The sequence below is a fragment of the Halopiger aswanensis genome (genome assembly GCF_003610195.1).
GTDB classification, from domain to species: Archaea; Halobacteriota; Halobacteria; order Halobacteriales; family Natrialbaceae; genus Halopiger; species Halopiger aswanensis.
The window spans coordinates 335848-393518 of record NZ_RAPO01000001.1 but is presented as its reverse complement, the minus strand read 5'-3'; the positions used below and the strand labels follow the sequence as shown (position 1 = coordinate 393518).

Sequence of the window (57671 nt, the reverse complement as noted above, 5' to 3'; positions counted from 1 at the left end):
TCGATCACGAGAACGCGTCCGGAGCCAGCGCCCGCTGCGAGAAGTCGAGCGAGGATCGTCGATCCCGCCGCGGGATCATCTCGGTTCTACCGCGTACTCGAGAAACGGAAGCGCGCTACTCGTCGGATTCCGACTCGAGATCGTCGCTGATCTCGACCCAGAGGTAGCCCGAGCGGTACGCGTTGTCGACGGTCGGCGTGTCCGGCACGTCGCCCTCGTAGAGCAACACCGCGATGCGGACCTCGCCGCTCTCGGCGGACGGCGTCACCGATCGCTCGGCGGTTGCGGTCTCGCCGTCGCCGACGCTGTACTCGACGCGCTGGTGGTCCGTCCGCTCGAGTACCGTGCCGTCCTCGAGCCACTGCTCTTGGATGACGGCCGTGTACTCGGTCCCCGTCCCCTCCTGGTTCTCCACGGCGATCGTGAGCGGGACGGACTCGCCGGACTCGATCTCGGTCGTGTAGTTGCCCGCGACGAGTTCGCCCGAGTCGTTCTCGTCGAGTATCCGGAGGGAGGTGTACTGCTCGCCCTGCTGGGGTGAGACGAGCGCGTAGCCGACGCTCGTCAGCGCGATCACCATGCTGACGATCAGGACGACGTTGACCGCCGTGTACGCGATCGATCCGCGATCGACGATCGCAGCGCGGGCGGCCCCGAGCTTGCGGAGCAGCCGGAGTCGGTAGCGATCCTGAGCGGGGACGCGGAACCGACGGACCGTAGCAACCGCGACGGTGAGTAGCACGAACCCGCTCACGGCCCCGACGACGACGGGGCCCGTAAACTCGAGCGAGAGGGCTGCGACGGTCAGGCCGATCAGCGGCAGCGACGCGAAGCTCAGGCCGAACGCGAGCGCGGCGCGTTCGACCTCCGTTACCGCTCGCATCTGGCCGATACCGAAGCCCGTCGACGCCTCGAGCGGGGCGGCGCGGGGGAACAGCGCGGCGACGATCGCGTAGCCGGGGGCGAGAAACAGCAACGGAAAGCCGACCGCGGCTCGCACGACCGGCGAGGCGACGTCGACGACCGTCAGGAGGAGGGTGGCGACGGCGACGAAGCCGGCGACGGCGACCAGATCGGTCGGCGTTCGTGTGACGAGACGTCTGGTTCCCTGGCCGATGGCGACGACCGGCCGAACCGTTCGAATCAGGAGGTCTTTCATTTATCCGTCAGTTATCCGATCTGCGACCGGTTCGGACATTGTTACTCGTCGTGTAACCGACTGTTCATCGAGACTACTGGTCCGATCGGCGGTCGACTCGCAGATTCGGAATCCCGCCGGCCGCTCGTCAGTGTCGCGGACGCGGGATGCGAACGACTCGAGGCCGAACCGCGGCCACAGGCGGCGAACGACCGGCCGTAGCGGGAGACTATACTGCCGACCGGGTTCGGTAGCCACACCGAGGGACACGACAGCGATCGTGACCGACAGCCTGCGATGACGGAAACAGGTTGCTTACAAAGTGCTCGTGAAGCGATCGATCGGATATGGTACGCCGAGCGACTGACAGCGACGACGTTCCATCGGCCGTCGCCGGGTGGTCGAGCACATGAGCATCGACGTCCGCGTCGCGACCGACGAGGATCGCGAGAAGTGGAACCGATACGTCGAGCAATCGCCGCAGGGAACGCTGTGCCACGAACTCGAGGCGTTGCGGGTCCAGGCCGACTACGCCGACGCGGCCTTACACCCGCTGATCGGGTTCAAGGGGCAGGAACCGGTGGGGCTGTTCCCGGTCTTCGAGATCAACAAGCAGTTCGTGACCACGGCCTTCTCGCCGCCGCCGCACCTTCGCGTGCCCTACCTCGGGCCGGCGTTTCTGAACATGGGGAAGCTGAAACAGCGCAAGCGCGAGCGGCGCCGCCAGCGGTTCATGGACGGCTGCTTCGAGTGGCTCGAGTCCGAACTCGCGCCGAAGTACGGCCACATCAGGACCGCGACCGCGTTCGAGGACTCGCGGCCGTTCAAGTGGAACGAGTACGACGCGACGCCGGAGTACACCTACGCCGTCGATCTGACCCTCGAGGAAGAGGATCTGCTGATGACCTTCAGCAGCGACGCGCGGAGTAACATCCGCAACACCGAGGACGACGCCTACGAGATCGAGGTCGGCGGCCCCGAAGAGATCCGGCTGATCCACGAGCAGGTGAAGAACCGCTACGAGTCCCAGGGAATCGGCTTCGATGTGCCGATCGAATTCATCCTCGATCTCGCCGAGCAGTCCGCGAACGGCCACGTGCGCCCCTACACCCTCCGCGTGGACGACGAGTTCGTCGGCGGCATTCTGGCCCTCGAGTACGGTGGCACGACCGGCCGGTGGATGGGCGGCGTCCGAACCGACGCCGACGTCGACGTGCCGACCAACGACCTGCTCGACTGGGCGATCATGAAAGACGGCCTCGAGAACGGGCTCGAGACGTACGACCTCGTGGGCGCGGATACGCGCCGGATCAACCGGTACAAGGCGAAGTTCAATCCCGAACTGCGGACCTACTACAGCCTCGAGTACGGGAAGTGGGGGATGCGACGCCTCGCGTCGCTCTACGATAGCGTCAAGTAACAGCGTTCGAGGCGTCTCGTCTACTATTTTCGGCTTTCGTCTCGAGAACGATTGCGCGAGGGGCGGTGCAAAACGATAACTCGAGGGTTACTCCGTCACGACCGCCGTATCCCCGAGCATGTCGCCGAGCCGCTGATTATTATCGCTCGAGAGCACGAGCACGATCGCGACGACCACCGGGAACAGCGACGAGCCGCCGAGTACCTTCGTAACGTTTCGGATGACGGCGCCGGCGCCGGTACACGGCCGCCCGTCCAGGTGGACCACGCGGAGTCCGAGCAACATCTTTCCCGGCGTCTGCCCCCACTTCGCTTCGGTCACCATGTAGTACGCCGTCGACACCACGAGTCCGACGATCACCGCGATCCCTTCGGCCACTTCGGTTGGTGTGGCGCCCGGCGAAAACAGGAGGAGTACCAACGCGATCGCGACGAACAACAGGATGAACATGACGATACCGTCGACGAACCAGGCGACGCCTCGCTCGAGGAGGCCCGCGTGATTCAGGGTCGAACGTCGGGAACCAACCATATCTCCTGCACTTCAGCTGAAAGATATATCTTTTGTGTCTCGTTTCCGGCCGGGAAACGGCCGCCGGCTGTCGATTGGCTCGGTCCGACACCACCCGTCGGCGATCGACGACCGAAGGCGACCGATTCGCCGCGTAACCGCGTCCATAACCAAGACCCGGCACGGGGTACGACCGAGCGATGGACGACGGATCTTCCCTCCGAACGCTGCTCGTCGGCATCGACGCCGCCTGCGACCGCGTGTTGGCACCGATGTTCGAGGACGGCGACCTTCCCGCGCTCGAGTCGATCTACGAGCAGGGCGCGAGCAGTCCGCTCGAGTCCCAGATCCCGCCGTGGACCGCCTCGGCGTGGCCGTCGCTGTACACCGGCAAGAACCCCGGCAAGCACGGCGTCTTCGGCTTTCTCTCCTTCGACGGCTACGACTGGGACGTGGTCAACGCCAGCGACGTCCGCGAGCGGGCGCTGTGGGAACTACTCTCCGAACACGGCATCACGAGCGTCGTCGTCAACGTTCCCGTCACGCACCCACCGCGGGAGTTCGACGGCGCGTTGATCCCCGGCTACACCGCGCCGGAAAACCCCGACTGCCACCCCTCTGGACTCCTCGCGGACGTCCGCGACGAACTCGGCGAGTACCGCGTCTACCCGGACGAAGATGCGGCCGACCTCGGAGCCGCCTACGCCGACTGCGCCCGCATGCGCGGCGAGGCGTTCCGCTATCTCGCCGACCGATTCGACCCCGAGTTCGGCTTCGTCGAGTTCCAGGGCACTGACTCGATCTTCCACGAGGAGCCCGAGAACGACGCGGCGATCCGAACGATCTACCGGCAGGTCGACCGCCAACTCGCAGAGATTCTCGAGACCCACGACCCCGACACCGTGATCGTCGCGAGCGACCACGGGATGGGACCCTACGACGGCTACGAGTTTCGGATCAACGACTACCTCCACGAGGAGGGACTCGTCGAGACCGAAAACGGCGGCGAGGGGATGCCCACGTGGGCGACGGTTCGCGACGACAACCTCAAGCAAGGCGAAGACAGCACCGAGTACGACCCCGGCCCCGCCGAGCGTGCCATGGCGACCGCCGCGAAGGCCGGCCTCACGAGCCAGCGCATCGGCGCCCTCCTCGAGCGCCTCGGCGTCTACGACCTCGTCGCGGCCTACGCCCCGACCGGCCTCGTCAACGCCGGCGCGACGCAGGTCGACTTCCCGGAATCGACGGCCTACGTCCGCTCGCGGATCGAACTCGGCGTTCGGCTCAACCTCGAGGGGCGGGAACCGAACGGCGTCGTGCCCCAGGAGGAGTACGAGACGGTTCGGACCCGCGTCATCGACGCGCTCCGCTCGGTGACGACGCCCGACGGCGAGCCGGTCTTCGAGACAGTGCGCCCGCGCGAGGAGTTCTTCCACGGGCCCGAGAGCGAACACGCGGTCGATATCGTGGCGATCCCGGCCGACTTCGAGCACTTCCTCTCGGCGACGCTGCGGGACGAGCCGTTCGGCCCGCCGTCGGAGCCGTGGAACCACAAGCTCGAAGGGACGTTCGCGGCCCGGGGCGCGGCGATCGACTCGACGGCCGACCTCGGCGAGCCGCACCTGTTCGACGTGGCGCCGACCGTTCTGGCGTCGCTGGGTGTGCCGATCGACGACCGGATGGACGGCCAGCCGCTCCCCTGCGTCGACTCGACGGGGACGCAGTCGTACTCCCGGGCCGACAATCAGGACGCGGTCGCGACCGCCGACGAGGCGGTCGAGGATCGACTCGCCGACCTGGGGTATCTCGAGTGACGCGGGAGCGCCGAGTCGTGAGCCCGCGAGAATCACGCAGTCACCTCGAGTTCCCGACGGAAGGGAACGAGCCGCGGTGATTTAACCGACGAGTTCCACCGTTCGAATCCGGATGAGTCTCCTCGAGAACCTCGCGCTGGTGTTCGTCGCCGGACTCGTCACCGCACTGGCGACCGGCATCGGAGCGATCCCGTTTCTGTTCTTCGAGTCGATCAGCGACCGCCGGAACGTCGTCCTGTGGGGGATCGCGTCGGGGATCATGCTCTCGGCGTCCGTGTTCGGCCTCGTCGACGAAGGGTTGGCCGAAGGAACGCCGGGGCAGCTGGTCGTCGGCCTGGCGGCCGGCGTCGTCCTCGTCGTCGTCGCCCACGAGGTCCTGCTCGACGTCGACATCGATCCCCGGGAGTACGAAGAGGCGAACTTCAAGAAACTCGTGCTCATCCTCGGCATCCTGACCGTCCACAGCTTTCCGGAGGGGGTCGCCATCGGCGTCTCCTTCGCCGATCTCGGCCTCGAGGGCGGGATCGCGCTGTTCGGCTTTACGGTGCCGCTGCTGGCGATTTTCATGACGATCGCGATCTCGATCCACAACGTGCCCGAGGGGACCGCGATCGCGATCCCGCTCACGTCGATGGGCGTCGACGACTGGAAGCTCGTCTGGTGGGCCGTCTTCTCGAGCCTGCCCCAACCGATCGGCGCCGTCATCGCCTTTAGCTTCGTCCGCGTCGCCCGGGAGTTTCTCCCCTACGGCTTCGGGTTCGCGGCGGGCGCGATGATCTACCTCGTCCTCACCGAGTTCATCCCGGAAGCGCTCGACCTCGGCGCAGGACTGCCGGGCGGCGGACGACGGGAACTCGTCGGCGGGCTCGCCGTCGGCGTCGGGGTCATGCTCCCGCTGCTGTCGATATAAGCGACCGTCGTAGCAAATATCAATTACTTTTTGGGTGCATAATACCGAAACACAGATTTAGCCCGGTATGACAGTAGCGAACGAATGCGGTACCGTGGCGATTCCGAACCACCGCGTCGGTTCGCCGAAATGGCCCTCGGAGCGACGCCGCTGAAACCACCCGCTCGGGCCGGTTCGGCTTCGAGCGTGGAATACCGAGCGCCGGACCCGAACGCCGGAGTGATTCACCCATGAGCGACATCGACGCCGCGCTCGCGGACGCCGCCGAGATCTACCTCCGCCGGAAGGCGGTCGGCGACTCGAGCGGCCCGGACACGGGCGGCACGTACGCCGCCAAGGCCGAACTGATCCTCGAGCGGTTCGTCGACTGGCTCGAGCACGAACACGGCGTACGATCGGTGTCGGCGCTCGAGACCGACCACATGCGATCGTACGCGCGCGAGTTGCGCGACCGCGCCGACCGCGGGGAGTACGCGCCCGCGACGGCCGGCACCTACTACGCCGTCGTCCGCGCGTTCCTCTCGTGGTGTGCCCGCAGCGACATCATCGCGGAGAACCCGGCCGCCGCAGAGGCGGCGACGGCACCGCTGCCGAGCGACGAATCCCGTCCCGACCGCGAGTGGACGGCCGAGCAGCGTCGCCGACTCGAGGCGTACGTCCGCGACCGAGCGCTCGAGGCCGACCGCGGTCGCGACGGGACGTCCCGCGACGAGCGCCGCGACCGGTTGCGCGAGTACGCGATGGTCGCCGTCCTCGCCCACTCCGGCGCCCGGGGCTCCGAACTGTTCCGAGTCCCCCAGGACGACCGCCGGACGGGCGCGACCTGGGACGACGTCGATTTCTACACCGGAACGATCCGCGTGCTCGGGCGCTCGCAGCAACTCGAGGACGTCTCCCTGCTCGCCGCTGCACGAACGCCGCTGCGCCGGTACCGGGTCGCGCTCGACCCGCCGTCGAACGACTGGCCGCTGTTCCCGACCCGCCACGCGCCGTCGATCGCCGGCCGCGTCCGCACGGTGCTGCGCGAGCGCGGCTACGACGACGAAGAGATCGAGGCCCTGCTCAAGGAGCGGACGGCGACCGAACTCGCCCGCGAGCGGTCGATCGCCCCGCCGGCGATTACGACCGAGGGGGCCCGTTCGGTGCTCAAACGACTCTGTTCGGCGGCCGGGATCGACGTCGACGGCGAGTACCTCACGCCGCGGGTAGTCCGCGACGAGACCGTTGTCGACCGATCGCAGCGCGAAACCGCTACTGCGGGCGCCGACGCCGGCTCAGGGTCGGTGTCGGTCCTCGAGCGCTCGACGGCCGTCCCCGAGACGGAGACGCGACCGGTGGTACTCGAGTCGCCGTCGGCGGCGGATCCGCAATCCCGCGTCGACGGCTCGAGCGACGGCGACTGAGAGAGACGGCTTTTCTCGAATTTCCGTGCGCAGCGACTGCTCCTCGGTGGATCGGAATCGAGCAGAAGCACGCGGCAACGGAAGGGCGGATGAGGGTCGGGCAGCCGGTCAGCTAACGAGCAGCCACAGGATCACCGTCAGCACGAGCGTCAACACGAGGACGGTCGTGCCGATACCCATTCGGAGAGGCAGCGTCGACGGACGGCCGCCGTCAGCGGGACGGCGCTCGTCGGCGTCGACCATCGGCATCCGGCGCGCGGCCGCGTTGACCGCGAGCACCGGATTGTTGCCGATCCAGTAGCAGCGCTTGACGCCCGCGACGACGATTGCGTCGACAAGCGCGTACAGTTCGGTCGTCGCGATCATCGACCAGCGGCCGAGATAGTAGCCGGCCGGGTAGACGACCGACGCCGGATCCGGCAGATCGAGCTTCGAGAGCGGCTTGCGGACGATCACGAAGGTGACGAGCGCCACGCCCGTCAGGATTCCCGCCGTCTCGAGGTGGCTCGCGCTGTATGGGTGCAGGTGACCCTCGCCGTCGTTGGGGTAGGCGAACGAGAACTCGCCGCCGTGCCCGTGGATCGTCGGCGCGAGGTCGGCCAGGCCCTGCCACCAGACGCCGAAGAGGACGCAGGCCGCGCCGAGGCCGAGCATCGCGACGGTCTGTCCCGGCTTGGCGTCGGGGACCGAGATATCGCTCTCCCCGTGGAAGAAGACGTAGTAGCCGAGCTTGATGAACGACAGGAGGGTGCCGATCGCGCCGATCCAGAGCAGGTAGTACAGCGGTTCGGACGCCGCGATCCCGTAGTAGTGGGGATCGGCCGCGTCGAAGAGCATCCCCTTACTGACGTAGCCGTTGAAGCCCGGAATCGCGGTGATCGAGAGCGCGCCGAGGCCGAACCCGATCGCGGTCAGGGGCATCTCGCGCCAGAGCCCGCCCAGCTTGTAGAGGTCTTCCTCGCCGGTCCGGTAGATGACGACGCCGACGGCCATGAACAGCAGGCTCTTGAACAGGATGTTGTTGAACAGGTGGCTCATGGCCCCGGCAACGGCGATCTCGCTCTCGACCATCCAGGCCCCCATCCCGATTCCGGCGACGATGTAGCCGAGCTGGGCCTGGATGTGATACGAGAGGAGCGCCCGCATGTCGTGTTGGAGCAGGGCGAAGGTGGCGCCGTAGACCGACATCAGACCGCCCATGTACGCGATGTAGATGCCGAGGTCGCTCTCGGCGCCGATCGGGAACGCCCGGTAGAGGACGAACGCGCTCGTCTTGGTCGTGTACACGGAGAGGAACACCGACGCCGCGATGTGGGGCCGCGGGTAGGTGTCGGGCAGCCAGATGTGGAAGCCGATGAATGCGACGTTGACGCCCATTCCCAGCACCGCGAGCAGTTCCGGAATCCCGCTCGCGATCCCCTCGTTGGCCGCGTAGAGGAAGGAACCGACTTCGACGTAGTGAACCGCAACCGCCAGCATCACGAGCACGCCGCCCGTGCCGTGGAAGACGGCGTACCGGAAGCCGGCCCGGACCGCCTCGCCGCCGTAGTGCCAGACGACGAGCGTGCTCGTGACGGCCATCAGCTCCCACATGAACAGGAGCACGAGCCAGTCGCCCGCGAAGGCCGCCCCGATCGACGAGGCAACGTAGATCAAGGCGAAGGCGGTCAGCGTCTTGCTCGCCTTGCTCGAGTAGGCGTAGATGACGCTACAGATCCCGAGGAAGCCGAGGCCGAGCCCGACCATCCGGGAGAAGTCGTCGACGTAGAACGGGACGACCTCGAAGCCGAGGAAGGTTCCGCCCAGATGCTCGCCGCCGGGCGCGACAAGCGAAATCGCAAGCACGGCCGCGAGGCTGAGTGCGCCGACGGCGAAGCCGGCGAGCCGGGGTAGTACGAGCACGAGCAGCGCCGCCGCGAAGATGAGCAGCGGCGGGTAGGCCATCGAGAGGAACTCGAGTTCGAATCCGGATGCCATCAGTTACTCACCTCCGTCAGGAGTTGGTCGAAGGGAACGGCTTCCAGTTCGTCGAAGGACATCCCGAAGACGCCCTCGACGATCCGCACCGCGAGGTCGAGGAAGACCGCGTGGTCGGGAACGATCCCGAGCACGACCGCACCCGTCGCGATGATGGCGATGGGCGCGAGCATGAGCCACGTGCTCTCCGCGAACGGCGAGCGACGCGGCCACCGGCCGGCCGGCGGGCCGCCGGTGAGGTGGTCGTCGTGGTCGCCGTGGTGGTCGATGCTGCTGACGTGTTCACCCGCGCCCCCGGGGACGTCGGCGTCGCTCGGGTATCGGTCGACGGCGTACTCGTAGTCGTCCGCGTCCTCGGACTCGGCGTCGGTTTCGTCGGCCCGCGAGGCGTCGGCGGTCTCCGAGCGGTCGGTCTCGCTCTCGCCGCCGTCGGCGACGGCTTCCGCGTCGTCACCGTACGATTCGACGAGGCCACCCCGCGGGAACTCGAGGAACGGCTTGGCGTCGTGGCGGTCCTCGCTCTCGAAGAAGGCGGTGTAGACGACCGGCCAGAAGTAGCCGATGTTGAGCACCGCCGAGAGCAAGAGCGCACCGGCGAACAGCCAGTAGCTGCCGCCGACGTCGCCGGCACCGATGAGCATGTAGAACTTGCTGACGAAGCCGGCGATCGGCGGCAGCCCGGCCATCCCGGCCGCGCCGATCGTGAACGCCGACAGCGTCAGCGGCATGCGCTTGCCGATGCCGGCCATCTCGCTGATGTAGTCGGTGTGGGTCTCGACGTGGATGGCGCCGGCGCAGAAGAACAGCGTGAGCTTCGCGAACGCGTGGGCCGGGATGTGGAACAGGGCGCCGACGATCGCGTAGGGGTGCAACAGCGACAGCCCGAGCACGATGTACGACAGCTGCGCCGTCGTCGAGTAGGCGAGCCGGCGCTTGAGGTGGTCCTTGCGCATCGCGATGATGCTGGCCGCGGTCAGCGTGAACGCGGCGACGATCGCAACCGGGATATTGAGGCCAACTTCGCCGATGCCGGGCACGTCCAGCGGCAGATCGTAGATCAGCCCGGGGCCGTAGACCTCGAGAATCACTCTCGAGATACCGAAAGCCCCGGACTTGACGACCGCGACCGCGTGGAGCAGTCCGGAGACGGGCGTCGGCGCGACCATCGCGTCCGCGAGCCACGAGTGCAGCGGCATCAGCGCGGCCTTGACGCCGAACCCGAGGATCAGCAGGAAGAAGGCGGCCTGCGCGTAGACCGGTTCCGCCTGGGCCGCCTCGGCCAGCGCCGCCATCCCGCCGGCCTCGAAGGCCAGCGTCGGGTCGCCGACCAGGCTCGTCAGCCAGTAGACCATGACGGTGCCCGCCAGCAGGAAGACCCCGCCGCCGAAGAACGTGTACGTGATGTACTTCCGGCCGGCGATGCGGGCCTCGTCGTCCTCGTTGTGGGCGACCAGCGGGTAGGTCACCAGCGACAGCAGCTCGTAGAAGACGAAGATCGTCACCAGATTCGCCGCGAAGGCGATCCCCACGGCGCTCGAGAGGCTGGCCGCGAAGGCCGCGAAGAACCGGGTCTGGGCGTGCTCGTCGAGCCCGCGCATGTAGCCGGCGGCGTAGAACGACGTGAAGATCCAGAGGAAACTCGCCAGCAGGGCGAAGAAGATTCCCAGCGGATCCGCCCGCAGCGCGAAGTCCAGTCCCTCGAGGAACTGAATCCCCGTCGCCTCGTAGAGGCTCCACTCGTAGACGGTGCCGTTCAGCACGCCGGGGAGCATGCTGGCGACGAGACCGAACTTCCCGAGGGCGGCCAGGACGGACCAGCTCTCGCGGAGGTTCGGTCGGCGATGCGATGCGACGATCAGGACGATCGCGACCGCCGACACGAGGACGGCGGCGAGCGGTCGAATGTCAGCAACCATCAGTTAAACACCTCCGTCAGGAAGGGGGCGAGCATATCGGCGAGCGTCCCGCCGGCGAAACCGAGCGCGACGGCGGCGATCGCGGCGACGACGACGACCGCGAGCATGCCGGTCGAGACGGCGTCGGGCGACCCCTTGGTTCGGAACGCGGCGGCGGGGTCGACGGTGCCGGGAGCGCCAGCAGGTCCGGACGAATCGTCGTCGGTCCCGCCGTCGGTCGCGGCCACGCCTGTTTCGGGCGCGTGGGGCCGGTCGGCGGCCGCCGGCGGCGTGAAGTACATCTTCTCGAGCAGGCGTGCGGCGTAGGCGAGGGTGAGCATAGTACTGAGGAAGATCACGGCGGCGACGGGCCACAGTTCGGACTGGACGGCGCCGACGGCGATGTACCACTTGCCGACGAAGCCGACGCCCGGCGGGACGCCGACCAGCGCCAGCAGGAGCACGGCGATCGAACCGGCGGCGAACGGGCGGTCCTTCGCGAGGCCGGCGTACTCGTCGACGGTGCGGGCCCCGTAGCTCGTCGCGACGAGGGCGACGCCGAGGAAGAGTCCGGCCTTCAGCAGGCCGTGGCCGACGAGGTGGATCGCGGCGCCGACGAAGGCCGTCTCGGACTGGCCGGCGATGACGACCCCGTAGGCGGCGAGCACCAGACCGAACTGCGAAACTGACGAGTACGCGAGCATCCGCTTGACCTCGCGCTGGATCACGGCCAGCACCGTGCCCGCGAGGACGCTGACGCAGCCGATCGTGACGACGATCGATCCCGCACGCGGCATCGCGGCGAGGTAGTCGACCTCGAAGACGGTGACGATCAGCCGGCCGAAGGCGTAGGCGGAGGCCGTCGAGACCAGCGCCGCGATCAGCGGCGTGACGCCGTCGGGCGCCCGGTTGTAGGCGCTCGGCTGCCACGTGTGCAGCGGCCACTGGGCGACCTTGGTCGCGAAGCCGACGATCATGAACGCGAAGCCGGCCCGAATCAGCGTCGGATCGGCCTCCGGAATCGCCGCAGCGAGTTCGACCATGTTCAGCGTCCCCGTCGCCATGAAGACGAACGCGACGCCGATCAGGTACATCGAGGCGGCGACGGTCCCCAAGATAAGGTATTTGAGGGCGGCGACCGCCGCTTCCGGGCCGTCGCCGCTGGCGACTAAGGCGTAGGTCGCCAGGCTCGTGATCTCGAGGAAGACGAACAGGTTGAACACGTCGCCGGTCAGCGAGATGCCGAGCAGCCCGCCGGTCAGCAGCAGGTAGGCGCTGTAGAACGTGTTCCCGCGCGGGCCGCCCTGGCGCGTGTACGCGAGGACGCCGAGGGCGACGGCGGTCACGAGTACGACGACGAGCATCGAGAACTCGTCGGCGACGAGTTGGATGCCGTACTGGCGGGGGTAGCCGCCGAGTTCGTGGGTCACGCGGCCACCGGCGTAGACGTCACGTGCGATGTACGCGGCGGCGCCGAATAGACCGATCGTGGTGAGCGCGGCGACGGGCCAGCCCGTCCGATCGGTCCACAGGCCGAGCGCGACCGGCAGCGTCGCGGCGATGATCGGCGCGACGATCAACAGCGGCACGAGGAGTTCGCTACTCATCGATACGCACCTCCCGAAGGGTGTCCTCGCGGAGCGTCCCGTACTCCGAGTAGATACGGATGACAAGCGCCAGTCCGACCGCCGTCAGGGCGATCCCGACGACGATGGCGGTCAGGACGATGACCTGCGGCAGCGGGCTCGCGACCCGCCCGTCGGCGGGGACGATCGGCGCAGCGCCGCCGTCGACGTAGGCCATCCCGATGAAAAACAGGAAGATGGCCGACTGGAAGAGGCTCACGCCGATCAGCTTCTTCACGAGGTTCTCGTTGGCGATGACCATGTAGAGCCCGATGCCGAGCAGCACGAACAGCAGGATGTACGCGTACTTGGACGCGATTGCGGCGGTCAGCGCGTCAATCATCGTCGCTCACCTCCGCGTCCGCGGGCCGCGCGTCGGTCGGAGCATCCGCGTCGGTCGGCTCGAGGGTCCCCCTCCCCGTTCCGCTGCGATCCTGCGGCTGGAATCCCGCCGCCATCGCGAAGAACAGGGTGATGATGACGCTCGAGACGATCAGCGAGACGCCGCCGACCTCGATGGCCTCGAGGCCCCACTTCGTCTTGATGTGGAGGACGTCATAGAGGCGCTCGAACTCGAGGAAGTTCCCGCCCAGCGCCATCATCCCCAAGCCGATTCCGGCGAAGATGACGACGCCGCCGGTGGCGAGGCCGACGAGGACGCCGTTGCGGAGCCACTGGCGGGTCGGTTCGATGCCGAAGGCGAAGGCGAGCATGAGCACGGTGACGCCGACGATGGTGCCGCCCTGGAAGCTTCCGCCGGGGGTGTCGGCGCCGTGGAAGATCATGAACATCCCGTAGGTCAGCGTGAACGGGGCGATGATCTTGACGGCGGTCATAATCACCTGACTCTCGGTGTAGGTATCGTCGACTGCATCTGCGTTGGACATTAGGCAAACACCTCGCGTTTCAGGACCAGTAGGGTGGAGATGCCGGCGGCGAAGACGACGACCGCTTCACCGAAGGTGTCGAACCCACGGTAGGCGGCCAGCACGGCGGAGACGGCGTTGTGGACGTCGGTATCCTTGTAGGTATTCTCGATGTAGTGCTGGGTCACGTCCGGGTTCGACCAGACGGGTGCCCGTGGATCGCCGACCTCGTACATCTCCGGCAGCACCGTCGTACAGACCACGAGCACGAACGCGCCCACTACGACGACCGCCGGCACGTTGATCCGCTCTACCAGCCGGTCGGTCGACGGGCGAGTCGTCCGCGCGATAGTCAACAGCAGCAGGAGCGTCGTCACGCCGGCGCCGATCGCGGCTTCGGTCATCGCCACGTCGGGCGCCAGCAGGAACGTGTAGAGGATGGCCATCCCGAGGCTGTAGGCGCCGAAGACGATGATGACCGACAGCACGTCCCGGAACAGCGCCGTCGCGACCGCGGTCACGAGGATGAAGACTGCCAGGGCGTAGGCGAGTGCGCTCATCGAGTCTCACCTCCGTCGGCGTCGCCGCCGTCCGTCGCGGCGGTCGGTTCGGTGTCGGACCCGTCGGCGTCGCCCTCCTCGGCCAGCAGCGGCTCGACGCCCGACTCCGCGGCCGAGCGGGCGATCGCGTGGGCGGCCGTCGGGTTCGTGATGAAGATGAAAAACAGCAGCAGGACGGTGTAGACCGCCGCGTGCTGCCAGCCGAACGCGAGCGCGACGGCCGCGAGCGCGAAGCCCGCCCCGAGCGTGTCCGTCTGGGAGGCGGTGTGGGCCCGCGAGTAGATATCGGGCAGGCGGAGCACGCCGATCGTCGAGACCAACGTGAAGAACACGCCGAGCCCGAGCAGGACGACGATCGCCCAGAACCGAAGGGTCTCGATCACAGCACACCACCTCGCTCGACGGTGAACTTCGAGATGGCGATCGACATCAGGAAGTTCAGCAGGGCGTAGATCAGCGCCACGTCGAGGAACCACGCCTGATCGAGCGCGGCCGCCAGCAAGGCGAGGATGACGACCGTGTTCGTTCCGAGCACGTTCACCGCGAGCAGCCGATCCTGGGTCGTCGGCCCCGCGACCGCGCGGTAGAACATCGCGATGGCGAGCACGACGAAGGCCGTGGCTGCAGCGAGGAACAGTTCCTCGAGGCCGACGCCGGATGCGAGGCCGAGCGACTCGAGGGTCACAGCTCGTCACCTCCCACGATTTCGGCGTCGTCCCGTTCGCGCGGCGAGGCGATGGCGGCCGAGTCGCGGCCGTAGAAGACGAACCGGATCGCCTTCTCGAGGCCGCCGTCGAACAGATCCTCGCGGGCCGCGGGGATCAGCGTGTGGACCAGCAGCTGCCGGTCGGTAGCCCGCACGGTCAGCGTGCCGGGCGTGAGCGTGATGCTGTTCGCGAGCGCGGCCAGCGGCAGCCCGCTGCGGACGCGGGCGTTGACCCGCGTCAGCGTGGGTTCGATCGGCATCGACGGTCGCAGGATGACCGCCGAAACCGCGATGTTGGCCTTGAGGATCTCCCAGAGCAGGTAGGGGATGTAGATAACGAAGCGGACGACCCGCAGCGGCGACTGCACGCGATCGAGCGGGAACGTGAACGTCACCCGCGCGAGGACGATCGAGACGATGCCGGCGACGGCGGCCCCGGTGACGAGATCGAACCAGTAGAACGGATCGCCCAGCACGAGGTAGAAGCCAAAGGAGATCGCAAACGTCGCGAACAGCCGGTCGACGGTCTCGCCGCCGCTGACGAGCCGTTGGTGACGGGCCGGACGCTCGACCGGCGCCTCGTCGAACGGGAGCCCCTTGCGCTCGAGTTCGCGTTCGAGGGGCTGGAGCATCGGCGTCGTCGCGCCCGGACTGTACTCGGGATCGAGGACGATCCGATCGATGTCGTGGTCGTCGACGTACCGACCGAAGGTGTCGGCGTAGTCTCGGGGGCCGAAGAGCAGTTCGTCGGTCCCGAGAACCGTGGTTTCGACCGTCACCGCCGTGGCGGGGGCGTCCTCCTCGACCCAGTTGGTCCCACGCGAGAGTAACTGCTCGGCGTCGTCGCGCTGTTGCTGGCTCTCGGGCGAATCCGCGTCGTAGGGCAGGGCGACGACCAGATGGATCTCGAGTTCGGGCGCGTCGACGTCGGCGTCAGTACCGGCGGACGCGTCGGCCGACTCGAGCCCGGACCGGACCGCGTAGCCGACCGTCTGCCGGACGGTCACCGTGTCCGACAGCGGTACGAGGACTCGTTCAGCCGCCACGGCACATCCCTCCTGGTGACCGTCGTTGGATACTCATGGCTCTCGTTGTTACTCGATTCAAGCGGTAGCCGTAGGAAAACGATTTCGTTCTCTGTTAATCGGCTCGAACGGTCGGGGCTGCTTTCACGAGTTGTCGGTGTCGATACGAACACCAGAATCGGTAATCGAGTAATCATACGTTCGATTTGCTGCTCGGCGGAGCTCCGGCGGGGAGCACAACCTTTACAACCTAAGTTTCAGTAGGTAAAATTGGATTGCATGGCACGGGCTGAAACCGTTTCCGATCGCATCGACACCGCACGGAGTGACCTCTCGGCGACGGAGATCGCCGCCGGACTCGCGTTCGCCGCCGCGATCGCGTTTACGCTGGTCTTCCTGCAGGAACCGCTCGTCCACGACGCGATGCACAACTTCCGGCACGCGGCCGGCATCGTCTGCCACTGATGCTGTACGACTACCTCAAGCGAGGCGTCGCCGCGGGCGTCGTCGCCGGCCTCGCGTACGGACTGTTCGTCGCGCTCGTCGCGAATCCGCTGAGTCAGTACGTCGAGACCGTCGGGCACGAACACGCACACGAGCACGGCCACGCCCACGATCACTCCCACGCCGTCTCGGAGCTCACGACGACCGTCGTCAGTATCGGCAGCGGCGTCCTCTGGGCGATCTTCCTCGGCGGCGTCTTCGCGATCGCGCTGTACTTCCTCGAGCCGGCGCTTCCCGGCCGCGATACCGTGAAGGCGTACGTCCTCGCCGGGGCGGGTTTTCTGACCGTCTCGGCGACGCCGTGGCTCGTGTTGCCGCCCGCTGTACCGGGCGCAGAGCACCTGTACGGCGTGCAGACGCGACAGGCGCTCTACGTCGCGCTCGTCGTCGTCGGTGCGATCGTCGCCGCTGTATCGATCCTCGCGTACAAACGGACGGCGCCGCGACACCCGCTGGCCGGCGTCGTCGCCGGTGCGGTACCGCTCCTCGCCGTCGGCATCACGCTGCCGCTGCTCACACCGACGACCGTTTCCCACCCCGGGCTCTCCGCCGATCTCGTCGCGGCCTATCAGGGCGTCGTCGTTCTGAGTCAGGGCGCGCTCTGGGCGCTGCTCGCGGGTACGTTCGGCTGGCTTCACGGCCGTGACTCGGCGGCGACCACCGACGTGACTGCTGGAATGCCTCGAGAGTCCGCGACTCGAGACGACCGCGTCGCGAACCCGTAAGCGCATGCGGGATCGAACCGCTCAGCAGCGCGAGCGCCTCGAGGCGCACGTCTTCGTCTGTACGAACGACCGGGAGTCCGAACACACCTGTTGCGCCGACGTCGGCGCCGACGAGACGCTCGATGCCGTCATCGACTGGCTGCGCGAGCGGGACGCCTTCTGGACCGCGGTCTCGGTGACGACGACCGGCTGTCTCGGCCTCTGCAGCGAGGGTGGGGCGGCGATCGCGATCCAGCCGCGCAACGAGTGGTACTCCGACGTCCGGCCCGACGACGTGGCGGCGCTGCTCGAGGACGCCTTCGGACCCGACGCCGAACAGATCGGCGGTGGAGACGGGAAACGCCGGTAAACGACGCTGCCCCGGAGTTCAGAGTACCGACCCGCACGGAGCGAACTTTCTTCCGCGTACGCGTGGTCGCCCCTCTATGGCCGCGCCCACAACTCCCGATAGCGACGTCGTCCTCGTCGACGGCGCGCGAACGCCCCACGGAACCCTGCTCGGTTCGCTCGCGGACGTCGAGGCGGTCGAACTCGGCCGCACGGCGCTCGACGGCCTCCTCGAGCGCGTCGACGTCGACGAATCCGCGATCGACTGGGTCGCCCTCGGCAACGCCATTCAGGCGGGTATCGGACAGGTTCCGGGTCGACAGGTCGTCGTCGAGTCCGGACTCCCGAACGAGACGCGCGCGACGACGATCAACGAGGCCTCGGGATCGGGGATGAGCGCCCTCTCGCTTGCGGCCGACCGGATCGCGGCCGGCCGCGCCGACCTGGCGATCGCGGGCGGGTTCGAATCGATGTCCAACGCGCCGTGGATCCTCCCCGGCTACCGAAAAGGCCGGCGGTACGGCGACGTCGAACTCAAGGACTCGATGCTCTACGACTCGCTGTGGGACGTCAACCTCGACGTCCACATGGGCGAGATCACCGAGGGGCTGGTCGACCGCGAGGGAATCTCCCGAGAAGCGCAGGACGAGTACGCCCTCGAGAGCCACCGGTGGGCCGCCGAGGCGATCGACGACGGGGGATTTGACGCCGAGATCGTCCCCGTTGAAACGAACGGCGAGACCGTCGAGACCGACGAGGGACCGCGACCCGACTCCACGCTCGAGGACCTCGCCGAGCTGCCGACCCCGTTTCGCGAGAACGGCACGATCACGCCCGGCAACGCCTCCAAACTCAGCGACGGCGCGGGCGCGGTGTTGCTGGCCGACGCCGACGCGGCCGACGAGCGCGGCCTCGAGCCGCTGGCGCGACTGGTCGACTATACGACCGCGTACCGGGACCCCGACCGGTTCAACGAGGCCGTCGGCGACGTTACCGAGGCGCTGCTCGAGCGCAACGACCTCGCGGTTGAGGACGTCGACGCCTACTGGATCAACGAGGCCTTCGCCGCGCAGGCGGTGTACGTGATGGACCGCGTCGGCATCCCGCGCGAGCGGCTGAACCCGCAGGGCGGGGCGGTCGCGTTCGGCCACCCGATCGGCGCCTCCGGCGGGATGCTCGCGGCGAGTCTGGCCTACCAGCTTCGGGACGATCCCGACGTCGACCGCGGCGTCGTCGGGATGAGCATCGGCGGCGGCGGCGCGATTCTGGGACTGCTCGAGGCGTACTGAGTATCGCCGTCGCAGTCGCGAACGCCCGCCGCAGAGCGGACGCGCGGACTGCCCGCCGCCCGAGCCGAGCCGGCGCGCTCCGGGACGTTTACCTACCGTCCGTCCGCATCCCCACCAAATGACGCTGTACTCGCGGATTCGCCCCCTCGCGTTCAAACTCCCGGCCGAGACGGCCCACGGGCTCGGGAAGCGAACACTCCGGGCGGCTCAGTCCACGCGGCCGACTCGGGCGGCCCTCTCCCTCGCATATCAGTACGAACACCCCGCCCTCGAGGTCGACCTCTTTGACACCACGTTCCCGAATCCGGTCGGCGTCGCGGCCGGCTTCGACAAGAACGCCGAAGTCACCCACGCCCTCGAGGCGCTCGGCTTCGGCTTCGTCGAGATCGGCACCGTCACGCCCTACCCGCAGGAGGGCAACGACCGGCCCCGACTCTTCCGGCTTCGGGAGGACGAGGCGATGGTCAACCGGATGGGCTTCAACGGTCAGGGGATGGAACGCGTGAAAGCCCGCCTCGAGGAAGACGGCACGCCGAACGTCCCGCTGGGCGTCAACGTCGGCAAGATGAACTCCTCGAGCGAAGACGAGGCGATCGAGGACTACCGGCGCGTCTTCGATCGACTCTCCCCGTTCGCCGACTACGTCGTGGTGAACGTCTCCTGTCCGAACACGCCCGACGAGTTCGACGAGGCCTCGCCCGAGCACCTCCAGGCGATCTTCGAGACGCTCGAGGCGGAAAACGACGCGGACGTCCCGATCCTCGTGAAGATCGGCCCCGACGAACCCGAAGACGCCGTCCTGGATCTAGTCGACATCGTCCAGGAGTTCGGCCTCGACGGCATGATCGCGACCAACACTTCGACCGGTCGCGAGGGATTGGCGTCGCCGAACCGCGAGGAGTGGGGCGGCTTGAGCGGGAAACCGATCGAGGACCGCTCGACCGACGTGATCCGGACGATCGCCGAGCACACCGACGGCGACCTGCCGATTATCGGCGTCGGCGGCGTCGACTCCGCTGCGAGCGCCTACCGGAAAATCAGGGCCGGCGCCTCGCTCGTCCAACTCTACACCGGCTTTGTCTATCAGGGACCTTCGACAGCGAAGCGGATCAATAAGGGACTGGTCCGCCTGCTCGAGCGCGACGGCTTCTCGTCGGTCGAGGACGCGGTCGGTGCGGACCTCGAGTGAACAAACCTCGGTACGGACCGCCGATCTCACCGGCTGAGAAGCGATTTTAACCGCGAGAGGAGTCCGTCTCCGCTGTCGGATCCGATTTCCGTCTGCTCGCCGCTTGCCCGAAAGTCCGGGCCGAGCGTATTCGCGGCCGATACGGCGGGGCAGTCGTGGCTCTCCGGCAGTCGGTGCTCCGAGCAGTAGCTGTCTCCGCAGTAGGAGCAGGAGTTTTGCATGCTCTCGTCGCCGGAACAGCCCGGATACGCGCAGTCACCCATTCAGTTCTACAGAAGGGATCAGATAGTATCAATCTGTGGTCCGGCACTAGTTCTCCTCGAATGAAACGGGGCCGTTCAGCGATCTACTCGACGTCGACGCGCGTTCCGTATCCGGACTCGCCGACCACGTCGCCGTCCTCGTAGACGACTTCGCCGCGGACGACCGTCGCGACCGCCTTGCCGGTGAAGGATTCGCCGATAAACGGCGTCACGCAGTTCTTGGAGTGGAGTTCGTCCGCGTCTTCGAGCGTCCACTCCCGTTCGGGGTCGACGATCGTGAAGTCGGCGTCGGTGCCGACCTGCAGCGACCCCTTCTGCGGGTACATGCCCCAGATCTGGGCGGGCCGGGTCGAGTGGCGCCGGACCCACTCCTCCATCGTGAGCCGGCCCTCGTCGACGAAGGTGAGCATGACCGGCACCTCGGTCTCGAGGCCGACGAACCCGGAAATCGCCTCCCAGGTGTTTCCGAAGGGATCGTCGACCTTCTTCTCCTCGGGGGTGTGGGGCGCGTGGTCCGTGGCGATCGAGTCGATCGCGCCGTCCTCGATGCCGACCGCCCAGAGTTTCTCGCGCTCGTCGGCGTCCCGGATCGGGGGCTGGATGCGGGCCGGATTCCCCTTCTCGCGCATGACCTCCTCGGTGAACCAGAGGTAGTGGGGGGTCGTCTCGGCGGTCACGTCGACGCCGCGTTCCTTCCCGCGAGCGACGGCTTCGGCCGCCGATCCGGAGGAAACGTGGAACATGTGGACCTTCGCGCCGGTCTCCTCGGCGAAGGTGATCATCCGTTCGACGGCCTCCTGCTCGGCGATCACGGGCCGGGAGTGGGAGTGGTCGATCGGGTCGTTGCGCCCTTCGGCTTGAAACTTCTCGGTGTAGTGGTCGATGATCTCGCCGTTTTCCTCGTGGAAGCCAAGTCGCTTACCGATCTCGCGGATCTTCTCCATGGCCTCTATGATCTCGCCGTCGTTCGGCGGCGGCACGTCACCCACCGTCGAGCCGAGGAAGATTTTGAATCCGAGCGCGCCAGCCTCGTCGATCTCGGGGATGAGATCGAGGTTCTCCGAGGTGACGACGGCGTAGCTCTGGAAATCGACGTGGGCTGATTCCTCCCCGCGCTCGAACTTGAGCTCGAGGTGTTCGGGTCGGTCGATGACCGGATCAGTGTTGGGCATCCCGACGACGGTCGTGACGCCGCCGGCGGCGGCCGCGCGGGTCGCGGACTCCCAGTCTTCCTTGTACTCGAGGCCGGGTTCGCGGTTGTGGATGTGGCCGTCGACGATGCCGGGGACTAACACCTTCCCCTCGGCGTCGACGACGCGGTCCGCGTCCGGCAGGCGGTCGCTGCGGCCGACGGCGACGATGGTGCCGTCCTCGACGGCGACCCCCGCGTCGGGCGTTCGCCCCGCGGGCGTGACGACGGTACAGTTGCGGACGACGAGGTCGACGGTCATTGCCCAGGGTTTGCCGAGGACGGCGCATATAGCTTCTGTTGGCCGGCGGTCACCACGACGGACTGTCGTCGCTACGACGAGTGCCCTCGCGCGCGAGTGTAATCATTACCCGATCGTCTTCTCCCGCGACCGTGACGCTATCGCCGAGACGGACACTCGAGACCGCCGACACGATACTGTGGGGCGGTCGATAAATACGATATTACACGCCGTAGGTGGCCGGTACTGCCGGGTACGAATAGTATACTAAACCGACGGGAGGTGGTCGTCCGGCGAGTAATGGACTCGTCACCGATCCGCGATCAGACGGTTCTCGTGACCGGCGGCGCCGGATTCATCGGCAGCCACCTCGTCGACGCCCTCGCCCCGCACAACGAGGTCCGGGTGCTCGACGACTTCTCGACCGGCAGTCGGTCGCACCTCCCCGACGACGTCGACGTGTTCGAGGGAGACGTCCGCGATCCGATGGTGCTCCAGCGCGCCGCTCGCGGCGTCGACCTGATCTTTCACCACGCCGCCGTCGTCAGCGTCACCCAGAGCGTCGACGAACCGCGCCAGAGCAATCGAACGAACCTCGACGCCGGCCTCCTCGTCTTAGAGCAGGCCCGTCAGGAGGACGCCCGCGTCGTCGTCGCCTCGAGCGCGGCGGTCTACGGCCACCCCGAGGAACTTCCGGTGAGCGAACGCGCTGCGACGAATCCGACCTCACCTTACGGCGTCCAGAAGCTCGCGTTGGACCAGTACGCCCGGCTCTACGAGGAACTGTACGACGTGCCCACGGTCGCCCTGCGGTACTTCAACGTCTACGGCCCGCGCCAGCAGGGCCCCTACAGCGGCGTCATCTCGACGTTCCTCGAGCAGGCCCGCGCCGGCGAGCCGATTACGATCGAAGGCGACGGCGAGCAGACCCGCGATTTCGTTCACGTGGACGACGTCGTCCGGGCGAACCTGCGGGCCGGGACGACGTCGAACGTCGGCGAGGCGTACAACATCGGCACGGGTGACCGAACCTCGATCCGCGAGCTCGCCGAGACGATCCGCGACGCGACCGACTCGTCGTCGCCGATCGTCCACAAGGACCCCCGGCCCGGCGACATCAGGCACAGCCGCGCCGACGTCTCCAAGGCCGGTCGCGATCTGGGCTTCGAGGCGACCGTGGGCCTCGAGTCGGGAATTCGGTCGCTCGTCAGCGCCGACGCGGCGGAGCCGTCGGAGCCGTCGATCGAGACGGCAGCCGACTCGTGAGTAGGCAGATCGTCGCTCGAGCCGCGCAGGCGGCCGATAGCCGCCTATAACGCTTGTGCCGGTACCGACGGATTTAGCGCGCACAAAACCGGCATTTTCGCACCCGCTGTTGTCCATCGATCGATTGACGAAGGCGCCCGCAGCGTCGGGTTTGTGTAGGTGAGTGATAACTATCGGTGTCGGCGCTCGAGACGCCCATATGCTCGGTAGTTCCCTGATCGATAACCTCATCGTCTTCGGCGTGAGCCTCCTGATCGGTGCGCTCGGCATCTACGTCGGGGCGAAGGTTATCGTCGATGCGGCGGACTACACGTACGCAATCATCACCGCACTCATCGGCGCGATCATCTGGGGCGTGGTGGGCTTGTTCCTCGGGTGGATCCCGCTGCTGGGGCCGCTGCTGGTCTTCGTCGCGTATCTGGCGGTGATCAACGCCCGATATCCGGGCGGCTGGGTCGATGCCGCAGCGATCACGCTCATCGCTTGGGTGTCGGTGCTCGTCGTGCTGTACGTCCTCGCAGTTTTGGGCGTGACAGCCTTCGATGCGGTCGGCGTCCCCGGCGTCTGATCGGCATCGACACGGAGACAACACGCACCGACCGCGGACGCTCGCGGTTCGAATCAGTACAGTTGAGTATTACCGGCTAAAGCCGAGTCGAATCCGGACTAATCCGGCCGAACGTCCGACTGCGTTTATTCGATGGGTCAGTGAACGGCCACTCGACTATGAGAGTCGAGTTCATCGTCAGCCAACCGCTCGCAGCGGGAATCGGAACACCGGCACGGTCAGACGGAAGCGTACCGCTCGACGCTGACCCAGCCCTCGAGACGACATCCATCGTGACCAGCCACGCACCGGACCGCGACGACACGCTCGATCGAACTGACCCAACCCAGCCGCTCGCTGTGGATGCAGGGGGTGTGAACTTGGACGATGAACTCGCAGTTTCTGCTACTCCCAGTCTTCGCTCCCGCGGCCCCAGCATGGGTGTGACAGGGTAAGCGAATCGTCGCCCGTCCCATTGGTCGACATTCCAGACATATCGTTTCCAAACACACTCACCTAAAATAATAACAAGCTATGACTATAAAAAACGCTTTGTGGCACGGTCACGACGGTACAGAGATGAACGAGGGATCGCGGCCACAGACAACGTCAACGCCAACGCCATGAGCAGTGAGACACACATCTCGGCCCCCGACATTCCGTTTGTACTGTCGGACAGCGGCGTCAGCGGGCTTCTCGAGCCCGGCGTGGCGGACGGCCGATCAGTGGCATCGCCGCTGACGCTGCCTGATGCGCCGCTCCAGTTGGCCGGACCGCACCTCGCTGCACTCTTCGGCATCGTCGCGCTCGCACTCCTGGGGAGCGTCCTCGCGGTCCGAAACCGGCTCGACGAACGAGACCAGCTCGGCACCACCCAGGAGCCGCCGACGGACGAATTCGTCACCGACCGGGAACGGATCCGACAGCTCGTCACCGAAAACGGCGGTCGGATGAAGCAGTCGCGGATCGTCGACTCCGTCGACTGGTCGAAGGCGAAGGTCAGTCGCCTCTTGGCCGAACTCGAGGACGAGGGGCAGATCACGAAACTTCGCCTTGGGCGGGAGAATCTGGTTTGCTTACCCGGCCACGAGCCGACCGCCTCGAAGTCCCCGGAACAGGCCCAAAATGAGTAGCCTGCGGGGCCGATTCAATCGCCGTTTTCCGGGCCGGCGCCGCTCCGTGCCAGTATGTTTCGCAAACGGAACGCGACGCTGATTCTGCCGTTCAAGCCCGTACTGGCCCGTTTCTAGCCGAAATGGTTGTCCCCGTTTATGCGCTGAACGGACTATTGGCCACTGCCTTCACGGCAGACTATGAACGCACGCAATCAATTACTGGTCGTCCTCACCGCGCTGATGATGGTATGCTCGAGCGGGGCGATGGTTGTCGGAGCCGCATCCGGTTCCGGGTCCGGGGCAACCGTCGACGAGCAATCAGCGAGCGAGGGGGCGACTGTGGAGACACAGACGCAGACACAAGCGCAAGAGCAGGCACAGGACGAGAACGACACGGGCGACGAACCGATCGCTATCGAACCCGATGAGGGTGACGGTGATACCGATGACGGTGACGGCGGACAGCCCGCGTACGTAACGTTTGAAGACCAGACGACGCAAGGCCAGACGGTCGTCGTCGACGAGGTGACGATGGCAAACGGCGGCTTCGTGGTGATCCACGATAGCAGCCTCCTCGTCGAGAACGTCATCGGTAGCGTCATCGGCACTTCGACGTATCTCGAGGCGGGGACCCACGAGAACGTCGAGATCACGCTCGACGAGCCGCTCGAGGAGAGCGAGACGCTGATCGCGATGCCGCATCGCGACACGAACGGCAATCAGCAGTACGACTTCGTCGAGCAGCAGGGCCAGGCGGACGGTCCGTACCTCGTCGATGATATGCCGGTGACCGATCAAGCGACCGTGACGGTCGGCGAAACTGAGCAGCCGGTTGACGAGGAGCCGAACGAAACGGACGATGAACCGGTCGTCGAGCAACCTGAAGAGCCGGTCGAAGAGGAACCAAACGAGACTGACGACATACCGGTCGAAGAGGAGCCGAACGAAACGGATGACGAACCGGTCGTCGAGCAACCTGAAGAGCCGGTCGAAGAGGAGCCAAACGAGACTGACGACATACCGGTCGAAGAGGAGCCCGAAGAGCCAGTCGAGGAAGAGCCGAACGAGACGGACGAAGTGCCGGTCGAGCAGCCCGAAGAGCCAGTTGACGAAGAGCCCGCTGAAGAACCCGACGACATCGAGGCTGCGATCAACGTCGTGATCGAGGAGGCGAACATCTTCGCGGTCGTCGAGTCGGACGGCCTACCGCACGACGACACGATGACCGACGGAGACGGTGTCGAAGACGATGATGCCACGAACGGCGTCGAGAACGACACCGTCGTCAACGACATCGAAAACGGCGACGCCATCATGAACGGCGTCGAGAACGGTGACGGCGCTGACGACCACCTCGAGAACGGCATGGACGTAAGCGATCAGCAGATCGAGATTTCGATCGAGGACGCTGACGTGACGCCGATCCACGGCGACCAGATGCCGACGGAGTCTCCGGACGAGACGGAGGATGACACCGACACCATCGGTGGCAACGGTGACGGAGACACGATCAACGACAGCGACGAGGAGACGCTCAACGATACTGACGACGTCGACACGCCCGTTGAGGACGATCTCAACGAGACGACTGACGACGACATGACGGTCGACGGTGCCCACGAGATCACCGTCGGTCAGGCGACCGTTTTCGTCGTCGTTGAAGACGTGCAGATCAGCGACGGCGACTCCGAGATGGGTGCCGACGGCCAGACCGTGACTGTCGGCCAGGCGACGATCTTCGTCGTCGCTGAAGACGTCCAGACGACTGACGGGGACGAGGATCCCGTCACGGACGATACCGATGAGTCGGAGCCGATCCAGAACGACACCGACGACACGGACGAAACGATCGAAGACGACACCGACGGTATCGACGACAACGAATCGGTCGACGAAACGCCGACCGAGAACGACACAGCCGAAGAGAGTCCGATCAGCGATGACGACGAAACGGTGACCGACGACACCAACGAGACGGACGCCGCTGACGACGTCGAAGATACGGCCATCGATACCTCGGTGGACGAGACGGACGCGGCTGAGTCCGGCTACCAGATCACGGTCGAGCAGGCGACGATCCTCGTCGTCCAGGACCAATCTGAATCGCCACAGGAGTCCGAGTCCGACGAAACGGTGACCGACGATACCGATGACGCCGACGACACCGACGACGGCGTCGACGAAGACGGACTCGAGAACGAGACCACTAACGGTGACGAATACGACGACAACGCGACGGATACTGGCCTCGATAGCGACGAGACCAGTGACGAGACGATGATGACGGATGCCGACGGGCAGATCGACGTGACGATCGAGCAGGCAACCATCTTCGTCCTCGTCGAAGGTATCGACGAGGGTCCGGAGGAACCCGTCGAAGAACCTGAAGAGCCTGAGGAGCCGACCGACGAACCGGTAGATGAAGAACCGGTTGAGGAAGAACCCGAAGAACCGATCGACGAGGAGCCGGTGGAGGAAGAACCTGAAGAACCGATCGGCGAAGAACCCAACGAGACTGACGACGAACCGATTGAGGAAGAGCCCGACGAGGAGCCGGTTGAAGAGGAGCCAAACGAAACGGACGACGAACCCGTTGAGGTGCCGGACGAAACCGATGACGAACCGATCGGTGAGGAACCCAACGAAACCGACGAGGAGCCAGTCGAGGAGGAACCGGATGACGTCGAGGAGCCGACCGAGCCGTTCGAGGTCGACTCGTTCGACGCACCGGAGACCGCGGAGATCGGTGAGACGATCACCGTCACCGCGACGATCACGAATCCGGGCGACACGGAGGACACCCAGGAGATCCAGTTCCGACTCGACGGTGACCTCATCGAATCGCAGGAAGTCACCCTCGAGGGCGGCGAAAGCCAAGACGTCACCTTCGAGATCGACACGAGCGAGTTCGCCGCGGGCGACTACGTCCAGATGGTCCTGACGGACGCGACGGGCGAAGTGGCCTTCATCGAACTCACTGAAGACGGCGACACGGACACGGGCACTGACGATACCGACACCGACGCCGACGACGGTCTCGACGACGAGACGACGAACGAGACCGACGACACTGACGCCGGGAACGACACTGACGAGTACCCCGACGAGTCCGAGGACAACGAAACGGTCGTTGGCGTCGTTAGCGCGAGCTAACGAATCGGACTCGAACTACTCGAGCGCATCCTATTTTTTGTCGTCGCGTTCGTACGCGGCCCTCCGGTCAAATACGTCGCTTTACGCAAAGTACGTACGTGACGGCTCGAACGGTGGAGAACTAGTTGACTCGGGTTCCGATCGGAGCGTGACGAACGAGCTTAGGTCAACAGCCGATAGAGGCTGCTGGCCGCGACCGCGAGCAACACGAGCACGCTCCACAGCACGGGATCGATACTCGAGAGCGCCGGCAGCTCGAGGCCGGCGAGCGCGATGACCGCGAGGCCGAGCACGGCGGTGACGAGATGGAGCTGGAGGATCGTCGACGGATCGTCGTCGTGGCCGTTGACGTACGCGAGGACGTCGTCGAAGTGCGGACCGGGGCTGATCGTCTTCGCATCCGAGTCGTACTCGATGACGTCGTCCTCCTCGAGTTGGGGGAGATGCGTCTGCTGGAGGGAGACGTAAACGCTCTTGTAGAGGTTGTTCGGGACGGGCGTGGTATCGGATTCCGTTTCGGCGATTTCGGTTGCCACCTGCGAGACGTCGATCTGACCGGATTCGTTCGCGAGCAACTGGACGATTGCACGGCGCCTGTCGTTGCCGAGGATGTGAAACACCTCGCTTTCCGCCAGCGACCCGGAACGACTCGTCTGAACCGACATTGATTAGGAGGAGATCGCGAACACGCTATCGACGGGCAGTCCATCGCCTACCATCATACACGTCTCCTGTTTTGCGAACCACTAACTTTAACCTGCTGTATTATTTACAGACGCATTTATGGGAAACGATTGAACTCTCGCTCGAGAAACGAGGGGCGTGACGGCGGTATCGACCAGCGCAGGCGTCCAGGCCGGCGATGAGACGGACACCGGTCGGTTGTCCCGTCACGTGCGGTGGCTGTCTCGACGTCGTATCCGATCCGGTTGCGGAACGAAAGCGTGTCTCTCGCGGATCGGCGACCGGTCGATCACCGAGTCCGATTTGAACCGTCCGGGCTGGGTGAGAAAGTGGTTAACGGGAATACATCGGTGGCTCGGTCACGATCGGAAACGTGACGCGCCGGTTACGGTGCTGGGGCGCGACGAGCGCGACCCGCACCGAACTGCGCGGTTTACTCCGGAGTGTCACTCGGCAGGTGGCTGCCCGACTGCATCTCCCGATAGGTCGTACAGCCGGGACAGCCGTGGACGACGTCGCCGTTGTCGCCGAAGACGCGGGCGAACTGTTGGGTGACGTGGGTCCCGCAGTTTCGACAGCGTGCACCGGCCGTCGACGATTCCATGGGTCGCCATTCGTGTTGGTTCGAGTTCATAGTGTGTTGTGATGGGGGTGTAGGCGTGGGCGCGGAGTCGCACCCATCGCGATCGTCGTTCGGTACCGACCGAGTCGACCGTCGCCCAGGGACGCGGGAACGCCGGTGGCGACGTGCGTGCAACGGAGTCGTCCGAGCACAGTACAAGGGAGGGTAGCAGATGCGAATAAAGGAGGGCGACCGTTCACCTGCCCCACGGAATTGGACGCCCGGAAATAGCGTCTTTCCGCCTAATTACGTAGCAGCGAGCCATGAGGGCGCTACATTCGACGACAGCGTATCGATCGACCTCAACGTGAATTCACACGGGTTGTGTTGTGTTCGGTCCGAAAAGTAGTGATTGATCAACCGAGAGACCCGCCGAAATATCATATTTCTCGGCCGAAATACGAAATTTCGCCACTGAATGATGGTCCTACGGACGATAAAGTACATCGTTATAAAATACCCGTATCGCTTACCAGTTGTATCGCCGGAACGTAATGGTGGCATCCCCAATGACGGTTTCCGACCGACCCGATCGCCGCGCATCGCCCCCTCTCGAGACCGAGAGCGAACGACTGCCCCTCTCACCCACGAGCGTCTAAGCACTGCATCACTATGTCCACGCAAGCGAGTAACACCCGATCGGAACTGACCGCGGAGTCGACGGCCCAGCTCGACGTCCTCGGCGACGAGTGTGCGCGTACCATTCTCGTCGCAACGAGCGACGGCCCGAAAACAGCCAAGGAACTGACCAAACGGACCGACAGTTCGTCCGCAACCGTCTATCGACGAATCAACAATCTGCTCGAGAGCGATCTCCTCGCGGAGTGCGTTCGATTCGAGGACGACGGATCGCACACGACAGCCTACGAAGCGACGGTCGACCAGTTGCGGGTCCGAATCGGTTCGGACGGGATCGACGTTGCGCTGGCGAATGCCGATCCCTGACATCGACGGTAGGTTCTGATCGATCGGACTGGCTCGGCGAGACGACCGATGAACGGACGGCCGACATCGAACGCACGGCGTGATTCTCACTCGTTGATACCGATCCCTGCCGGATATTTCCCCGGGGAGATCGTTCGTATGAGCTGATTTCCGGTCCTATCGAATCCGTTCGTTGTTGCATGACCGTCACGGGAAGCCATATTTTATTCTCCGTACTATTATTGAAAGATGAGCTAACAACGCTGTACGACACGGATAACAAATATCTCCTCAGTGGAACGATCACTGTGATTGAGCAATGCACGATCTGACCGGCTTCCAGCGGGATCTGCTGTACGTGATCGCGGGCGCTGACCGCCCATCGGGCCAAACAGTCAAAGACGAGGTCGAGAAGTACTATAGCTCGGAAATCAATCACGGGCGACTGTATCCGAACCTCGATACGCTCGTCAACAAGGATCTCGTCGAGAAGGGGCAACTCGACCGCCGAACGAACTACTACGCGATCACGGACGCCGGTCGACAGCGGATCGAGGAACGACGCGAATGGGAAGCACAGTACGTCGATTTTTAGACGACATTCGGTACCGACTTAGCTTCCGGTCTCCCCTCGACCCTCGAGCTCCGAACCCCGGACTAGATGCTGGAACGCGAACGCGACAGACGGGATAGACCGAGAACACAGCTGCGCCACGGCGTCTCCTGGTTGCTGAAAGGGTCGACTGATCGAAGCAAGCACGTTGTACTGATCCACTGACTACCGAAGGCTGTCGCTTCAACCGAGAACCGCCGGTCAGCCCCAGCGTATCGAGTCGGCGACGACGATCGTGCGTTCGCTTCTCAATCGGCCGGTTTCCGGCGATAGCCCGGCCATAACAAAACAATAGCGAATGCACCGTTTCGGTCACAATGGTAGCTGGATCGACGAGCGTCGAACCGACACGACAACCGGTGAGTCAGCGATGAGTTTTCCGACGAATTCTCGACCTCAGCTGGGTTTCATCCGGAAGTATCCGGTCGATCTGGCGCTCACCTCGCTGCTTGCGGCGCTCGTAGCACTCGTTGTAACCGGAGTTCCGGCCGGGAACGCCGGTCGGCTGCTCGCCGCGCTCCCGCTCGTTCTCTTCTTGCCGGGTTATGCCCTCGTCTCCGTTCTTTTCCCGGCGGCAGCCCGGGACGCTCGAGCGGACGCGGAGACGGCGATCGAGCGCCGGCCCCGGGGAATCGATACGATCGAACGGCTCGGGTTGTCGTTCGCGCTGTCGATCGCGATCGTGCCCGTCGTCGGAATCGTTCTCCCGCTGACGCAGTGGGGACTGGCGACCGAATCGGCCGCGGCGGTGCTGGCCGGCCTCACCGTCGTCCTCGCGCAACTGGGCGTGATCCGACGGCTCCGGACGCCCGCTCCGGACCGGTTTACAGTCTCGCTGACGGCGGCACTGGCGCGACTGCGCCGGGACGAGGGGACGGTCGCGACCGCCTCCTCAGTGTTCCTCGTCGTCGCGATTGCGCTCGCGGGCGGGGCGCTGCTCGTCGGCTTCCTCTTTCCGGCGTCGACGGGCGGGTTCTCGGAACTCGCCCTCTACACCGAGGACGAGGACGGCGATCTCGTCGCCGGCGAACTCCCGGACGAGGTGGCACCCGGCGAGTCCGTGCCGGTCTCGTTCGCGATCGAGAACCACGAGGGCGAGGAGACCTCGTATACGGTTGTCGTCCAGGAACAGGTGCTCGAGGACGGTGAAGTCGTCGAGCGGACGGAACTCAGGCAGATCGACGGGACTGTCTCGGCCGACGCGACGGGCGTCGCCGAGCACGAGATCGAGCCGACGGCTGGCGACGGCGAGACCGTTCGAATCAGTCTCCTGCTCTATCCCGGCGAGCCGCCGGCCGAACCGACGAACGAAAACGCCGAGGCGGACACCTACTTCTGGGTGACCGTCACCGAGGACGCGGCCGAGTAGCCGGGTTCGTCGAGTTCGTCGGGTTCACCCGTCGGTTCTCGATTGCTCTCGAGTCCGAGTCTGTCGTTCTACGGCGTGTTTTCGGCTTCTGGCTCTCCACCGGTCGCTCCTAACTGTGGACGCCTGACCGTGGTGATGTGTCGCTGCTCGACCCAGTGACTCGCGTATCGCTATCGTTACTCGAGGCGCTGACTTACTCGTCGTGCGTCGCTATCGCTGCTCGGGGTCGACGCTCGCCACTGCTCGAGCAGCAATCGCGACTCGAACTCACGTGAACTCGAGTCCGGTGAACTCGAGCAACGATCGATTACGGTCGACGACGGCTGCTCGAGCCGAACCTAGACGACTGTGTTCGAAACGAGCGCAGACGACCGTGCTCGAGCGACGCAGAACCGTAAGCGAGACGCTCGGTGCCAAATGATCGCAGCGGCGCCGCCGAGACGACGGCACCGGCTCGCGGCGCAGGTATCGCGCGAGCGGTGAACGATACGGAGGGCAGGACTGAACGCGATCCTATCGACTCGCGAGACCGAGCGGGGAATCGAGATCCGGTCGCCGCGAGACGTGCTGTGCGATCGAGAGCGCGAGGACGACGCCGCAAACGCCCAGCGCAACGGCTGGGGCTGCGGCGGTCGTTGCTGGACCCAGCGAGAGCGCCGCCACTGCGAACGCGACGGCGCCGACGGTTGCGGTCGCCGCGTACCAGCGGTGCCACGCACGGCTCGAGCCGTGGTGGCGGTCGAGGTAGGGTTCGAACACCTCCTCGTCCGGCAACAGGTCGATCTCGTGGCCGTCGGGATCCCAGTCGACGATCCCGTGGTCCTCGAGCATCGGCAGGTGGGTCTGGTACAGGGAGATGTAGACCCGTCGCCGCTGCGTCCGGGTCACATCATCCGGTTCGGTGTCGTTCTCCCAGGCCGCGACCTGCTCGACCAGCGGCGCGAGATCGCAGGAACCGCCCTGCCGCTTTAGGTACTGGACCGTTCGACGCCGGCGGGCGTTGCTGAACACGTCGAACAGTTCGGCCTGCGTCAGCTCGTGTTCACGTTCGTGTTCAGACATGCGTGCCCTCGCGTTCCCGAATCCGAATCGAATACCGTTCGGGGATGTTCGGATACCTCACACCACCGAATGCCAGTCGCTGACCCTTTACTATCGCTCGGCTACCCTCCCGAAATCGTATTATACCGGTTAGCGCTCGTGACTGACGGCATATCCGACGTTTCAGCGACCGTGAACGGCACAAACTCGCAAAAACAGTCGATACGGGGGAGGGTTTGGCCGATTGTTGGGGAGAGCGTTCGGGCCGCTCGAGCGCTGTAGTTCCTGGCTACGGCGTTGTCAGGGCGGAGATAACAAAACCTCGTTACCCGGTGTATCAGCACGATTCCCTCGCGGGTATCGAGTAACCGATGACACAGCATCACCGACGACGACGAGTGCGAGTGCGCGTTCGGACGTGTTCGAGAACAGGACCGTCCTCGCCCCCGACGAGTCGCGCGAGTGGGCCGACCCCCACCCACTCGAACCGACCGACGCGACCGGCACGACCGACGGACGGCGGAGGTGTCGCGCGATGAGCGAGGCCGTCCGCGACGCGGACGCAGACGACGTCGTCCGCGGCGAGGACTGCACGATCGACGCCGACGCGACCGTCGGCTACGGCGAGTTCGACGAGCCGACGCGGATCGGCGACGACGCGACGATCCGGGCCGGTTCGATCGTCTACGGCGACGTGACGATCGGCGACGGGTTCGCGACCGGCCATGACGTCCTCGTGCGCGAAGGAACGGAGATCGGCGACGACGTACTGGTCGGCACGAAGACGGTCATCGACGGCCAGACGACGATCGGCTCGCACGTCAGCCTCCAGACGAACGTCTACGTTCCGACCCAGACGACCATCGGGAGCAACGTCTTCGTCGGCCCGAGCGCCGTCCTGACCAACGACGAGTACCCCATTCGGACGGACGCCGACCTCGAGGGGCCGACGATCGAGGACGGCGCCTCGGTCGGCGCGAACGCGACCTTGCTGCCGGGCGTGACGATCGGGGAGAACGCGTTCGTCGCTGCCGGCGCCGTCGTCACCGAGGACGTGCCGCCGAACAGCCTCGCGGTGGGAACGCCCGCGACGATCCAGGAGCTGCCCGAACCGCTCGAGGGACCGAACGATCTAGCATGAGTAACACGAACCTCGATACCGAGACCGAAGCGGAACCGGAACCCGAATCGGAATCGGAACCGGAACCGGAGCCGGAGCCGACGGCCAGCAACGTCGACCCGGCCGAGACGACCGAGGCCGCCGTCGAGACGTCCGACTCGCTCCCGTCAGTCTCGATCGCGGACCCCGACGTCAGCGCGGACGCGATCGAGCGCGTCAGATCGGTCCTCGAGAGCGGGGCGATGGCGGACGGTCCCGAAGTTAGGGCCTTCGAGTCGGAATTCGCCGCGTACTGCGGTTCGGATCACGCCGTCGCGACCTCGAACGGGACGACGGCGCTGCACGCCGCACTCGAGGCGCTGGGCGTCGAGGACGGCGACGCGGTGCTCACCTCGCCGTTTTCGTTCGTCGCGAGCGCGAACGCGATCCGACTGGCCGGCGCGAAGCCGGTCTTCGCGGACGTCGATCCCGAAACCTACACGCTCGATCCGGACGACGTCCGGCGGGTCCTCTCGGAGCGGTCGGACGTCGTCGGCCTGCTGCCGGTTCACCTCTACGGCCTCCCCGCCGACATGCCGGCGCTGTGTGAGATCGCCGACGAGCACGACCTGTTCGTCCTCGAGGACGCCTGCCAGGCCCACGGCGCGCGGATCACGGGCGACCGCGTGGGCACGTTCGGCGACGCGGCCTGCTTCTCGTTCTACCCGACGAAGAACATGACGACCGGCGAGGGCGGGATGATCACCACCGACCGCGACGACCTCGCCGAGCGCGCGCAGAGCTACATCAACCACGGCCGCGCCGAGACCGGTACCGGCGGCTACGAACACGTCGACCTCGGGCACAACTACCGGATGACCGCCATCGCGGCCGCGATCGGCCGCACGCAACTCGAGCGCCTCCCCGCGTTCAACGAGGCGCGGCGGGAGAACGCCGCCTTCTACGACGAGCGATTGTCTGACCTCCCGCTCGAGACGCCGACGGAGCCGCGGGGCTACCGTCACGTCTACCACCAGTACACGGTCCGGACCGCGGACGAAGCCGAGCGCGACGCGCTCGCGGCGACGCTCGAGGAGCGAAACGTCGACGCGGCGGTCTACTACGACACGCCGATCCACCGCCAGCCGGCCTACGAGACGATCAGCACGGCTGCGGCGGAGTTCCCGGAGGCGGAGGCGGCAGCCAACGAAGTCCTCTCGCTGCCGGTCCACCCCAACCTGACCGACGACGAGCGGCGAAGCGTCGTCGAAGCAGTCTACGATCACTACCACTCGACATGAGCTCGGAACACACGAACACGGTCCCCACGACACCCACGCGAGCCGGCGTCATCGGCGTCGGCGCGATGGGCGAGAACCACGCGCGAGTGTACAGCGAACTCCGGGGCGTCGACCTCGTCGGCGTCTCCGACCACGACACCGACCTCGCGCAGACGGTCGCCGACGAGTACGGCACCGAGGCGGTCCCACTCGAGGAGCTACTGGACCGCTGCGACGTCGTCACGGTCGCGGTTCCGACCCACGTCCACTACGATCTGGTGACGACCTGCCTCGAGGAAGACGTCCACGTGCTGGTCGAGAAGCCGATCGCCGAGACGGTCGAGGAGGGCCGGCAAATGGCCGACCTGGCCGACGAGCGCGACCTCGTCCTGCAGGTCGGCCACATCGAACGGTTCAACCCGGCCGTCCGGACGGTCGCCGAGTTGATCGACGACCTGGACGTGATCAGCCTCGAGGCCGAGCGCCTCGGGCCGCCGATCGACCGGGACGCGCCGGGCAACGTCATCTTCGACCTGATGGTCCACGACGTCGACATCGTCGGCTCGATCCTCGCGGACACGCCCGACGAAATCGCGGCGATGGGCACCGAGGACGGCCGGTACGCGACCGCGACGATGGAGTACGACGACGTGGTCGCGACGCTGACGGCCAGCCGCGTCACCCAGAAGAAGGTCCGCAAGCTCTCGGTCACCGCCCGCGAGTGCTTCGTCGAGGTCGACTACTTGGAGCAGTCGGTGCTGATTCACCGCGACTCGTTCCCCGAGTACGTCAACGACGAGGGCCAGAAGCGCTACCGCCACGAGAGCGTGGTCGAGCGCCCGCGCGTCGACAACGGCGAGCCGCTGCGCCACGAACTCGAGTCGTTCGTCGAGAGCGTCCGAACGGGCACCGAACCGGAAGTGACGCCGCAGGACGGTATCGAGGCGCTCGAGGCCGTCCAGACGATCGATTCGATCGTCGCGGACGACGACCAGCTCGCGAGCGGACAGACCTACGAACGGGAGCAGGACCGGGAGGTGGAAGCCGAATGACCGGGGCAGAACCCTCGAGCACGAACTCGAGCGACGCCGTATCCCTCTACGAGGCGAGCGTCGACGAGGCCCGCCAGCGCGAGGCGCTGACCGGCGGCGAGGTCCCGGTCGCCGTCTACGGCCTCGGCAAGATGGGGCTCCCGCTGGCGGCCGTCTACGCCGAGACGACCGGCAACGTGACCGGCGTCGATATCGACCCCGACGTGGTCGAGACGGTCAACAACGGCGAGAACCACGTCATCGGCGAACCCGGCCTCGACGAGTTGGTCGCCGAGCAGGTCGGCGGCGACCGACTCGAGGCGACGACCGACGGCGCCGCGGCGGCCGCGGACGCTCGCGTCCACGTCATCATCGTCCCGACGCTGCTGGACGAGGACAACGAGCCGAACCTCGCGACGGTCGAATCGGTCGCCGACGACATCGCCGCGGGACTCTCGCCGGGCGACCTGGTGATCGCCGAGTCGACGCTGCCGCCCGGGACGTGTCGGGACGTCCTCCAGCCCCACCTGGTCCAGGAGAGCGGCCTCGAGGCCGACGAGTTCGGCCTCGCCTTCTGCCCCGAACGGACCTCGAGCGGCCGCGCGCTTCAGGACATCCGCGGCGCGTACCCGAAGGTCGTGGGCGGTGTCGACGACGAAAGCACCCGCGCCGCGACGGTCGTCTACGACGAACTCTCGAGCAACGAGGTCCACCCCGTTTCGGACGCGACGACTGCTGAAGCAGTGAAAGTGTTCGAGGGGCTCTACCGCGACGTCAACATCGGCCTGGCGAACGAACTGGGCCGACTCGCCGACGAACTCGGCATCTCCGTGCGCGAGGCGATCGATACGGCTAACGATCTGCCGATGTGCCAGCTGCACGATCCCGGCCCGGGCGTCGGCGGCCACTGCATCCCCTACTACCCGCACTTCCTGCTGGGCCGGACGGAGGAACCGATGGACCTGACCCACACCGCGCGACGGGTCAACGACGGGATGCCGCGCGTCGTGGTCGACCGCCTCGAGCAACAACTCGACGCGACCGGCGTCGACCTCGCTGACGCCTCGGTCGTCGTCCTCGGGCTCACGTACCGCCCCGGCGTCGAGGAGACCCGCGCCTCGCCGGCGCTTGCCATCGTCGACGAACTGACCGAGCGCGGCGCGGACGTGGCCGGCGTCGATCCGCTGGTCGACCCCGCCGAGTACGGCGCGCGGCCGATCGCACTCGAGGACCTCGAGGCCGAATCGGAAACGCTCGACGCGGCCGTCGTCGTGACGCCCCACGAGGCGTTCGAGCGGGTTTCGTGGGCCGACCTCGAGCCGCTGGTCGTCGTCGACGGCCGCGACGCGGTCGACCTCGCGGAGACTGACCACCGGGAGTACACGCTCGCGGGCTCGCGAAGCGGGCAGCCGCCCGCTCCCGAGACCGCAGCGGGGCCTAACGGAGCCGACGCAAGGACGGCTGACGACCTCGAGACCGAAGCGGAATCCGAGGCGACCGGTGCAACGAGAACCGACGGTGGATCCGGACACGGAGCGGACAACGATGTATAAGGGCAACACGATCGGCGTCGTCGTCACGTCGTACAACGAGGAGGCGTTCGTCGGCCGCGTCATCGAGACCGTTCCGGCGTTCGTCGACCGGATCTACGCCGTCGACGACGTCTCGCAGGACGGCAGTTGGGACGTGATCCAGCGCGTGGCCGAGCGGATCAACGAGGAGGCTGCAGAGACGGAGCAGGAACTGGCCCTCGCCGACGGCGGCGACGGTCGGCGCGTCGTGCCGATCCAACACGACGAAAACCGCGGCTACGGCGCCGCCGTCAAAACCGGCTACGAGCGCGCCGCCGCGGACGGAATCGACGTCGTCGCGGTGATGAACGGCGACGGCCAGATGGACCCCGAAATCCTCGACCGGATCATCGACCCCGTCGTCACCGGCGAGGCCGACTACGCGAAGGGCAACCGGCTCCTCTCGCCGGAGGATCGCGAGGGCATGTCGACGTTCCGCTTCGTCGGCAACGCCATGTTGACCGGCCTCTCGAAGTTCGCGACCGGCTACTGGACGATCGGCGACCCGCAGAACGGCTACACCGCCATCTCGCGGGAGACGATCGAGTCCCTCGACCTCGACGAGATCACCGACCGGTACGGCTTCCTCAACCACATCCTCACGCACTTAAACGTCGACGAGCGCCGGGTCGCCGACGTCTCGATGTCGGCGGTCTACGGCGACGAGGAGAGCAGCATCCGGTACACGTCGTTCGTCAAGTTCGTCTCCCTGCTGTTGCTCCGGAGCTTCCTGTGGCGGCTCAAGCGCCGCTACGTCGTCGAGGGATTCCACCCGGCGGCCCTCTTCTACGGCACCGGCGCCTCCGGGCTCGCGGGCGGCGTCGCCGGCGCCGTCGGCTCGATCGCACGGAGTCGCGGGGAGGACGGCCGCGACGGCCTTACGGGGCTGCTCGCGTCGTTCGTCGCCGTTTTGCTCGGCCTCGTCTCGCTCGGCGCCGCGATCGCGATGGACGCCGACGAGAACGAGCCGCTCGAGGTGACGTACTACGACGCCGAGGACGGCGAGACGCGCGACGACCAGGAGCGAATCGACGCTCGCGACGAGCGGCCGAGCGTAGAAATGCGTTCGGAGACCCGATCCCAACCGCAGCCGCAGTTGAATCGCGGCTCGGAAGCGACGACGGACGGCGAGCCCTGAGGGACGTGCTGTGGCCGTCAGTCGATCGCGTAGGTGACGATATCGTCGCCGCCGCAGGCCGGGCACGTCGTCGCGCTCGCGTCGACGTTCGTTCCGCAGTTGCGACACTCGTAGAGGACAGTCGTCGGCTGGCTGTCGGGCTCGCTTTCGTCCCTGGAGCCGGGCGCTGATTCGGGACCGGAGGGCGAGTCGTGGTCGGGAGCGGAGTCCGTGAACAGTTCCGAGAGGAGGCGAGAGAGGGGCATAGAACGGGTAGCGGTCCTACTACAGAGTCGGCAATAAGCGTTTTGTACGCCGGGATGAAACGGTCTCCGCAGTCGAATTGTACCGTCGGGAAACGGCTCGAGACTCGCGTATGGTCGGCGAACGTATCGGAAAAAGTTCCGGATAACAAAGCCACGTCTCCGGCTCTAGTCGGTCAACTGAGATGCACGTCCTCACGCTGACGACGAACGCCGATGCGCCGTTTATGACAGAGCAGATGCGTGCGCTCGAGCGACGCGGCGTCTCGTTTTCCACGCTGCCGGTGTCGGGGGAGGGCGATTCCGGGAAGACTCGGAGCCCGACCGACTATCTCAAGTACTTTCCCGAGGTGATCGCGGAGGCTGGCAACGGCTACGATCTGGTCCACGCCCACTACGGGCTGACGGCGCCGATGGCGCTCGCACAGGTGCGCAAACCGGTCGTGCTCTCGCTGTGGGGCTCTGACCTCTACGGCCCCGTCGGGCCCGTGAGCCGCACCTGTGCGCCGCTCTGTGACGAGGTGGTCGTGATGTCCGAGGAGATGCGCGAGACGCTGGATCACGACTGCCGCGTGATTCCCGACGGCGTCGATCTCGAGAAGTTCCAGCCGGCGTCCCAGGACGAGGCCCGCGAGGTCGTCGGCTGGGACCCCGACGAGTACCACGTCCTCTTTCCCTATCTCCCCGAACGCGAGGTGAAGAATTACCCCAGAGCGCGGCGGCTCGTCAACGCCGTCAACGGGCTCGTCGACCGGCCGGTCCGGCTACAGACCGTCTACGGCGTCGACCACGACACCGTCCCCGACTACATGAACGCCGCGGACGCCCTGCTGTTGACCTCCCGCAGCGAAGGCTCGCCGAACTCCGTCAAGGAGGCGCTGGCCTGCAACCTGCCCGTCGTCTCGGTCGACGTCGGCGACGTCTCGGAACGCCTCGAGGGGGTCGATCCCTCGCTCGTCTCGGACGACGACGAGGATCTGATCGAAGGACTGCGGGAGATCCTCGAGTCCGGCGAGCGGTCGAACGGTCGCGAGGCGGCCCGCGAGGTCAGCGTGGAGCGGACGGCCGACCGGTTGCACTCTCTGTACGAACGGGTCGCTGCCGGGGGGCGGTAAGACGGTATTGCATCCGAACCGAGTGACAACTGCGTCGCTCGAGGGAGGACCGCCATCTGATTACTGGTTCCGAGTCCAGAGAGCATACATTTCGGGCGCGGAACGACCATTTGTTGCACAAACAGGGACTCACTTTACCCGACGGCTGGGTGAGAGATGCGACCGGAGAGCCACAATGGACGGCACGATGGAAGCACTCACCTGGCACGGCGAAAAGGACATCCGCGTCGACGAGGTTCCGAAACCGGAGATCGTCAACCCGACCGATGCGGTAATCGAGATTACGGCGACCGCGATCTGCGGCTCGGACCTCCACCTCTACAACGGCTACATGCCCGGCATGCGCGAGGGCGACGTCATCGGCCACGAGCCGATGGGCGAGGTGATCGAGGTCGGCGACGAGGTCGAAACCCTCGAGGTCGGCGACCGGGTCGTGGTCCCCTTCACGGTCAGCTGCGGCTCCTGCTGGTTCTGCGAGGAGGAACTGTACTCGCTGTGTGACAACTCGAACCCCAACGCGGAGGTCGCCCGCGCAGCCATGGGCCAGTCGCCAGCAGGGCTGCTAGGCTACTCGCACATGCTCGGCGGCTACGCCGGCGGTCAGGCCGAGTACCTGCGCGTTCCCTACGCCGACGTCGGCCCGATCAAGGTCAATTCTGACCTCGAGGACGAGCAGGTCCTGTTCCTCTCGGACGTCTTCCCCACGGGCTACATGGCCGCCGAGAACGCCGATATCGAAGAGGGCGACACCGTCGCGGTGTGGGGCTGCGGCCCGGTCGGCCAGTTCTCGATTCAGAGCGCCTGGATGCTCGGCGCCGAGCGCGTGATCGCCATCGACCGCATCCCCGAACGCCTCGAGATGGCCGCCGATCACGGCGACGCGGAGACGATCAACTTCGAGCACGAGGACGTCTACGACCGGCTAATGGAGATGACCGGCGGGCGCGGTCCCGACCGCTGTATCGACGCGGTCGGCACCGAGGCCCACGGCACCGGCCTCAAGGGTGTCACCGACAAGGTGAAACAGGAGATGCACCTGCAGGACGACCGCCCCGTGGTCCTCCGCCAGGCGATCAAGTGCTGCCGGAAGGGCGGCACGCTCTCGGTTCCGGGCGTCTACATCAGAAACTCGGACAACGTCCCGTTCGGCCCGCTGATGAACAAGGCGCTGACGGTCAAAACGGGCCAGACCCACGTCCAGCGGTATCTGGGGCCGCTGCTCGAGCGGATCGAGGAGGGCGAGATCGACCCATCCTTTATCGTCACCCACGAGACGTCGCTGACGGACGGCCCGGAGATGTACGAGACGTTCAACAACAAGGAAGACGACTGCATCAAGGTCGTGCTGACGCCCTGACGGCGCGACCTGCAACCGCAAACCGAATCTCGAACAGTTGTACGACGCACCTACTGGAACTCGTTCCGGTACCAAGCGACCGTCTCCGGCAGGTGGGCCTCGAGCGGTTCGTACTCGTAGCCGAGTTCGTCTGCAGCCTTCTCGGAGGTGTAGAACAGGCGCTCGGTCGCGAGCTTGGCCATCCGGCGGTTGAACGGGAACACCTGCCGGCCGGTGGCGGCGCCGACGGCCTCGGCGACCGGCCCGGCCGCGTGGATCGCCGTCGACGGCACCGGAATCCGAGCCGGCGACCCGCCGAGGTCCTCGGAAATCCGCGAGACGGCCCGATCGTATGTGAGGTTCTCGCCGCCGAGGATGTAGTGTTCGCCGTTGCCGCCCTTCTCGTAGGCCGCGAGGATGCCGTCGACGACGTCCGAGACGCCGACGATGCTCAGCCCGCCCGGAAGGTAGGCCGGCATCGTCGGCTCGAGACCCATCGAGAGCAGTTGCGGCGTGAACGAGCCGTCTCTGGGGCCGAAGACGGAGGTCGGGTGGACGGTGACGGCGTCGCCGCCCTCGTCCTGGTTCGCGTACCGGTCGACGAGCTGTTCGGCCTCGGCCTTCGAGGACTGGTAGGCGCCGATCGGCTCGGCGACGTCGGTCTCGTCGGCGAACGGCGACGATTCGTTCGGACGGCGCGTGCCCGCGGTGCTCGTAAAGACGAGGCGGCCGACGCCGTTTTCGGCGGCGCGGCAGGCCTTGAGCACGTGGGCCGTCCCGTCGCGGTTGACGCGCTTGACGGTCTCGGGGGTCGCGCTCCAGAGCCCGACGCCCGCGAGGTGGAAGACGGCGTCCGTGCCGTCAACTAACTCACGCAGCGTCTCGTCGTCGAAGACGTCGCCGACGTACCACTCGAGCGTGCCGTCCGCGTCCGCCGCGGCGTCCTCGAGCACCTCGCGATCCGACGACGGGCGACTGAGCGCACGGACGTACCAGCCGTCCGCGAGGAGCCGTTCGCAGAGGTGCGAGCCGAGGAAGCCGGTCGCGCCGGTGACGGCAGCGATCTCGTCTCCGGTCATGGTTACTGCTCGAGTTGGGGTGGCACCGCGTCGCCGCCGACGGCCGCGTACAGCCGATAGGCGGTCGTCACGGCGGGGTGCGTTTCGTCCGACGGCGGCAGTTCCGCGCCGGCGAGTCGGTCCCGGAGCGCGTCGAACTCGAGGTCGTCGGCGTCCGCGCCGACGCGCTCGACGGTGATCGGCTCGTCGTCCGTCTCGGCGGTGAGTCGGAGCACCGGATCGTCATCGGTCGCGTCTCCGAACAGCGACGCACCGAGCGCGTCGACGCCCGGCGCCGGCCCCGCGAACAGGGCGTCGGCCGCGTAGGGATCGGTTCCGTACGCGGTCGTCGCGTCCGTGACGGAGAGTGCAGGGTCGATGGCTCGCGTCGCGGCGACGGCGGCGGTCTCCGAGTCAGCCGCGGAGTCGACGAGATCGCCGAGCCGCCGCATCCCGCCGGCGACTCGCCCAGCCTCGGTCGGCCGCAGCGTCGGGACGGTGACGACCGTCCCCCGAACGAGCCGCGTCGGGACGGACACTGACACCGACCGCCCGTCGACCTCCCGGACGGCGTCGGTTCGTGGCTCGGCATCGTCTGCGAGATCGACGAGCTCGGCGTCGAAGCGCTCGAGCAGGCCCCGGTAGCCCAGATACTGTCCGGTCCGCTCGAGGTCGATGATCTCGTCGGTGGCGCCCGCGACGGCGATGTCCGCGTCGGTGCGGTCCTCGAGAGCGGCGACGAGCGCGCCGACGACGGCGGGATCGGTTACCATCCCGGTCGAGGGGTGGAAGGGATAGTGTGCGTCGGGGACGAGCGTGATTTCGTCGGCGGTTTCCAGATCCGTTTCATCCGAGAGCGCCGACTCGAGCAGCGCCTGCACCGGTTCCTCGAAGGTGGCCATCCGGGCGTCGAGATCCGGAATCCAGCTGCCGCGCCGATCGCCGCGGTCGACGGCGGCCGCGCGAACGGGCCCAGTCACGGCATCACCTCCGGCGCGAGTTCCTCGCGATCGGTCCGCCCGGCCAGTTCGTAGGCCGTCTCCGCCAACTCGAGCGTCCGGCGACCGACCTCGCCGTCGACCGGCGGCGTCTCGCCCTCTCGGATCGCTTCGAGGAAGTCGCCGAGCGCTCGGTAGTGGGCCCGCAGGTAGAACGTCGGGCCGAAGACCTCCCGATCGACGTCCGCCACGCGGCTCGCGACGTTCGACAGCGCCGACTTGGCCGCGCCCGCGTAGAAGTTGTCCGGCAGGTGATCCTGATTGGTGATCGTCCCGGTGATCCCCTCGAGGCGGAGCCGGGTGTTGACCTCCGGCAGTTGCTCCCACTGGTAGGAACCGCAGTGGAGCGTGATCGTCGTCTCCGTCTCGGGTGCCCGCATCATGACCGTCGCGGCGTCCTCGACCGGCACGTCGAGCGTCTCGCCCGTGGCCGCGCTTTCGACCTCGAGGTCGCCGAACAGCCACTCGAGCACGTCGAAACAGTGAATGCCCAGCTCGAGCAGGGAGCCGCCGCCGGCCGCGTCGGGATCGAGCGGCCACGACGCGGGCGGGTCCTGAACGGGCGGCCGACCGAGCGGCCCGTCGTTGAGCCGCGTCATCGAGGCGTACGGAACGTGCCCGACGCTACCGTCCTCGTAGGCCTCCTTGACGCCGACGATGTCGGGCTGGTAGCGCAGCGTGTGATCGACGCCGACGGCGATGTCGCCCTTCTCGGCGGCCTCGAGCATCCGGTCGGCTTCCGCGGTCGAGCGAGCGAACGGTTTTTCCACGAACACGTCGACGCCGGCCTCGGCGGCCCGTTCGACGGCGTCGGCGTGGAGGAACGGGGGTAAGGCGACGACCGCCGCGTCGAGGTCTTCGGTCTCGAGCAGGGTGGCGTAGTCGTCGTACGTCCGCTCCGCGCCGGCGCGTTCGGCTCGCTCGCGGTTCTCGGGAACCGCGTCGGCGGCCGCAACCACGTCGACAGCAGCCATTGCGCTCGCCGACTTCAGGTGTACCATGCCGATGTTTCCGACGCCGAGTACGCCCACGGAGAGGGAACTCGAGTCGGTCAATCGGCGCAGAACTGCGGATGACATCTGTCCGTGACAGGGCCAGCAGCGGGTTTTGTTATCAGCGCCGTACAGTCGAGCCCGCGATTGTAGTCTTCGATTCCCCTGTCTGGCGCGCTGTCTTTTACGGATACTTATTCGAATACGCCGTTCAGTCAGGCGATTCGATACGTTCGTTTATAAGCACTAGTCGTCGCCGATCGTCTGCCCGTCGACGGGGGTGACCCGACCGTCGACGCCGCGAGCGACGTCGACCTCTCGCGCGACGTCGGCGATCGTTTCGACCGTGAGATCGGTCCTCGAACGCTTCTGGTCGAGGTACGCCAGGATCGCCCGCATCCGCCGATCGTCCCGCTCGTGCGTGAGGTTGTTCGGATGGAGCCACATGTGGAAGATCCCGTCCGATTCGGCGGCTTCGTCGATTCCGCGCCGGGCCTGGACGACCATCGGATCCTCCCAGATCGACTCCGCGACGGTTCGAGCCGGTCCTTCGAAGCCGAACAGGAACAGCGAGGCCGGCACGTTCACCAGCCCGTACTCGTCGACGATCGGTTCGACCAGCAGCGAGTGGTCGCGAAACGTCGAATCGAAGAGGCCGCGAACGCCGTCCCGCGTCGGCGAGCGGCCCCGATACGCCCGGACGCCGTGGTCGGCGAGAACGTCGCGGTGCCCGACGTCGTTGCGCGGATAGATGAACGTCTCGATCGACAGATCCCACTCGGATGCGATCTCGGTGCTGCGTCGAAGCTCGGCCTCGGCGAGTTCGTGATCCGTCTCCGGCCGTCCGAAGAGGACGTGAGAGAACGAGTGGCTGGCGAACTCGTGGTCGATCTCGGACGAGAGCAACGCGTCGACTAAATCGGGCGCGAACCGCAGATCGGCTCGATCTGCCCACTCGGTCCGCTCTCGTTCGAACCAGCCCTCCGGAGCTGGGTGTTCGACGTGTCTCCCGTCGCAGGACTCGAGCATCAGGTGGCCGACGACGGCCCAGGTCGCGGGAATCTCGAACTCCGAGAACAGATCGAGCATAACCGACCAGCCGCGGCGGCCGGACTCTACTCGATCCGTCGGCAGGGAATCGATGTCGTGGAATCCCCACCCGAGTTCGGCGTCGAGTGAGACGACGACACTACCCATAGCTCCCACCACGCGTTATCGTCATACACGTGATCGATTCGATCGGACGGTTTTGTTATTGATCGCCTTTCGATGGCAAGCCCGATCGTACGGTAACCGATAGCCGACGATACGATCCGAGGACGGTCAACCGAGTGTCAGCGGTCACGCGCCGCTCGGGCAGCCGTACGCAGCGATCATTGGTCGTCGTTTCGGACCGTCCTGTCGGTAGAACATCCAGAACGCGGCGACTGTCGGCGGTTCTAACGGTAATGTGTCCAAACAGCCGAACATTCCGCGGTTCGACTCGTTAACGCCACCGAACGCACCGGGAGTTGACACGGATGAGGGGTGAACACTCCCTATAACAAAGCGGTCATCCGGTATCCTGCCGGATAGTAGGTGTTTTAAAATTATGAGCGGATCTACCCCCACGTCCGAGCGGGCGTTCGTCCTCGGACTCGACGGCGTCCCGTGGCGACTCATCGAGCAGTGGAGCGACGAGGGCGAACTTCCGAACTTCGCCCGGATGCGCGAGGAAGGCGCCGCCGGCACGCTCGAGAGTACGCGCCCGCCGACGACGCCGCTCGCGTGGCCGTCGATCGCGACCGGCGTCTGGCCGGACAAACACGGGATCTACGGCTTCCAGAACCTCTCCGCCGAGTACACCCACGAGATGTACACGAGCCACGACATCCAGCAGCCGCCGCTGTGGGAGCAACTCCAGCCGGCCCACGTCGGGAACGTTCCGATGACGTTCCCCGCCCGCGATATCGACGGCTCGATGGTAACGGGGATGATGACTCCCTCCACCGATCAGGAGTTCACGCACCCGTCCGACCTCGGTGACGAGATCGAGGAGGCCGTCGGCGAGTACGAGATCAGCCTCGACTATCCGGAGTACGCCGACCGGCCCGACGAGTTCGAGGAGGCCGTCGCGACCATGCTCGAGCAGCGCCGAGAGGTGATGCAGCTGCAGATGGATCGGGCGGGCGACGACTGGCAGCTGTTTTTCTTCGTGTACACGGCGCCGGACCGCTTCCAGCACCTCATCTGGGACATGGACCGGCTGCTCGAGCACTACAAGAAACTCGACGATCTGCTGGGCGAGGTCATCGAGTACACCGACGACCACGACGCCGACCTCTACGTCGTCTCCGACCACGGCTTCGGCGAGATCCACAACCTGATCTACGTCAACCACATTCTCGAGCGCGAGGGTTACCTGTTCAGACGAGAGGACGAGGGCACCCGCGGCGCGCTCGCGAGCCTCGGCATCTCGCGGGACAGCATCACGAACATGCTCGAGCGGGTCGGTATCTCGGAGGAGATGCTGGTCTCGAACCTGCCCCGCAGCCTGCTCGACACCGTCGCCGAGCAGATTCCGGGCGATCACGCCCTCTACGACGTCGACTACGAGCGTACCGTCGCGTTCGTCCACGACGCGGGTAACTGTTACATCAACGACAGCAGGCGGTTCGAGAACGGCCGCGTCGACCCGAGCGACGTCCCCGAGATCAAGGCGGAACTCATCGACGTCTTCGAGTCGGTGACCGACGAGAACGATCAGCAACTGCTCGAGGTCTACGACGGCGACGAACTGTTCCCGACCGACGACGAGTCGCCGGACCTGATCGTCAACGGGATCGACGGCTACGACGTCCGCAACGGGATCGAAAACGAGGTGCTCGGCGACACCGGGAACTACGCGGCGAGCCACCGCAGCACCGGTATCATGCTCTGTCGCGGCCCGTCGATCGAGCCGGGCGCGACGCTGCGGGGCGCGCGCGTAGTCGACGTTGCGCCGACGCTGCTCCACGGCATCGGAAAGCCGGTGCCGGCGAACGCCGACGGCCGCGTGCTCTTCGACGCGTTCGACGAGTCGGCGACGCCGGCGACGACGAAGGTCCAGCGGTCCGAGGTGTCGCAGGTGGCGACGCCGGACGGCGATGTCGACGAAGACTTCGACGACGTCGAGGACCGGCTGAAGGGCCTGGGCTACATGGAGTAATCCACTTTTGGTTCTCGCGGTCGGGACGTAATCTGCGGCAGAATAGGGCGACTCGAGCGCTCGATCCGCGTTTTCGCCGCCGTCTCCCAGCACTCTGCTCGAGCGGACGGTCTCAATCGCGCATCGGGAACGGCGCCAGTGACAGGACGGAGTCCCGTCAGCGAGACGGTCGGCTACCGTCCGCGGATGCGATCCAATCCGTTTTTCGCCGTCGTCAGCACCGGATACGCGGCGTTGTACACCGGCGTCGGTGCGTTTCTCGCGCCCGCGCGGAAAAGTCGATGGGACAGCGGCGGTTCGGCCTCGTCGACGAGGGCCTCGAGATCGGCCTGAAGTAGCCACTCGAAGAAGGCCTGCTCCCGGGGAGATTCCGGTTCGGGGTCGGCCTCGCGGATCCGATCGCGGATGTCGGCCCACATGTACCGCTCGTCCTGACCGAGGACCCACTCGCCGCCCTCGAGCGCGCGGCGGATCTCGGCGTAGTCGTCCTCGGCGAACGGGTAGCCGTGGGCCGTCGGCTCCAGACCGGAGAGTCGAAGGCCGACGGCGGTCCGATAGCACTTCTCGCAGGCGCCGCAGTTGCCGTCCATGCGCGCGTTGCAGGTCTGAAGTTCGAGCCCCGGCGCCTCGCTCTCGACGTAGTCGGCGATGACGTCCAGTCGCTCCTGACGGGTGAGGTCGTAGGCGTCGTGGTGGCACTCGGTGCCCGTCCAGCGGACGTACTCGTCGATATCGGGCCGCGACCCCCACTCGAGGTCGATCCCGTCCCAGTGGGTCGCCGCGACGTACAGGTCCTCGATCCCGCGGGCGGCGGCCATCGGCGCACAGAGGCCGAGCAGGCCGAGCCCGTGGCCGACGGAGCTGTACCAGGCGCCGTCGACGAACCGCTTGTAGTGGGCCAGCAGCATCGCGTGGTCCAGCGCCTCGAGCGCGTTCGTCTCGACGAAGGCGGTCTCGAGGTCGCGCTCGGCGGCGAACGACGAGACGCGCTCGCGGAGGTGGCGCCAGTCCTCGGCGCCCGAGTCGTCGGGGGCGATGGTCCAACCGCGGATGCTCACGAGCGTCGGCGACTCGTCGCGGTGGCGGACGTACGAGCAGGTGGAGTCGACGCCGCCGGTAAAGAGGAGGGCGCTGTCGCTGCCGTCGGCGGCTGCAGCACCGGAGGCCGGTTCCGCGTCGATCGTCCGCTTTGCGTACAGCGTTCCACCCTCGAGGAAGTCGTACATCCCGAGCAGGCTGGCCTTGACGTCCTCGAGCGCCCGCGCGAAGGTCGCATCGACTTCGTCGACGTAGACGTCCGCGCCGTTGGCCCACGCGACCGGACAGACGTTCGCGAGGACCGGAATCGCGAGGACGCCGTCGGGAACGTCCTCGATGGCGCAGTCGTAGTTGATTCGGAACGGCTCGCCCGTGAAGAATCGCTCGAGGTCGGCCGAGGGACGAATTTCGCACTCGATAGTCGAGCCGTCGGTCTCGAGACGGTCGATGGCAATCGATGACACACCGTGTACTGGACTACGAACGGCTACAAAAACCTGCAGCACCGTTCTCGGTTCGCCGCCGTGAAATCGGTGCGTAGCCGCCGGTCGGCCGCTGACAACGGCGCCGTACGGTGAATTAGCCGATGCCTCAGCGGTCGATCGGGACGAACGACGGACCCGCGGTAGCGGCCCGAGCACCCGACCCCGGTTCGCCGGTCGCCTGTCGGGGTTCGCTCGAGTCCGACTCGTCCGTCACCGGTCCTCTCGCAGCGGCTGGCGTACGGCCGAAACGGACCATTGGGAGCCACGGCGGCGATCGGGCGTGTAGCGGCGCCCGACAGCGACCGGGAAACGCGAGCAGCCGCGCTCGAGGGGAGTAGCTGCCGCTCGGACGACGCCAGCCGATAGGAGCCGCATAACAAACCACGCTATCGAGGACGCTCAGGCCAACCCATGCGTATTCGTATCGACGCCGCTATCGACCCTCGAGCAGGGGGTGATGACGGGCGATGAATCGGACGAAACTCGACGCAGCGTTCGCCGTCGGCTTCGTCGCCGTCGCAGTCGGAATCCTCGTAGCGCGAGCGAACCCCGCGACCGCGTACGAGGCGTCGCTGTATACGGCGACGCCGACGGCGACGTGGGTCGGCCTGGGGATCGGGTTGGCGATCGCCCTCCCCGGTGCGCTCGGCTGTCGCGGCCGCGAGCAAGGGATTGCCATCGGGCTCGGTAGCCTGGCGGTGACGGCGATCGTGAGTCTCCCCGTAATCCGGAACTACCGGTTCGCCGGGATGGGCGACGCACTGACGCACCTCGGGTGGACGCGGGACATCGTCACCGGCAATATGGCGCCCCACGAGTTGATCTATCCCGGCGCTCACTCGCTGGCAGCGGTCGTCCACTACATCGGGGGCGTCTCGATCGAGCGGGCGCTGCTGTTTACCATCGTCTTCCTGTTCGTCCCCTTCCTGCTCTTCGCTCCGCTGGCCGCTCGAGAGATCGACAACACCGGGCTGGCGGCCGGCTGCGCGGCGATCGTCGCGTGGATGGTCCTGCCGATCAACAACGTCGCGACGCACATGGGCGTCCACACCAACTCGAACGCGCTGTTTCTCGTTCCCGTCGTGATCTTCGCGTTCGTGACGTACCTCCGTCGCCGGTCGACGGTCGAACGGCTCCCGTTCGGTCTCTCCCCGTTCAGCGCCCTCGTCTACCTCACTGCTACCGGCTTGTTGCTGGTCCACCTCCAGCAGATGGTCAACGTCGTCGTCCTCGTGGGTGCTATCGCCGGCGTCCAGTTTCTCGCCCGACGCCGGTACGACGACCACCCCATCCTCGAGCACCCGACGACCTACGTTCAAACGGTCGTGCTCGGCGGGATGTTCACGGTCTGGGCGCTCGCCAACGAGCGGTTCCGGAACGCCGTGACGACCCTCGTCGAGGGCGTGCTCTCCGCGGACATCGGCGCTAGCCAGGAGGTCGATCAGCGCGGGACCTCGTTGACCGAAATCGGCGGTAGCATCGCCGAACTATTCGTCAAGATGTTCCTCGACGCGGCGGTGATCGGCCTCGTTGCGGGGCTGTTCGTGCTGGCGACCTGGATCGGCTGGACCCGGACCGACCGCGAGGCGTCGACGTTCGTCACGTACTTCGGCCTCGGACTGATCCCGCTCGGAATCATGTTCGCGCTCTACTTCGTCGGGACGCCCACGATGGCGTTCCGGCAGGTCGGGTTCATCTACGTCGTCCTGACGATCCTCGGCGGCGTCGCGCTGGCACACGCGATCGGCGGCCTCTCGCGGTACATCACGACGCCGGGTGCGAACGTGGTGGCGTCGGTCGGCCTCGGCGCGCTCCTCGTGCTCGGACTGGTGACCGTCTACGCCTCGCCGCTGATCTACAGCCCGACACAGCACGTCACCGACGAGCAGTTCAGCGGCTACGAGTCGAGCTTCGAGCACACGGCCGGCGATCAACCCTACGTCGGCCTGGGGTACGATCCCTACCGGTACGATCACGGGATCAACGGCCTCGAGGGCCAGGAAGAGGCTCCCCTGAGCGGCGCGGCGTTCTCGAGCGGCACGGTCGACCCCGAACAGTTCGAAGCCGGCAACTATAGCGGCGCCTACCGCGGTGTCGACTACTATCTCACTATCTCGGCGTTCGACGAAACGCGGGAAACGGATGTTTATCGAGGGCTCGATGTCAGCGAAGAGGCCGTTGCGGGCGTCGAGACCGACCCAGCGGCCGATAAGGTGATCTCCAACGAGGAGTACGAGATGTACGCCGTTGCTAGCGAGTCGTAAGCCGTCGTAGAACTGAAAACAGTAGCCATAACAAAACCACATTTTCCCGTCGGTGTTGACGATTATGAGCGCTCTCGACGACGTCCGCGTGCTCGACCTGACCCGCGTGCTCGGCGGACCGTACTGCACGATGTTGCTCGCTGACCTGGGCGCAGACGTCGTGAAAATCGAACCGCCGGGCGGGGATTTCGTCCGCGAAACGCCCCCGTTCCACGACGAGGACGATAGCTTCGGTGGCTACTTTCAGAGCATCAACCGCGGGAAACGAAGCCTCGAGCTCGATTTCACCGACGAAGACGATCGCGAGGATTTCCTGTCGCTCGTCGACGCGGCGGATGTCGTCGTCGAGAACTACCGGGCCGGGACGATGGCGAAGTTCGACCTCGAGTACGAGCGACTCGCCGAGCGCAACCCGCAACTCGTCTACGCGGCGATGCGCGGGTTCGGCGATCCCCGAACCGGCGAGAGTCCCAAACAGGACGAGCCGGCGTTCGACCTCGTCGCGCAGGCGATGGGCGGCGTGATGCACCAGACCGGCCAGCCGGACGGCCCGCCGACGAAGGTCGGGTTCGGCGTCGGCGACATCTTCACCGGCGTGTTGCACGCGGTCAACATCCTCGCGGCGCTGCACTACCGGGAGCGAACGGGCGTCGGGCAGTTCGTCGATACGGCGATGTACGACTCGATGGTGAGTCTCGCCGAGCGGGCGGTCTACCAGTACTCCTACACCGGCGAGGTCCCCAAGCGAAACGGCAACTCCCATCCGACGCTGTTCCCGTACAACGCCTTCGAAGCCGAGGACGGCTACGTCGTCATCGCCGCGCTCACCGACCGGCACTGGCAGAACCTCTGTGAGCACATGGGCAAACCCGAGTGGGCCGTCGACTACGCCGACGCGTCGGATCGGCTCGAGCACCGCGACGAACTGCGCGAGGCGATCGCGGCGTGGGTCAGCTCCCAATCGGCCGCGGACGTCCTCGAGACGCTCAACGGCTCCGTCCCCTGCGGTCCAGTTCAGGACGTCGCCGACATCTACGACTGCGAGCACGCCCAGCAGCGGGAGATGCTCGTCGAGGCCGACCTCCCGGAAGCCGACGAGACCGTGACGATCGCCGGCACGCCGATCAAGATGGCCAAGACGCCGCCCGAGCCGGGCGACCGCGCGCCGCTGCTGGACGAACACCGGGACGAGCTCCTCGGAGTCGATATCGCACAGCCACCCGAACCCGACGTCGGCGACGGAGAGACGGAATCGTTCGAAGTTTCGCAAGATCAGTCACAGGACGATTGAACGACCATGGCAACGGACTCATCAAACCGAACGAAATCGGACGCGGAAACGGCGAATAGCGACCGGACCACCGAGACACAGTCAGGGGCAGAGACCGAACGAGAACGCGACTCACAGCCCGACGAGGCGGCGACCGAAGACGACCCGTACACGATCCGTCCCTACGAACCCGACGACAGGGAGGACTTCCTCGAGCTGTACGATCAGGTGTTAGGCGACCGCGACGACGAGTGGTTCCGGTGGAAGTACGAGGACAACCCCTACGTCGATCACGTGCCGATGATCGTCGCGACCCACGAGGGGCGGGTCGTCGGCACCAAACCGAGCTTCGCGCTGGAACTGCGCGCGGGCGAGCGGACGCTCCGGGCGCTCCAGCCGGCCGACGTCATGGTCCACGAGGACCACCGCCGGCGCGGGCTCTACTCGCGGACGACCGAGCGGCTCAAGGAACGGTACCGGGACCGGGACGCCGACCTGTTCTTCAACTTCCCCAACGAGGCGACGCTGTCGGGCAGCCTGAAACACGGCTGGCGGATCGTCGAGGAGGTGCCCACCTACTATCGCGTCCAGCGCCCCGACGCACTGGTCGACGGCGACGGCCACGGGCGCCTCGAGCGGCTTGCAACGGCCGCAGGCCCGGTCGCAGCGGCGTACTTCCGTGCGCGCGACCAGCTGGCCGATCCGCCGACGGACGTCGTCGTTCGCCGGTTCGCGGACGTCCCCGTCGACCAGTTCGTCGACCTCTACGAGCAGGCGATTCCCGGCACCGTACACGCACACCGCGACGAGACGTTCTACGAGTGGCGCTTCGAGAACCCCAAGTGGACCTACGACGCCTACGTCGCGAGCCGCGACGGCGAGCCCATCGCCGGCGTCATCACCGGCACGCGAACCGAGGACGGGACGAAAGAAACCTGCCTGACCGACATCGTCCCGCTGGTGCGAACGCGCGAGCGACGCGACGGCCTCGAGGCGATCCTCGCTCGCGTGCTCGAGGACCGGCGCGACGCGGCGCTGCTCGCGACGAGCGGGCGCGCGGTCGACCCTGCCCTGCTGGGCCAGTTCGGCTTTCGGTCGGATCAGTCGCTGCCGTTTTCGAAGGTGACCCAGCCGACGACCCAGGTAACGTATCCGCTCGCGGACGACGGCGGCCACGAGTGGACCGTCGCCGGCCGCGCGATCGCCGACCCCGCGAACTGGACCGTGACCTTCGCCGAGCAGGACACTTGGTGATCGGCGATAATCGACTCCTATTCTCCAGTTCGATCGCTCGTTTGACAGAAACGGTCGTCGGTCGACCGGTCTCGGCCCCTTCGTCCTCCCTCGAGAAAGTGGCCGGTAGAAGCGCTCTCGGCCGCGGTAATAAGCTATTTACCCGAAAAACACGATGTTACGACGACCGTTTCGACCGGTATTCGTTCATATGTTCGTGAACGAACCGCCGTAGATTGTACCCAAATCCATAGTGTTACAAATATATTCTGTAAATTTAATCCATATTCCCAAGGAAAAGTTTATGAGTGCAAGGCCAGGTTACGCAAGTGTATGGCGCAGAATCCCCGTACGACCGACACGGAATCCGCTCCGACTACAGGCCGTAATTCCGGATTAAGCCGCCGCAACTACGTTCGCTCGCTCGCTGCGGTCGCGACCGCGGCGACCTCCGTCGGCGCTGCCGGCACGGTTGCCGCCCAGAGCCAGGACGACTACGAGGTCGTCGAGGCCACGGGCCAGACCATCCAGGTCGGCTCCGGCGAGACGTGGGAGAACAAGTTGATCGACATGACCACCGGCGGTGACATCGTCATCAGCGCGTACGGTTCCGACTGGACCATCCGCAACATCGGATTCAAGGGCAAGAACACCTCCGGCACCGGCTCCGCCACCTTCGGCATCTGTGACGAGGGCGGCTCGAGCACGATCGAGAACGTCTACCTCGGTGACGGCTCCGACGGCCGTAACGGCGCCGACACCGGGCACGGTCAGACCGCCTTCTGGGTCGACCCGAACCACTCCGGTCACATCGACTTCAAGCACCTGAACATCCAGAAGTTCGCCGACAACGCGATCTACGGCTCCGCCCCCGGAAGCAACGGCGGCGGCACCCTCCACATCGACCGGAGCTTCGCCGCGAACTGCCGTATCTCGCACTTCCGCGTGGCCTCTGAAGGCTGTAAGGTCACGAACTCGAGCGTCTACGTCGACAACCAGGAAGGCTACCAGGGCCGCGGGATCTGGGCCTGGGCCCCTGGCACGATCGAAATTGACAACTGCCAGATCGAGATGAACGGCGCCCACACCGCAATCGATGCGGGCGCGAACGGCAACCCGACCGACGTCGTCGTCACCGACTCCGACTACGACGAGCAGGCCGGCATCGCCGAACACGCCGGCTCGAACGTCCAGCTCGAGAACACCGGCACCGAACCCGAGGCGTTCATCCCGAGCGGCGTCCCGACCAGCCCCGAAGAAGCTGCCAGCGGCGACAACTAACGCAACTCGCGCGTCCACTCCGACTGACTCCCGACGCATCCCCGCCGGGACCCGATTCCCGACTCTTCGGTCCCCGCTGACGCTGCCGGTCCGCCACCGACTCCACTCGACACCGTCAGCCCTCCACCGACTCCCCCGCCGACGTTCTCCCCTCCGCCGCTCGCCGTTTTCGCGATTTTTCGTCGTCACTTTTCTGTCGTTTTTCGTCCGTTAGCACCGTTCCACCGCGTTCTGTGTATTAACGGCCGATAGTTCGTGACGCTTCACGCTGTTCCGATCGCTCCCCGTCGATGGAGCCTCGAGTCGCTGCGATCCGATTCGGCGGGGTCGAGAGACGTGCCGTGCAAAATCGTACCGATCACCGTCGCTGTGTGCCGCCGATTCCGTCCGCTGTGGTCGAAATAGGCCGGTAATAGCGTATTACCGGCGTGAAACAGTTCGCTCGATCGGCCAGATCGCCGCGTAACCATCGGTTCCGAGCCGATTCGCCGTATCGACAACTAGTATAATTCCGTGTGCGAACATCGATTATTTTCTGAATTAACCTTCAGAATGTACGTACTATATGTAAATTTTAAGTCTTTTTAGACGGAAGGTTTATGCTCGTAGTATAGTATTACCCGATCGCAATGGCACGCGAACCTTCGGTACTGGATGGCGGTAAATCCGACGAGAATGGCACTGAATCGTCGGATAGCGGCGGTAATTATGGATTACTCGATCGGCGATCGTATCTGCGCCTCGCCGGCGTGACGACGGCCGCGGCGACGGTCACGGGCTCCGCCGCCGCGGCGGCGGACGACTACGAAGAGATCGCCGCCCGCGGACAGGTCATCCGGATCGGGCAGGGTGAAACGTACGAAAACAAACTATTCGACCTCACGACCGGGGACAGCGTCGTCCTGCTCGTCGAGGGGAGCAACTCCGTGATCCGGAACATCGGATTCAAGGGGCTCCACCGCGGCGACGGGTTCATGATCTCGATCACCGCCCCCGCGGGCGACGTGCTGATCGAGAACGTCTACCTCGGCGACGGCTCGACCAAGGAAGGCGAGAGCTTCGTCCACGGGCCGGGCGCCGTCTTCTACCACCGGACCGCGTCCTGCGACGTCACCTTCCGGCACATGAACGTTCAGGGCTGGCCGAACAACGGCTTCTACTGCTCTAATACCGCCTCCGGCGGCTCGGTCCGCTTCGAGAACTGTTACGGCAAGAACAACGGCGTCTCCACGTACCGCGTCGCGGGCGGCAACGACGCGATCGTCAACTCCGTCGCGTACAACGACGACACCGACTACGGTCCCGGCTGGGGCGGCTACACCGAGGATTCGGGCCGCCCGGTCTGGGTCTGGCCCGGCGGCACCGTCACGATCGAGGACTCCAACTTCGCGGCCGGCAGCTACGGTCGAGCGATGGTCCTGCGCGGCAGCGGCTCGGCCCGGATGACCGGCGGCGCCATTCGCGGCGGCGTGCAGGGATCGGGGCTCCAGCGCTCGAGCGTCTCGAGTTCGCCCGACCTCTCGCGACCCGAGGGCGTCCCGACCAGTCCCGAGGAAGCGGCCGCGGGCGGGTCGACCGGCTCGACGCCGGGCTCGAGTCCGGACGAAAGCGACGACGGAACCGACGAGACCGAGGACGACCGTGAGCTCCCGAACGTCCTCCTCGTCGAGGGCGACGAGGCCGACGTCACCCGCTACGAGTTCGCGGTCTCCGGGACGGTCGAGAAATCGAACGTCGACGGTGCGTCCATCGACGCCGAGGACGAGATCGACGACGGGTTCGTCCACGGCTCCGTCGCGAACTGGAAGGACGCCTTCCGATTCGACGGCGACCTCGAGGAACTCACCGTCGACGGGCCGGGCACCGTCTCCCTCAACGGCGAGCAGGTCGACCCCGCCGACTACGGGAGCGATCTGCCCCACGTCCTCGAGGTGCAGGGCCAGGGCGTGCCGACGAGCTTCGAGATCACGGTCGACGGCGAGATCGAACTCGCCGGCGACGCGGATCCCGACGACGAGGCGACGACGATCTCGGGCTCGACGGTCCAGAGCGCCGTCACGGACGAGACCCAGACGTTCCGGTTCGCCGGCGCGCTGACGGATATTACGTTCACCGAGGGCGAGGCGACCGTGCTCCTCGACGG

General features: G+C 66.1%; 51 protein-coding genes (1 of these 51 running past the window's edge). 29 read left to right on the top strand and 22 right to left on the bottom strand.

From position 1 onward, the window contains the following. Positions 1-115: 115 nt before the first annotated feature. A complete protein-coding gene (locus ATJ93_RS01875) occupies positions 116-1159 on the bottom strand; it encodes a DUF1616 domain-containing protein (protein ID WP_120242941.1) in 1044 nt (347 codons plus the stop codon). A gap of 388 nt (positions 1160-1547) precedes the next feature. Here ATJ93_RS01875 and ATJ93_RS01870 point away from each other — a divergent pair, with 388 nt between their 5' ends. Further along, positions 1548-2558: a lipid II:glycine glycyltransferase FemX gene (locus tag ATJ93_RS01870; protein ID WP_120242940.1), complete on the top strand. Its 1011-nt coding sequence runs from the start codon at positions 1548-1550 to the stop codon at positions 2556-2558. Positions 2559-2645: 87 nt separating this feature from the next. Here the strand turns inward: ATJ93_RS01870 and ATJ93_RS01865 are convergent, their stop codons facing one another. After that, positions 2646-3089 carry an RDD family protein gene (locus tag ATJ93_RS01865; protein WP_120242939.1) on the bottom strand — a complete coding sequence of 148 codons (444 nt, stop codon included), beginning with the start codon at positions 3087-3089 and terminating at the stop codon, positions 2646-2648. A 179-nt stretch (positions 3090-3268) separates the two neighbouring features. On the opposite strand from ATJ93_RS01865, the gene ATJ93_RS01860 reads away from it, so the two are divergent. From ATJ93_RS01860 to ATJ93_RS01850, 3 genes are all read left to right on the top strand, one after another. After that, on the top strand, positions 3269-4882 hold the full coding sequence (locus tag ATJ93_RS01860; RefSeq protein ID WP_120242938.1) for an alkaline phosphatase family protein: 1614 nt from the start codon (positions 3269-3271) through the stop codon (positions 4880-4882). 112 nt (positions 4883-4994) lie between these two features. Beyond that, positions 4995-5792, top strand: a complete 798-nt coding sequence (locus ATJ93_RS01855) for a ZIP family metal transporter (protein WP_120242937.1) — start codon at positions 4995-4997, stop codon at positions 5790-5792. A 230-nt stretch (positions 5793-6022) separates the two neighbouring features. Further along, positions 6023-7195, top strand: coding sequence for a tyrosine-type recombinase/integrase (locus ATJ93_RS01850; protein ID WP_120242936.1), 1173 nt, complete (start codon positions 6023-6025; stop codon positions 7193-7195). A gap of 108 nt (positions 7196-7303) precedes the next feature. On the opposite strand, the gene ATJ93_RS01845 is transcribed toward ATJ93_RS01850, so the two are convergent. Genes ATJ93_RS01845 through ATJ93_RS01805 form a run of 9 tightly spaced genes read right to left on the bottom strand, consistent with a single transcriptional unit; the run spans position 7304 to position 15870 of the window. Continuing rightward, entirely contained in the window at positions 7304-9172 is a 1869-nt protein-coding gene (locus ATJ93_RS01845) for a Na(+)/H(+) antiporter subunit D (RefSeq protein WP_120242935.1), read from the bottom strand. After that, a complete protein-coding gene (locus tag ATJ93_RS01840; RefSeq protein WP_120242934.1) occupies positions 9172-11088 on the bottom strand; it encodes a proton-conducting transporter transmembrane domain-containing protein in 1917 nt (638 codons plus the stop codon). Before ATJ93_RS01840 ends, ATJ93_RS01845 begins: the two co-directional genes overlap by 1 nt. After that, positions 11088-12674 carry a proton-conducting transporter transmembrane domain-containing protein gene (locus ATJ93_RS01835; protein ID WP_120242933.1) on the bottom strand — a complete coding sequence of 529 codons (1587 nt, stop codon included), beginning with the start codon at positions 12672-12674 and terminating at the stop codon, positions 11088-11090. Before ATJ93_RS01835 ends, ATJ93_RS01840 begins: the two co-directional genes overlap by 1 nt. After that, the gene (locus tag ATJ93_RS01830) at positions 12667-13035 is read right to left on the bottom strand and encodes a cation:proton antiporter subunit C (protein ID WP_120242932.1); all 369 of its coding nucleotides are present in this window, start codon (positions 13033-13035) and stop codon (positions 12667-12669) included. The genes ATJ93_RS01835 and ATJ93_RS01830 overlap by 8 nt, the downstream gene beginning before the upstream one ends. Beyond that, positions 13028-13579, bottom strand: coding sequence for an MnhB domain-containing protein (locus ATJ93_RS01825; RefSeq protein WP_120242931.1), 552 nt, complete (start codon positions 13577-13579; stop codon positions 13028-13030). The genes ATJ93_RS01830 and ATJ93_RS01825 overlap by 8 nt, the downstream gene beginning before the upstream one ends. Then, on the bottom strand, positions 13579-14118 hold the full coding sequence (locus ATJ93_RS01820; protein WP_120242930.1) for a DUF4040 domain-containing protein: 540 nt from the start codon (positions 14116-14118) through the stop codon (positions 13579-13581). Before ATJ93_RS01820 ends, ATJ93_RS01825 begins: the two co-directional genes overlap by 1 nt. After that, positions 14115-14501 (bottom strand): monovalent cation/H(+) antiporter subunit G, encoded by a 387-nt coding sequence (mnhG, locus tag ATJ93_RS01815; RefSeq protein WP_120242929.1) that lies wholly within the window; start codon positions 14499-14501, stop codon positions 14115-14117. The genes ATJ93_RS01820 and mnhG overlap by 4 nt, the downstream gene beginning before the upstream one ends. Continuing rightward, positions 14498-14803, bottom strand: coding sequence for a cation:proton antiporter (locus tag ATJ93_RS01810; protein ID WP_120242928.1), 306 nt, complete (start codon positions 14801-14803; stop codon positions 14498-14500). Before ATJ93_RS01810 ends, mnhG begins: the two co-directional genes overlap by 4 nt. Beyond that, complete coding sequence (locus ATJ93_RS01805; protein ID WP_120242927.1) at positions 14800-15870, bottom strand: monovalent cation/H+ antiporter subunit E; 1071 nt, start codon at positions 15868-15870, stop codon at positions 14800-14802. The genes ATJ93_RS01810 and ATJ93_RS01805 overlap by 4 nt, the downstream gene beginning before the upstream one ends. A 258-nt stretch (positions 15871-16128) precedes the next feature. Here ATJ93_RS01805 and ATJ93_RS01800 point away from each other — a divergent pair, with 258 nt between their 5' ends. From ATJ93_RS01800 to ATJ93_RS01780, 5 genes are all read left to right on the top strand, one after another. Then, positions 16129-16314 carry a CbtB domain-containing protein gene (locus tag ATJ93_RS01800; RefSeq protein WP_120242926.1) on the top strand — a complete coding sequence of 62 codons (186 nt, stop codon included), beginning with the start codon at positions 16129-16131 and terminating at the stop codon, positions 16312-16314. Continuing rightward, complete coding sequence (locus ATJ93_RS01795) at positions 16314-17078, top strand: CbtA family protein (RefSeq protein ID WP_120242925.1); 765 nt, start codon at positions 16314-16316, stop codon at positions 17076-17078. The genes ATJ93_RS01800 and ATJ93_RS01795 overlap by 1 nt, the downstream gene beginning before the upstream one ends. A gap of 4 nt (positions 17079-17082) precedes the next feature. After that, positions 17083-17427: a (2Fe-2S) ferredoxin domain-containing protein gene (locus ATJ93_RS01790; RefSeq protein ID WP_120242924.1), complete on the top strand. Its 345-nt coding sequence runs from the start codon at positions 17083-17085 to the stop codon at positions 17425-17427. Positions 17428-17503: 76 nt separating this feature from the next. Beyond that, on the top strand, positions 17504-18694 hold the full coding sequence (locus ATJ93_RS01785; RefSeq protein WP_120242923.1) for a thiolase family protein: 1191 nt from the start codon (positions 17504-17506) through the stop codon (positions 18692-18694). A gap of 118 nt (positions 18695-18812) precedes the next feature. Next, complete coding sequence (locus tag ATJ93_RS01780) at positions 18813-19883, top strand: quinone-dependent dihydroorotate dehydrogenase (protein WP_120242922.1); 1071 nt, start codon at positions 18813-18815, stop codon at positions 19881-19883. A 26-nt stretch (positions 19884-19909) separates the two neighbouring features. On the opposite strand, the gene ATJ93_RS24500 is transcribed toward ATJ93_RS01780, so the two are convergent. Next, positions 19910-20146, bottom strand: coding sequence for an AN1-type zinc finger domain-containing protein (locus tag ATJ93_RS24500; protein WP_120242921.1), 237 nt, complete (start codon positions 20144-20146; stop codon positions 19910-19912). Between the two features lie 83 nt (positions 20147-20229). Then, complete coding sequence (gene allB, locus ATJ93_RS01770) at positions 20230-21597, bottom strand: allantoinase AllB (protein WP_120242920.1); 1368 nt, start codon at positions 21595-21597, stop codon at positions 20230-20232. 279 nt (positions 21598-21876) lie between these two features. Here allB and ATJ93_RS01765 point away from each other — a divergent pair, with 279 nt between their 5' ends. The 4 genes from ATJ93_RS01765 (at position 21877) to ATJ93_RS23885 (ending at position 27657) form a co-directional block, all read left to right on the top strand. Then, the gene (locus ATJ93_RS01765; RefSeq protein ID WP_120242919.1) at positions 21877-22842 is read left to right on the top strand and encodes an NAD-dependent epimerase/dehydratase family protein; all 966 of its coding nucleotides are present in this window, start codon (positions 21877-21879) and stop codon (positions 22840-22842) included. A 214-nt stretch (positions 22843-23056) separates the two neighbouring features. Next, positions 23057-23410 carry a hypothetical protein gene (locus ATJ93_RS01760; protein ID WP_120243887.1) on the top strand — a complete coding sequence of 118 codons (354 nt, stop codon included), beginning with the start codon at positions 23057-23059 and terminating at the stop codon, positions 23408-23410. A 602-nt stretch (positions 23411-24012) separates the two neighbouring features. Further along, entirely contained in the window at positions 24013-24522 is a 510-nt protein-coding gene (locus ATJ93_RS01755; RefSeq protein WP_120242918.1) for a helix-turn-helix transcriptional regulator, read from the top strand. 180 nt (positions 24523-24702) lie between these two features. Beyond that, a complete protein-coding gene (locus ATJ93_RS23885) occupies positions 24703-27657 on the top strand; it encodes a DUF7282 domain-containing protein (RefSeq protein ID WP_211334010.1) in 2955 nt (984 codons plus the stop codon). 161 nt (positions 27658-27818) lie between these two features. Here ATJ93_RS23885 and ATJ93_RS01740 read toward each other — a convergent pair whose 3' ends face one another. Both ATJ93_RS01740 and ATJ93_RS23445 read right to left on the bottom strand, forming a co-directional pair. Beyond that, positions 27819-28322, bottom strand: coding sequence for a DUF7344 domain-containing protein (locus ATJ93_RS01740; protein ID WP_120242917.1), 504 nt, complete (start codon positions 28320-28322; stop codon positions 27819-27821). A gap of 452 nt (positions 28323-28774) precedes the next feature. Next, complete coding sequence (locus ATJ93_RS23445; protein ID WP_013880544.1) at positions 28775-28945, bottom strand: DUF7563 family protein; 171 nt, start codon at positions 28943-28945, stop codon at positions 28775-28777. A gap of 630 nt (positions 28946-29575) precedes the next feature. Here ATJ93_RS23445 and ATJ93_RS01735 point away from each other — a divergent pair. The 3 genes from ATJ93_RS01735 (at position 29576) to ATJ93_RS01725 (ending at position 31869) form a co-directional block, all read left to right on the top strand. Then, on the top strand, positions 29576-29908 hold the full coding sequence (locus ATJ93_RS01735) for a winged helix-turn-helix domain-containing protein (RefSeq protein WP_120242916.1): 333 nt from the start codon (positions 29576-29578) through the stop codon (positions 29906-29908). A gap of 298 nt (positions 29909-30206) precedes the next feature. Then, positions 30207-30482, top strand: a complete 276-nt coding sequence (locus tag ATJ93_RS01730; RefSeq protein ID WP_013880547.1) for a PadR family transcriptional regulator — start codon at positions 30207-30209, stop codon at positions 30480-30482. Between the two features lie 388 nt (positions 30483-30870). Next, positions 30871-31869, top strand: a complete 999-nt coding sequence (locus ATJ93_RS01725; protein ID WP_120242915.1) for a DUF1616 domain-containing protein — start codon at positions 30871-30873, stop codon at positions 31867-31869. A 513-nt stretch (positions 31870-32382) separates the two neighbouring features. On the opposite strand, the gene ATJ93_RS01720 is transcribed toward ATJ93_RS01725, so the two are convergent. Next, complete coding sequence (locus ATJ93_RS01720; protein WP_120242914.1) at positions 32383-32931, bottom strand: DUF7344 domain-containing protein; 549 nt, start codon at positions 32929-32931, stop codon at positions 32383-32385. Positions 32932-33445: 514 nt separating this feature from the next. Between ATJ93_RS01720 and ATJ93_RS01715 the strand changes: the two genes are divergently transcribed. Genes ATJ93_RS01715 through ATJ93_RS01695 form a run of 5 tightly spaced genes read left to right on the top strand, consistent with a single transcriptional unit; the run spans position 33446 to position 39029 of the window. Further along, positions 33446-34051 (top strand): acyltransferase, encoded by a 606-nt coding sequence (locus ATJ93_RS01715; RefSeq protein WP_120243886.1) that lies wholly within the window; start codon positions 33446-33448, stop codon positions 34049-34051. Continuing rightward, the gene (locus ATJ93_RS01710; RefSeq protein ID WP_120242913.1) at positions 34048-35310 is read left to right on the top strand and encodes a DegT/DnrJ/EryC1/StrS family aminotransferase; all 1263 of its coding nucleotides are present in this window, start codon (positions 34048-34050) and stop codon (positions 35308-35310) included. The genes ATJ93_RS01715 and ATJ93_RS01710 overlap by 4 nt, the downstream gene beginning before the upstream one ends. Next, the gene (locus ATJ93_RS01705) at positions 35307-36341 is read left to right on the top strand and encodes a Gfo/Idh/MocA family protein (RefSeq protein ID WP_120242912.1); all 1035 of its coding nucleotides are present in this window, start codon (positions 35307-35309) and stop codon (positions 36339-36341) included. Before ATJ93_RS01710 ends, ATJ93_RS01705 begins: the two co-directional genes overlap by 4 nt. Next, entirely contained in the window at positions 36338-37873 is a 1536-nt protein-coding gene (locus ATJ93_RS01700) for a nucleotide sugar dehydrogenase (protein ID WP_120242911.1), read from the top strand. Before ATJ93_RS01705 ends, ATJ93_RS01700 begins: the two co-directional genes overlap by 4 nt. Further along, entirely contained in the window at positions 37866-39029 is a 1164-nt protein-coding gene (locus tag ATJ93_RS01695) for a glycosyltransferase family 2 protein (RefSeq protein WP_120243885.1), read from the top strand. Before ATJ93_RS01700 ends, ATJ93_RS01695 begins: the two co-directional genes overlap by 8 nt. Positions 39030-39046: 17 nt before the next feature. Here the strand turns inward: ATJ93_RS01695 and ATJ93_RS01690 are convergent, their stop codons facing one another. Next, the gene (locus tag ATJ93_RS01690; RefSeq protein WP_120242910.1) at positions 39047-39274 is read right to left on the bottom strand and encodes a DUF7129 domain-containing putative zinc-binding protein; all 228 of its coding nucleotides are present in this window, start codon (positions 39272-39274) and stop codon (positions 39047-39049) included. Positions 39275-39456: 182 nt separating this feature from the next. Here ATJ93_RS01690 and ATJ93_RS01685 point away from each other — a divergent pair, with 182 nt between their 5' ends. Next, on the top strand, positions 39457-40386 hold the full coding sequence (locus tag ATJ93_RS01685; protein ID WP_120242909.1) for a glycosyltransferase family 4 protein: 930 nt from the start codon (positions 39457-39459) through the stop codon (positions 40384-40386). A gap of 187 nt (positions 40387-40573) precedes the next feature. After that, the gene (locus ATJ93_RS01680) at positions 40574-41743 is read left to right on the top strand and encodes a zinc-dependent alcohol dehydrogenase (RefSeq protein ID WP_120243884.1); all 1170 of its coding nucleotides are present in this window, start codon (positions 40574-40576) and stop codon (positions 41741-41743) included. Between the two features lie 50 nt (positions 41744-41793). On the opposite strand, the gene ATJ93_RS01675 is transcribed toward ATJ93_RS01680, so the two are convergent. From ATJ93_RS01675 to ATJ93_RS01660, 4 genes are all read right to left on the bottom strand, one after another. After that, positions 41794-42801, bottom strand: coding sequence for an NAD-dependent epimerase/dehydratase family protein (locus ATJ93_RS01675; protein ID WP_120242908.1), 1008 nt, complete (start codon positions 42799-42801; stop codon positions 41794-41796). 2 nt (positions 42802-42803) lie between these two features. After that, positions 42804-43760 (bottom strand): DUF362 domain-containing protein, encoded by a 957-nt coding sequence (locus ATJ93_RS01670; protein WP_120242907.1) that lies wholly within the window; start codon positions 43758-43760, stop codon positions 42804-42806. After that, entirely contained in the window at positions 43757-44857 is a 1101-nt protein-coding gene (locus ATJ93_RS01665; protein WP_120242906.1) for a Gfo/Idh/MocA family protein, read from the bottom strand. Before ATJ93_RS01665 ends, ATJ93_RS01670 begins: the two co-directional genes overlap by 4 nt. 159 nt (positions 44858-45016) lie before the next feature. Further along, positions 45017-45967 (bottom strand): polysaccharide deacetylase family protein, encoded by a 951-nt coding sequence (locus ATJ93_RS01660; RefSeq protein WP_120242905.1) that lies wholly within the window; start codon positions 45965-45967, stop codon positions 45017-45019. Positions 45968-46361: 394 nt separating this feature from the next. Here ATJ93_RS01660 and ATJ93_RS01655 point away from each other — a divergent pair, with 394 nt between their 5' ends. Further along, positions 46362-47957: an alkaline phosphatase family protein gene (locus ATJ93_RS01655; protein WP_120242904.1), complete on the top strand. Its 1596-nt coding sequence runs from the start codon at positions 46362-46364 to the stop codon at positions 47955-47957. Positions 47958-48130: 173 nt separating this feature from the next. On the opposite strand, the gene ATJ93_RS01650 is transcribed toward ATJ93_RS01655, so the two are convergent. Beyond that, positions 48131-49459, bottom strand: coding sequence for a hypothetical protein (locus tag ATJ93_RS01650; protein WP_120242903.1), 1329 nt, complete (start codon positions 49457-49459; stop codon positions 48131-48133). 488 nt (positions 49460-49947) lie between these two features. Here ATJ93_RS01650 and ATJ93_RS01645 point away from each other — a divergent pair, with 488 nt between their 5' ends. The 5 genes from ATJ93_RS01645 to ATJ93_RS01625 form a co-directional block, all read left to right on the top strand. Next, positions 49948-51744 (top strand): hypothetical protein, encoded by a 1797-nt coding sequence (locus ATJ93_RS01645; protein WP_120242902.1) that lies wholly within the window; start codon positions 49948-49950, stop codon positions 51742-51744. A 64-nt stretch (positions 51745-51808) separates the two neighbouring features. Further along, positions 51809-53035, top strand: a complete 1227-nt coding sequence (gene mct, locus ATJ93_RS01640) for a succinyl-CoA:mesaconate CoA-transferase (protein WP_120242901.1) — start codon at positions 51809-51811, stop codon at positions 53033-53035. Between the two features lie 6 nt (positions 53036-53041). Continuing rightward, entirely contained in the window at positions 53042-54268 is a 1227-nt protein-coding gene (locus ATJ93_RS01635; protein WP_120242900.1) for a GNAT family N-acetyltransferase, read from the top strand. Between the two features lie 312 nt (positions 54269-54580). Beyond that, entirely contained in the window at positions 54581-55528 is a 948-nt protein-coding gene (locus ATJ93_RS01630; protein ID WP_120242899.1) for a hypothetical protein, read from the top strand. Between the two features lie 629 nt (positions 55529-56157). Next, a protein-coding gene (locus tag ATJ93_RS01625) for a hypothetical protein (RefSeq protein WP_120242898.1) crosses the window boundary here: on the top strand, positions 56158-57671 show its 5' portion. It continues 295 nt past the right edge of the window; the window shows 1514 of its 1809 coding nt (coding positions 1-1514); its start codon is at positions 56158-56160; its stop codon lies off the right edge, out of view.

Excerpts from the sequence above, each read along its gene's own strand:
- ATJ93_RS01730 (WP_013880547.1), top strand. The coding sequence starts at position 30,207 with ATGCACGATCTGACCGGCTTCCAGCGGGATCTGCTGTACGTGATCGCG.
- ATJ93_RS01865 (WP_120242939.1), bottom strand. The coding sequence starts at position 3,089 with ATGGTTGGTTCCCGACGTTCGACCCTGAATCACGCGGGCCTCCTCGAG.
- ATJ93_RS01720 (WP_120242914.1), bottom strand. The coding sequence starts at position 32,931 with ATGTCTGAACACGAACGTGAACACGAGCTGACGCAGGCCGAACTGTTC.
- ATJ93_RS01845 (WP_120242935.1), bottom strand. The coding sequence starts at position 9,172 with ATGGCATCCGGATTCGAACTCGAGTTCCTCTCGATGGCCTACCCGCCG.
- ATJ93_RS01755 (WP_120242918.1), top strand. The coding sequence starts at position 24,013 with ATGAGCAGTGAGACACACATCTCGGCCCCCGACATTCCGTTTGTACTG.
- ATJ93_RS01725 (WP_120242915.1), top strand. The coding sequence starts at position 30,871 with ATGAGTTTTCCGACGAATTCTCGACCTCAGCTGGGTTTCATCCGGAAG.
- ATJ93_RS01740 (WP_120242917.1), bottom strand. The coding sequence starts at position 28,322 with ATGTCGGTTCAGACGAGTCGTTCCGGGTCGCTGGCGGAAAGCGAGGTG.
- ATJ93_RS01780 (WP_120242922.1), top strand. The coding sequence starts at position 18,813 with ATGACGCTGTACTCGCGGATTCGCCCCCTCGCGTTCAAACTCCCGGCC.
- ATJ93_RS01785 (WP_120242923.1), top strand. The coding sequence starts at position 17,504 with ATGGCCGCGCCCACAACTCCCGATAGCGACGTCGTCCTCGTCGACGGC.
- ATJ93_RS01710 (WP_120242913.1), top strand. The coding sequence starts at position 34,048 with ATGAGTAACACGAACCTCGATACCGAGACCGAAGCGGAACCGGAACCC.
- ATJ93_RS01830 (WP_120242932.1), bottom strand. The coding sequence starts at position 13,035 with ATGATTGACGCGCTGACCGCCGCAATCGCGTCCAAGTACGCGTACATC.
- ATJ93_RS01765 (WP_120242919.1), top strand. The coding sequence starts at position 21,877 with ATGGACTCGTCACCGATCCGCGATCAGACGGTTCTCGTGACCGGCGGC.
- ATJ93_RS01660 (WP_120242905.1), bottom strand. The coding sequence starts at position 45,967 with ATGGGTAGTGTCGTCGTCTCACTCGACGCCGAACTCGGGTGGGGATTC.
- allB (WP_120242920.1), bottom strand. The coding sequence starts at position 21,597 with ATGACCGTCGACCTCGTCGTCCGCAACTGTACCGTCGTCACGCCCGCG.
- ATJ93_RS01655 (WP_120242904.1), top strand. The coding sequence starts at position 46,362 with ATGAGCGGATCTACCCCCACGTCCGAGCGGGCGTTCGTCCTCGGACTC.
- mct (WP_120242901.1), top strand. The coding sequence starts at position 51,809 with ATGAGCGCTCTCGACGACGTCCGCGTGCTCGACCTGACCCGCGTGCTC.
- ATJ93_RS01825 (WP_120242931.1), bottom strand. The coding sequence starts at position 13,579 with ATGTCCAACGCAGATGCAGTCGACGATACCTACACCGAGAGTCAGGTG.
- ATJ93_RS01820 (WP_120242930.1), bottom strand. The coding sequence starts at position 14,118 with ATGAGCGCACTCGCCTACGCCCTGGCAGTCTTCATCCTCGTGACCGCG.
- ATJ93_RS01690 (WP_120242910.1), bottom strand. The coding sequence starts at position 39,274 with ATGCCCCTCTCTCGCCTCCTCTCGGAACTGTTCACGGACTCCGCTCCC.
- ATJ93_RS01635 (WP_120242900.1), top strand. The coding sequence starts at position 53,042 with ATGGCAACGGACTCATCAAACCGAACGAAATCGGACGCGGAAACGGCG.
- ATJ93_RS01835 (WP_120242933.1), bottom strand. The coding sequence starts at position 12,674 with ATGAGTAGCGAACTCCTCGTGCCGCTGTTGATCGTCGCGCCGATCATC.
- ATJ93_RS01675 (WP_120242908.1), bottom strand. The coding sequence starts at position 42,801 with ATGACCGGAGACGAGATCGCTGCCGTCACCGGCGCGACCGGCTTCCTC.
- ATJ93_RS01680 (WP_120243884.1), top strand. The coding sequence starts at position 40,574 with ATGGAAGCACTCACCTGGCACGGCGAAAAGGACATCCGCGTCGACGAG.
- ATJ93_RS01715 (WP_120243886.1), top strand. The coding sequence starts at position 33,446 with ATGAGCGAGGCCGTCCGCGACGCGGACGCAGACGACGTCGTCCGCGGC.
- ATJ93_RS01800 (WP_120242926.1), top strand. The coding sequence starts at position 16,129 with ATGGCACGGGCTGAAACCGTTTCCGATCGCATCGACACCGCACGGAGT.
- ATJ93_RS01645 (WP_120242902.1), top strand. The coding sequence starts at position 49,948 with ATGAATCGGACGAAACTCGACGCAGCGTTCGCCGTCGGCTTCGTCGCC.
- ATJ93_RS01790 (WP_120242924.1), top strand. The coding sequence starts at position 17,083 with ATGCGGGATCGAACCGCTCAGCAGCGCGAGCGCCTCGAGGCGCACGTC.
- ATJ93_RS01700 (WP_120242911.1), top strand. The coding sequence starts at position 36,338 with ATGACCGGGGCAGAACCCTCGAGCACGAACTCGAGCGACGCCGTATCC.
- ATJ93_RS01665 (WP_120242906.1), bottom strand. The coding sequence starts at position 44,857 with ATGTCATCCGCAGTTCTGCGCCGATTGACCGACTCGAGTTCCCTCTCC.
- ATJ93_RS01850 (WP_120242936.1), top strand. The coding sequence starts at position 6,023 with ATGAGCGACATCGACGCCGCGCTCGCGGACGCCGCCGAGATCTACCTC.
- ATJ93_RS01875 (WP_120242941.1), bottom strand. The coding sequence starts at position 1,159 with ATGAAAGACCTCCTGATTCGAACGGTTCGGCCGGTCGTCGCCATCGGC.
- ATJ93_RS01795 (WP_120242925.1), top strand. The coding sequence starts at position 16,314 with ATGCTGTACGACTACCTCAAGCGAGGCGTCGCCGCGGGCGTCGTCGCC.
- ATJ93_RS01860 (WP_120242938.1), top strand. The coding sequence starts at position 3,269 with ATGGACGACGGATCTTCCCTCCGAACGCTGCTCGTCGGCATCGACGCC.
- ATJ93_RS01855 (WP_120242937.1), top strand. The coding sequence starts at position 4,995 with ATGAGTCTCCTCGAGAACCTCGCGCTGGTGTTCGTCGCCGGACTCGTC.
- ATJ93_RS01870 (WP_120242940.1), top strand. The coding sequence starts at position 1,548 with ATGAGCATCGACGTCCGCGTCGCGACCGACGAGGATCGCGAGAAGTGG.
- ATJ93_RS24500 (WP_120242921.1), bottom strand. The coding sequence starts at position 20,146 with ATGGGTGACTGCGCGTATCCGGGCTGTTCCGGCGACGAGAGCATGCAA.
- ATJ93_RS23445 (WP_013880544.1), bottom strand. The coding sequence starts at position 28,945 with ATGGAATCGTCGACGGCCGGTGCACGCTGTCGAAACTGCGGGACCCAC.
- ATJ93_RS01695 (WP_120243885.1), top strand. The coding sequence starts at position 37,866 with ATGTATAAGGGCAACACGATCGGCGTCGTCGTCACGTCGTACAACGAG.
- ATJ93_RS01705 (WP_120242912.1), top strand. The coding sequence starts at position 35,307 with ATGAGCTCGGAACACACGAACACGGTCCCCACGACACCCACGCGAGCC.
- ATJ93_RS01735 (WP_120242916.1), top strand. The coding sequence starts at position 29,576 with ATGTCCACGCAAGCGAGTAACACCCGATCGGAACTGACCGCGGAGTCG.
- ATJ93_RS01685 (WP_120242909.1), top strand. The coding sequence starts at position 39,457 with ATGCACGTCCTCACGCTGACGACGAACGCCGATGCGCCGTTTATGACA.
- ATJ93_RS01630 (WP_120242899.1), top strand. The coding sequence starts at position 54,581 with ATGGCGCAGAATCCCCGTACGACCGACACGGAATCCGCTCCGACTACA.
- ATJ93_RS23885 (WP_211334010.1), top strand. The coding sequence starts at position 24,703 with ATGAACGCACGCAATCAATTACTGGTCGTCCTCACCGCGCTGATGATG.
- ATJ93_RS01840 (WP_120242934.1), bottom strand. The coding sequence starts at position 11,088 with ATGGTTGCTGACATTCGACCGCTCGCCGCCGTCCTCGTGTCGGCGGTC.